The sequence below is a fragment of the Vibrio sp. Vb1554 genome, from assembly GCF_033344235.1.
Genome location: NZ_JAWPOJ010000002.1, coordinates 288209 through 345879, shown reverse-complemented (window position 1 = coordinate 345879; position 57671 = coordinate 288209). Strand labels below are relative to the sequence as shown.

The following is a 57671-nucleotide window of genomic DNA, read 5'->3' as shown; positions in this document are numbered from 1 at the left end:
TAGTTTGACTCTGTTGCAGATTGACCTGCGCCTGCTATGGTGCCGCCAGTGGCAAGAATTTTAATGTTCGGAAGATCGGATTGCGCAAAAGAGAACGAACTGATGCATAAACCGAGAGTTATCGTACTGAGGCGGAAAAGATTTTTCGTCATGGGAATCACCTGCTGTTAGGTTGGATGTTGGGGAACTCATCTATCCTAAAAACAGCGGGTTAGATTTTTTGAGTACTAGTTCAACAAATTGCAGATGAAGATCGTGATCAACTAATCACTTAAAGAATATCAAATCAACCAGTTAACCTAATTGACGTGCTTCTTTAACAAGTGAGATGTGCTAGTAACGTGCACAACGTGTTAAGCCCTATAATTTATTGATTTATAAATAAAGGCGGTAGGAGTCTCGTGATGAGGTTACTAAATATGAATTTAGCCGTGTAATTTTCCAAAGTTTACAGTGTAAAAAAAAGCGGCTTTACCCCGGAACAGATAAAAGCCGCTTGCCAATGATGTGTTAATTCACATCTTATCGCATAATCATTTGTTCACGACCAGGACCCACAGACACCATTTTTACTGGTACGCCCATGAGTTCCTCAATGCGTAGAACGTATTTCTGTGCTGCTACTGGAAGCTCTTCAAACTTACGACAACCTGTGATGTCCTCGCTCCAGCTTTCCATCTTCTCGTAGATTGGCGCAAGAGAGGCAGTTTGAGGCCAGATTGGGTTTTCGCTGTGGTCGCCTTCGTAGCCAACACAGATTTTCAGATCGTTAAGGCCAGTCAAACAGTCTACTTTCGTTAGTGCAATTTCAGTTGCGGCTTGCAGTTCAACGCCATTTTTCGTAGCGACTGCGTCGAAGTAGCCCATGTCGCGTGGACGACCCGTAGTTGCACCGAACTCGCCAGCAAGTTCGCGGAAAGCGTCTTGCTCTTCCATTGCAGTGATCAACGTACCAGTACCCACTGATGAGCTGAAGGCTTTTGCAACCGCAATAACGCGTTCAGGACGAAGTGCCGGAAGGCCACTACCGATACCCGCGTACATTGATACAACGTTAGAAGATGTTGTCCAAGGGTACTCACCGTAAACAAGGTCACGACCCGCGCCAAGCTGCGCTTCGAACAATAGAGTTTTGTCTTTCGCTTGTAGTTCTTTTAGAGGAAGCGTTACGTTGCAAATTGAATTGCGCCAAGGTGCAGAGACTTCTAGCAGCCAGTTCGCCAGTTCTTCAGCGGTTTGTTCAAACTCGAACGTCGGGTAAAGCGCACGCAGTTGCGGCAGTTTCCAATCCATCATGAATTGAAGGCGTTCAACCAATACTTCTGGTTGCTTCAACCAACCAACAAGGATGCCTTTCTTCATTACGCGGTCACCGTAAGCAGGTGCAATACCTTGACGAGTTGAACCGTATGCTTTGTCGCCTAAACGCTGTTCTTCTAGCGTATCTTCTAGTGCGTGTAGAGGTAGACACAGTGTTGCGCGATCAGAGATGCACATATTCACTTTTACGCCCGCTTCTTCAACTTCCGCAATCTCCTGAGACAGCAACGCAGGGCTGATAACCATACCCGGACCTAATACTGCCAAACAGTCTGGGTTGAAAACGCCACTTGGTAGCTGGTGCAGCTTGAACGTACCTAGGTCGTTAACCACGGTGTGACCCGCGTTGTTACCACCTTGGAAACGAATGCTCGCAGAAGCTTGCTCTGCCAAAAAGTCAACGATGCGGCCTTTGCCTTCATCACCCCAGTTTGCACCCACAACAACGATAGACGACATAATTTAATCTCCAAAAACAGATGCAAAAATCTTAAGGTGTTCGCCATAATAAGAGAAATTAATTATACTCATTAACTTGATAAGAATTTCATATCGGAATTGGCAATGTTAGATTTGAACTGGCTGCGAACCTTCGTAACTCTTGCAGAGGTAAAACACTTTGGTAAAACAGCGACGGAACTGCACATGACGCAGCCGAACGTAAGTTTGCATATCAAGCAGTTGGAGCAAGCCACGCGCACGAAATTGATTGAGCGAAATCCCGTGCAGTTGACGCAAGCGGGGAAGCGTTTGTTAGCTACGGCGCAGCGGATGCTTAATGAGCTGCAAATTTGTCAGTCGGATCTCAATGCCATCAACGATCTTACGCAGGGGACGCTTTCTATTGCGGCGAGCGATATTGTTTCACGTTTACTGCTTATCAAACCATTTCAGCAATTCAAAAGTGAATATCCGGGGATCGACTTGGCATTGTTCAATACCACATCTTCTCAAGCGGTGGATTTGGTGAAAAGTGCGCGTGCCGATATCGGCTTTGTTATCGCACAAAAAGAGAGTCAACCGCTGCATTTTACGCCTCTCACGCAAATTCACTGGTGTGCGTTTGGCGATAACATTTTTGAGTGGCAAGACAATCGAAAAGAGAGCCAGACGCTGATCCTGCTAGGGCACGATACTCGAACCCGAGAGCTGATTGATGCGTCTTTACCTGAACTAAATCTGCCTAAGCATCGCGTGATGGAAGTGGGCAGTGTGGAAGCACAAATCGACTGGGCGGAAGCGGGGTTTGGGACTGCTATTGTGCCGGATTTTTCGCTCGATCCGAGATTAAAGCTTTCTCGAGAAGTTACGCCTTTGCCAAGTTTTCCAAACACTGATTTCGGCTACATCGTGCGTCAAAATCAGGTGTTATCCAAAGCGGCAAAACAGTTGTTGGCTTGGGTTGGCGAGAATGTGTCGGTGGTTGAGGGCTAAGGCGATGAAAGAAAAGGCCATGAAAGAGACGAAGATTACGATTTCGCTCCCATCCTTGATTCACCGTATTGGGGGCGACCATGCCAAGCGAGCGAAAACACTCGCAGCAGAAAAACAGTGCGATCTTAAGCGAATTAGACGATCTCGTCATTGGCAAATCTCAGGCGAGGCTTTGGATGTAAAAGCGTTTTTAGAGTATCTCAAAAACGAAGAAGCAGAGACGATGCGATTTGCGATCAACAAGATCGAACAAGCTCTACTTGCTCACCAAGACAAATTGGAACCTTTGGACGTGAAGTTGATACGTTTGGTGAGACAAAACCCAAACATCACCCTAGCGGAGCTGATGGCTGAAACGAACTGCACGTTAGTTCAAGCTCGCACGGCACGATTTGATGCTGAGTTGCTTTAAGATCGGTTTGTGGTTTACTCACTTTATTAACAGATGTTAGGGTACCGATCAAAATCACTCACTAAGACCATTTTATTATGGATATTTGGCAGCTTCTCCTTTTTATTCCTGCTTGCTTCGCTCTAAATATGGCTCCAGGCCCAAACAATTTATTGGCAATGAATAATGCGCGTTGTTACGGCTTTAGGGCCGCGTTTACGGCCAGTTTAGGCAGAATTGCTGCTTTTTCAGCGATGATTGCGTTGTCTGCATCAGGTCTGGCTGTGATTTTGTATACGTCAGAAATGCTATTTTTGGCAATAAAGTTGGTAGGAGCGCTGTATCTACTGTGGATTGCTTTTAACCTTTGGCGTTCAGAGTCCAGCCCGATCTCTGACTTGGACAATTCGCGCAATTACGCAGGACTTGCGAAGCAAGAATTTACGCTTGCTGTTGGCAACCCGAAAGCGATACTTATTTTTACTGCATTCTTGCCGCAATTTGTTGATGCCAATGCCAACGTTCAAGAGCAGTTTTTTGCCCTTGGCTCCACGTTTTTGATATTAGAAATGGTCGCCATTTCAATCTATGCCATCTTTGGTTTGTACTTGAGGCACTGGTTTTCAAATCCAAAAATGGCGAAACGTTTCAATCGCGGATGTTCGTTGTTTTTAGCTGCATCAGGTGCGAATTTGCTTCTAAGTAAGCAATAACAAAACATCATCTCTGTAGATTATTTTTCTATAAAAAAAGCCGCTGATGTTACATTAGCGGCTCTTTTCGTTGATGTATCGATTAATTTATTGTTACCACATCAAATCGTCAGGCACGACGAAATCTGCGTATGGATCGTCTTCTGCTGGAATGTCCGATTCAGGTTCTTTTTGTTCGATGATTACGGACTCATCACGTTGAGTAATTTTATTCGCTACTCCACGTGGAATGACAACATAGCTTTCACCAACAATTGCGATTGCCAAAATACCTTTGATCAACTGCTCGCGGATAAGTGAATCTACATAAAGTGATTTCACTAGCGTACCGTGAGTGAAGTTGTATTTGATGTCGCCATCTTTTAAGTCGATCTTGTTCATCTCAATCAATTGATTGATCTGCGCTTTGATCTCTTTATTTAATCGCTCAGCATTTTGTTGCTCGCTCAATTGTTTATCACGCTCTAACTGTTGGCGTTTATTCTCTTCAACCGCCGCTTTTACTTCGCGTGCTTGAACGCGTGATTTTTTAGAGCCTTTCTTCGCTTTCTTTAGTTTCTTTTCATTAACTAAGCCAGCTTTCAGCATTTGTTCTTGAAGGGTAAGTTTTGCCATGTTTTATCCAGTTAGTGCGCAATTTTGGGCATTTTACCCACTATTGCCACTTGTAGTAAATAATAGTGCTTTCTATGGGTCTAAAATGTTTGGTTGGCTTGTTATCTCTTTAATGGAAAGTGCAAAGCGGGCCTTCTCCAAAGCCCGCGAGCATTACTGAAATCTAGGTGGGTTATGGTTGCCACTGTTTAGATGTGACGAGGTTATCCATCACTTTGTTTACCGCTTGATGCGCTTTGTCGACAATGGTGTCTATATCGTTACGATTCGCGATAAGCGGTGGAGCAAAACCAAGGATGTCACCATGTGGCATAGCGCGAGCGATTAAGCCTTGCTCTAAACAGGCCGCCGCGATTTGCGGGCCTACTTTCAAGTTTGGATCAAAGTGTGCACGGCGGAGCTTGTCTGAAGAAAACTCCAACGCATGCAACAAGCCAACGCCACGAGTATCACCGACCAATGGATGATCGCTAAACGTCTCCGCCATGCGTTGCTGCAAGTAAGCGCCGACTTCGGCCGCGTTTTTTACCAAGCCTTCACGTTCAATGATATCGAGGTTGCAGTTCGCGGCTGCCGCTCCCATTGGGTGACCAGAGTAGGTATAACCGTGTCCGATAGCGCCCCATTGGTCGGTGCCGTTTTCTAGCACACTCCAAACTCGTTCACCGACGATCACGCCAGACAGCGGTTGATACGCTGAGGTTAACCCTTTCGCTACCGTGATGAGATCTGGTTTCATGTCGTAGTGCAGTGAGCCAAAATCGGAGCCGAGGCGACCAAAGCCACACACCACTTCATCCGCAATCAAGAGTACATCGTATTTGTCGAGCACTTTGCGAATCGCCTGCCAGTACCCTGCTGGTGGTGGCACAATACCGCCAGTACCGAGCACTGGTTCTGCAATCATTGCTGCTACCGTTTCTGGGCCTTCTTCCAAGATCATCGCTTCGAGTTGATCTGCGCAATATTGAGAGAATTCGAGCTCAGACATACTCTCGTCTTCACGGCGATAATAATATGGCGCGATGGTGTGTTTGATACGCTCAAGTGGTAAATCAAAATGGGCGTGGAACAGCGGCAAACCTGTCATTGAACCGGACGCGATACTTGAACCATGGTAGCCGCGGTCACGCGAAATGATTTTTTTCTTCTCTGGTAGAGCACGAGCATTGTTGTAATACCATACCAACTTAAGTTGAGTTTCGTTCGCGTCGCTGCCTGACATGCCGTAGTAAACTTTGCTCATGCCTTCAGGCGCCATTTTGATGATGCGATCTGACAGTGTCACGAGCGCTTCGTTCGTATGACCGACGTACGTGTGGTAGTACGCCAGTTCTTTGGCTTGCTCATAAATCGCATCGGCCATTTCGGTCCTGCCATAGCCAATGTTTACACAATACAACCCGGCAAAGCCGTCTATCAGCTCGATGCCTTCTGAATCGGTGATGCGTATTCCGCTTCCGCTCGAGATAATTCTTCCCGGAAGCTCCCCGGCCGCATACTGCTTCAGGTGGGTTGAGGCATGAAATACTCTCTGACGATCGATCTCTAAAAGTTGTTGGGTTTTGTTACTCATGATCCTTCTCCTCGAATAATTGGATATCCATATTTCGTGTCTCAACTGCCACTGACGGTTGGTAAAGCGCCTAAGCAGCAGTATTTGATTTCGCTGTATTCTTCAAATCCGTGACGGCTTCCTTCTCGTCCAAGACCAGACTGTTTCACGCCGCCGAATGGGATAGGGTGCCCTGTCATTTTGACGGAGTTCACGCTCACCATGCCAAACTCCAAACCGCGCATGCAGTGCCAAATTTGGTGAATATCGTGACCATAAACATAGGCAGCTAAGCCGTACTCAGTGTCGTTGCTCATTTCAATCACGGTATCTAAGTCTTGGTAAGGCAATACGCCTGCCACAGGACAAAAATTCTCTTCGCGATACACCGCCATTTCAGGGGTTACATCGGCTAGCAATGTCGGCGCGAAGAAGTTTTCGCCTGGTACGGGCTGGTTGTATCCCGCTACCAATCGCGCGCCTTTGTCGAGCGCGTCACGCACCAAATCATGCGCTTTATCCACCGCAGTGCGATTAATAAGTGGTCCCATGGTGGTTTTTTCGTCTAAGCCATTGCCCAAAACGATGTGGCTCATTTCTTTGGCAAACGCTTCCAAAAACGCTTCGTACTTATCGTCAGGGACGAAAATACGGTTTGCGGCCAAGCAGTCTTGTCCTGCGGTTTGAAACTTCGCATCCACGGCGGCTTTGGCTGCTTGCTCGACATCCATATCTGGCAGCACGATGAAAGGGGCGTTACCACCGAGTTCCATACTGCACTTCTTCACGGTTTGTGCCGCGTCGCGTAGCAATAGTTTGCCTACTCGAGTTGAGCCTGTGAACGAGAGCGCTTTGACTTTATCGGAGTGACACAAGGTTTGTGACACCATCACCGCATCGCCAGTGATCACGTTAAACACACCAGGTGGAAAGCCAGCTCGATCTGCTAACTCTGCCAACGCTAACGCAGAAAAAGGCGTTTCACTGGCTGGCTTAATGAGCACCGGACAGCCTATTGCTAGTGCGGCTGCGGCTTTGCGTGTGATCATGGCATTAGGAAAGTTCCATGGCGTAATCAGTGCTGCGACACCAATTGGCTCGCGCACCGTTGATAGCTGCGCATTCGGAATATGACTTGGGATGGTTTCGCCATAACAGCGGCGTGCTTCTTCGGCAAACCAACGAACAAAGGATGCGCCGTAGTCAATCTCACCTACAGCATCACCTAGTGTTTTTCCTTGCTCCATCACCATCAAATGAGCAAGGTCTTGCTTTGATTCTAGAATCAGGTCGTGCCAACGCATGAGAATTTCAGCGCGCTCTTCTGCTTGCATTTTTCGCCATTGACGAAAGGCTTGGTCGGCTTCATCAATCGCTTGATAGAGTTGTTGCTGAGATAGCTTAGTGATGTAACCGATGACCGTGCCATCTGCTGGATTATCCACCGGATGAAATTGATCACCACTTACCCATTTGCCATTCACGTACGCTAAACCTCTCACCAAACGTACGTCTTTCATTATCGCCATCATGTCGTGCGAGGCTTTTAATTCTTCAGCGTGTAAGCTGTGCAGTGCTGCCATGAGTCCTTCTCCCAGCATCGTTGTCCATAATGAAACTGTAATGGAGAAGTGACCGAAATAATTTCTGATACCGAGGTTTAAAACGTCAGAACTTTCTTTTTAGTGCCGTTAAATATGGTGTTTTTTCTGTTCATGCCTGATACGCATTTTCCCTTTTATAACAAAGCGTTTTGGTTTACTTCGAATGTGCCCGCATCACGTTTGATTGTTTTTGTCACAATGTAAGTAAAGTAGCGCTCAATGCCCACATCTGAGTCTAACCAGTTGTCGATAAGCCGCTGATATTGGTCGATATCTTCTGACTGAATTTTAAGGATGTAATCGATACCACCGCCCGTGGCATAGCAATCAGTGACTTCTGGTGAATGTTGAACCAGTTGCTCGAAGCGTTTGAACGCTTGGGCGTTGTGTTCTTTGAGCGTAACTTCAACCATAACCGACGTTCGTTTGAACAAAATATCGGTATTTACTTTTGCTCCGTAACCTTCAATGATGCCTGCTTCTTCCAGTTTTTTGACGCGCTCCCAGCAAGGGCTCACGGATAGGTTGATGGCCTCGGCAAGGTGAGATTTGGTGATACGACCATTATCATGAAGTATTTGTAGAATTTTTACGTCGTAGCGATCGAGGCGCATTATGAGTCTCCCTGTTGAATACTAATCATTTCATAAAGGCTGATGACTGGTCGCTGTTATAAGGTGCTTTCCAGTTTGCTTCTGGTATGCCATTTGTTTTGATTTCTTTAGTTGGCTTTTCAATCAGCCTATCTCGCCGCAGTCTTCGGCTATAACTGCGATAGTGTCACCGATATTCACCATAGCAGGAAAACGACGTGCCGCGAAAATACCATTGCGCTGTGACTTGTACTCAACGGGGGCGGTACCTGTGCGCTCGGTCGAGAAGATTCTCACTAATACATCTCCCTTTTTGACGGTATCGCCAAGATCAAATAAGTATTCTGTGATGCCGTGGTGCTGGCTTTGCACATAACAACTTGCATCAGGCATATCTAATAACTTAGTTGGTTGGGTTGGTTGTTCGTAGTCACCGGGCAAGTTGCCTGAGAAGCGTAAGAAGTTGCGAATGCCACGGTCGGAATAAGCGATGGTTTCTGGAGTGCTGGTTCCGCCTCCTCTTAGTTCGGTGGTAACAAAGATTTTTCCCTGAGACTCCACGGCAGTGTCATACAGGCTGGTGGCGTCCATTTCGAGCAAGATCATGGTGTAAGGTGCGCCAAACAGTTTTGCACCTAATATGCAGGCTTCTTCTTGATCGAGATTGTCGAGACGATGGGCAGCGGCGAACGGCACGATATCTAACGTTTTACCACCTGAGTGAATGTCTAACGCAAAATCGCACTTAGGAACTAGGTAACGAGTAAAATAATCCGCAATTTTCTCGGTCACTGTGCCTATGGGGTTGCCGGGAAAGCTGCGATTTAAATTCCCTTTATCGATAAACGACGTACGTGAGGCATTTTGTACCGCAGGTAAGTTCATCATGGGTACAATAATGACACGACCTTGGATTTGATCTGCCTGAAGCGAGTTCGTCAATTTTAGCAGGCTGGTGATGCCTTCGTATTCGTCTCCGTGATTACCGCCAGTAAGCAGTGCGGTTGGTCCGTGACCATTTTTGATCACGGTGATAGGTATCATAATACTGCCCCAAGCGGAGTCGTCATGTGAATAGGGCAGCGTTAAAAAGCCGTGCTGTACACCTTCTCGGTCAAAGTCTATGGTGGCTGTGATCGAGCTTTTTTGCATATCAAGTCCTTTTAGTTCTCAGACCTGGCTCAACAGAGCTTAAGGTTTGAAAAATTAGTGTTTAACAAATAAGTGGCGTGGAAAATCACACAATGTTTTTGCTCCATCATGGGTAATGACGATACTTTCCGTTGTTTCTAACCCCCAATCTTTGAACCACAGCCCCGGCATTAAATGGAATGTCATACCTTCTCTCAAGATGGTTTTATCGGTGTCTCGCAAACTCATGGTTCGTTCCCCCCAATCTGGCGGGTAGCTCAAACCTATTGGATAGCCACAACGGGCGCCTTCGCGTGAGAATCCCGCTTTATCGAGAACCTGGTTTAGTGCATTGGCGATGTCGGCGCAGGTATTTCCGGGCTTTGCCACTTTCAAGCCCGCTTCAAGTCCTAGAGTTAGGGCTTCGTCGGCTCGTTTAAACTTGTCGTCAGGCTCGCCAAGAAAAATAGTGCGTGAGAGTGGGCAATGGTAACGGCGGTGCGCCCCTGCGATTTCAAAAAACGTCCCTTCGCCTTTCTTGAAGGGTCTGTCATCCCAAGTCAGGTGAGGTGCGGAAGCATCAGAACCTGATGGCAAAAGCGGCACAATCGCGGTGTAATCGCCAAAGTGGTCTTCATGCCCGAGCACGGCTTGGCGGTTAATCTCGGCAACAAGGTGGTGTTTCGGTAATCCTGGTTCAATCATGTCGAACGCGACGCGGTGCATATTTTCAACAATGCGAGCGGCACGGTACATGTACGCCAGTTCTTGATCGGATTTAACGGCGCGGCACCAGTTGACTAGTCCGGTTGCATCGAGAAGTTGAGCATTCGGTAGGTGCGTAGTGAGTGATTCGTAAGCGGTGGCGCTAAAGTAATAGTTATCTTTTTCTACGCCGATACGACCACGATCCCAAAGGCGCGGAGCCAGTACGGCTTCGACTAGGAAATCCATCGGGTGTAACGGCGGGTTCATTACATAATGGTCTGGATAGTAGGTAATGTTTTCTGCCGACATATACGCAGTCCTGTATGCTCCGTTGGCATCTTGGCAGCGTCCAAACCAAACTGGCTCATCAGATGGACCAACAACGACACATTGTGGCACGTAAAAAGACCACCCATCATAGCCTGTCAGCCACGCCATGTTAGAAGGGTCATGAATGATAAGGACATCCAATTCTCTTTCTTCCATCGATTGCCGAACTTTCGTTAACCGATCCTGGAACTCATCCAGTGTAAAATGCAAAGCAACGCCTCTCATATTTTCTCCTTGTTAGAAATCCGACGCCTTATGGGCCTTCGGAGACGCTGAGGTATTTCTACCTTCTACCAGCTAGCCAGATCTGCGTTAAAAATGATTGCAATTTACCTCTGGGGTTGTATTTGGATTGAACGATGCTGTTTAACATGTTTGTTTAACCCATACATTTCATGTCAATCATTACAATTGTGGTTTATTTTTGTGCATTTCACCTCGTTTTGTGAGTTAAAGTTCGCCATTTGTTAAATGGAAGTTACAATGAGCATTAAAAATGAATCAATTAAAATATTGTGTCATGACAATTTCTTTGAACCCGATCATTCGGCCAGGCACCGCTAAATACATCTCCATTGGTAACTATCTTGTCGAATGTGTCCGCAGTGGTTATCTAAAACCGGGAACTCGATTACCCACACATCGTGAGTTTGCAGAGCAAATTGGCGTCAGCGTACAAACGGTGAGCCATGCATATGGTTATGCAGAGAAAAAAGGGGCGATCGAGTCTTGGGTTGGGAATGGTACTTTTGTCAAATCAGGTTTTGTGGATGAAAGTACGGACACGGAGTTCATGCTGACACAAGAGATGAAAGAAACGCCGGATGAAATTGATATGTCGATTGCACATCCAGTGGTGACCGATCGCCACATTACGCTTTTTAATCAGGCGTTAATGGAGATTACTGGGCAAACAAACAATCGTGGTTTGATCAGTAAAGCAAAGCCGGTAACAGGTCAGCCTCATCATATTGAGTCAGGAGTACGATTTCTAAGTAGCCAAGGGCTGGATGTGGGTGCCGATCAAATATTACTCACAAATGGTGCATGCCATGGTTTAACGTTGGCTTTAAGCACAGTTGTTGAACACGGTGATTTAGTTGCTTGTGGTCACTTGGTTGATCATGGCTTGATCTCTCGCTCGAGAATGCTTGGATTTAAGTTGCAACCACTTGAAATGGATGAGTTTGGTATAACGCCGGATGCATTTGAATGGGCATGTAAACACAAACCAATCAAGGTATTGTGTTGCACACCGAGCATGGCTAACCCGACTAGTGCGCATATGGATGTTGCACGCCGAGAGGCGATAGCGAATATTGCGCAGCAATACGACATCTATGTCATTGAAGATGACGTGTATGGAGCACTAGAACCTAACCGTGTCCCACCCCTTGCCACATTGTTACCCGAACAAGCTTTCTATGTCACCAGTTTAACCAAAGTTGTAGCGCCAGGCATGCGCACTGGCTATCTGACGGTCCCACGTCATTTTCTGCAGCACGCGATTGGTCGTTTAGCGGCTACGAGTTGGTCTGCGACTCCATTACCATTTGAAGTCGCTCATTTGTGGATCGAAAACGGTACGTTAAATCGACTTATTCGCTTTCAAGTCAATGAGTTTGCTAAGCGACAGCGAATAGCAAAAGCCGCTTTAGAAGGGCATGTTTATAGCTCGCACCCGAATGGACAGCATATTTGGTTGAGACTACCCGAGCAGTGGAATAGCGATGACCTGGTTGCTTCGGCTAAGCGTTCAGGGGTGCAGATCACGGGATACAAACCGTTTGTTCTCGATACTAATCAGCCAATGCCTTACGTGCGAATCAGTTTGGGAGCAGAAACAAACCGAGGCTACATCAAACACGGGTTATCTGTGATTGCTGAAATTCTCGATACCAACCCTCCCACCTCACACTTTTTAGTTTGAGCGATAGGTTATTTATGCTTTTATCTGATGGGCTTAAACGTTTGTAACTGAGTTTTTTCTTGTCGCCATTGCCTTGGCGATTTTCCCGTCCAGCGACGAAAGTGGCGGCTGAAGACCGCAGTTTCTGCATAGCCCAGTTGCAACGCGATATCGGTAATACTCTGAATATTCTCATGCAATCGCTGTTCGGCGAAATCCTGACGCACTTGTTGTAAAAGCTGCCGATAATTTGTGCCCTGTTGTTTCAGCTTGTTTTGCAGCATTCTCGGATGCAGATCCAATGCTCTTGCAACGCGCTCAACGCTGCATTCTCCGGTTGAGAGCAGACGGCCAATCATGTTTGCTGCTTGGTCACTGAGATTGTTGGGGTAACGGGTTTGCAGCTCTTTGAGGTGCTGTTGAAAATGGCGCTCTAGTGCGTCTTCATCTTGGTGGTTCTTAGCGTTAAGCAGAGTCGCTTTAAGTAGGATACCGTCAAACTTATCACCGAAACGCAGTTTGTTCTGCTGGGCAAACTTGCTTTTTTCTACTTCCAATGTTGCGTGTTGAGTCAAATGTAGCGCGAAGTGACTTGCTTCAATATCAAGCAGACTGGCAATAAACATCGCCAGATGCGACACACTGAGCTGCATCAACTGCGCGATACCTCGTTCGCTGTGCACATCAATATTGAGCGACAACCGTACCCAATCATCTTGTGGCGTCATGTTGAGAGTGACCCCTGACGAATGCAGATAGAGAAAATCATTCACCCGCGCCAAGGCTTCACCGACCGTTTGCGCCCGGGAAACCAGCATTGGCAAGTCTCCCAAGCTCTGTAGGTTTTGACGCTCGGAGAGCAACACGCCAAACAGCGGTTGCTGACAACGAGCAGCCGCTTCCTCCAGCAATTCAGCCAGCCTAGGGTAGGCGAGATACGTATCGGGATTGCGAAACTGCGCCGCAGACAGGCCAACAGCGGCCATTATCTCTTGCGGATTCTGACCTAATTCTGAAACCAAGCTATCAAATTTATCAGCAGCGCCACTTCGTACGATATACATGTCTCGATTTTAAAATGTTAACAGGTTGTAAATCGCAATATATCAAATTTACTTCGTAAAAGGTCAAGTGAGTGCCAGTGAGTTGATCTAAGTTACATTTCGATAACAACAAAGCATGGATGAGAAGCTGTATGGAACTTATCAATAAAACGGCCATTGTGACTGGGGCAGCTGGTGGAATTGGCCAAGCCATCATTGCAAAGCTGAGAGAGCAAGGAGCCAAAGTGCTTGCTGTCGATATTTCAGAACAATCACTGCAAATGTACACAAGTTTTGACCCAAAGCAGTTGGGAACCTTTGTCGCGGACGTCACCGATTACCAACAAGTTGAAGCTATGGTGAAGTGCGCGGTCGAACAGTTTGGCTCGCTTGACATCATGGTCAACAACGCGGGCATCGGTGCACCGAAACCTCTGCTTGACCACGACCCAATTGCCGATTTTGAGCCGATCTCTAAGGTCAACCAAAATGGCGTTTACTACGGCATTCTTGCCTCTGGAAGACAATTCCAAGCGCAAGGCACGCCGGGCGTGATCCTCAATACTTCTTCTGTTTACGCACGAATGGCGTCTGAGATGACCTTTACCTACAACGTCAGTAAAGCCGCAGTCGATATGATGACCAAATGCGCCGCATTAGAACTCGCACCATTGGGTATTCGTGTTTGCGCTGTCGCTCCGGGACGCGTTGATACTCCGATGTTAAGGCAATACGAAGAGATTGGCCTGTGGGACCACATCCGCAAAGAACAGATGCGTCAAAACTTCACACAACCAGAAGAGATTGCTGATGTGGTGGCGTTTCTGGTCAGCGAGAAAGCCAACTGTATCAACGGTTGTACCATCAGCGCATCTGACGGTTTCGAGAATTTTAAGTACCCACTTATGGGATAGGCGAGTACGCCACATTACAGCAATAGCGAGGATGTAAGTTATGTCATTACCAGAAGTTATTCAGCACCAAGATTTCTTATTAACTCTTAATACTAATGAAGAGTCGATCATCGAAGACGCGTTACCGGGTGTGGATGTTTACCCGTTGTTTCTTGATCCAGAAAACGGGACTTGGGTGGTTCGCGCCAAATTCAAACCGGGTATCACTCTGCCTAAGCACTACCACACTGGTGTGGTGCATTTCTATACCCTGAGTGGCGCTTGGCACTACATCGAGTATCCGGACCAAGTCCAAACCGCTGGCAGCTACTTATATGAGCCGGGCGGTTCAATTCATACCTTCCACTGCCCTGAAAGCTCAGGCGGTGCCGACGGATTTATGGTGATCCAAGGTGCCAACATTAACTTTGACGAAGAAGGTAACTTCATCAACATCATGGATGCAGGTTGGATTGAGCAAGTTGTTATTGCAACAGCGAAAGCACAAGGCTTTACCGCGCGTTACATCAAACCGGGTGCGATTGCTGGCCTAAGCGATGAGCTAGCGGAGTAACCCCATGCAACAGATGAACAGTATCGTAATGCAAGATGGTAGTGTCCGCCTGAAGCAAGTCGAAATCCCTAAACCTGCAGCGGGACAAGTGTTGGTTCGCAGCCTTGCCTGTGGCATTTGTGGCTCCGACCTTCACATTACTCGACACGCGGATGAGGTATTTGATGTATTCCACCAGCTCGGGTTGATGCCTGATGAAGCCGGTGAGCACGCTCAAGTGATGTTGGGGCATGAGTTCTGTGCGGAAATTATCGAATACGGTGCCGATACGCAGCAAACGTTGTCCGTTGGTAGCCGAGTCACCTCAGTGCCGATGTTGCTCAGCCAAAATGGCGCGGGCGTTGGTGTTACTCCGGGTACTTATGGCGCTTACTCTGAGTACTTCCTGCTTGATGAAGCGTTATTGCTACCTGTGCCAGACGGAATGCCATCTGAGGCGGCGGCACTGACTGAACCACTGGCGGTCGGTTTGCACGCGGTCAATCGCAGTGAAATCGAGACGGAAGAAACAGCGCTGGTTGTCGGTTGCGGTCCTATAGGGCTGGCGGTGATTGCTGCACTGAAACAACGTGGCGTCAGCAATATTCTTGCGGTCGATCTTCAGGAAGAAAAGCTGCAACTTGCCAGCGAGTTTGGCGCAAATCGATTGATCAACCCGACCAAGGAAGACGAGATCGCCGTTGGTGAGCAGTACGCGATGAACTCACGTCTGGTCATTTATGAGTGTGTGGGCAAGCATACCTTGATTGACGATTTTATGCGCCGCGCCCCTGCCCGAGCGCGAATCGTCATCTCGGGTATCCATACGACACCCGCAATCATTAACTACGCGTACGCGACGGTAAAAGAGCTCGACTTGAGATTCTCTTACTACTACCAACCGCACGAGTTTGAGCAATGCCTACAAGCGATTGCCGAACACAAGTTGCCTTGGCAGAAAATGCTCACCGCCAAAGTGGGAATCGACGGTGTCGAAGACGCGTTTAGACAGTTAATGACGCCAAATGACCACATCAAAGTCGTTATCGAACCTTGGCGCTGCGGCGCATTAGAAGTGATTTAACTCTTAGCCAGATTAAGCTAGCTAAAACCAATTTTAGTTTGGTGACAGCCCCAACCGTAGCTGCTAGGTTGGGGCTTTTTTGTTAGGCCTGTTCTGCGCATTCCTGTTGCAGAGCAGGGTAATCGGTGTAGCCTCGTTCGTTTCCGCCAAACAACGTTGAGCCATCGAGTTCTGCCAACGGATGGTGATGTTGCAAGCGAGAGACTAAGTCTGGGTTTGCTACGAATGGCCGTCCGAATGCGACAAGATCCGCGTAGCCTTTCTCTAATACTTCGTTTGCTCGTTGAGGATCGTAGCGACCTGCGACAATGATAGCGTTGCGAAAGCGCTTTCTAAGTTCGATTCGGAACGTCTCTGGAATCGTTGGTGCATCGGCCCAATCAGCCTCGGACAAGTGCAAGTAGGCGATGTCACGATCCTGCAGTTGTTTTGATGCTTCCAAGATTGTTGGCACGATATCTGGGCAGTCCATATCTTTAAACGTAATAAATGGTGCCAATCTCACTCCAACTCGATGCGCACCAACAGCGGCGATAACTGCCTCCACTACTTCGATAAGAAAACGGATACGATTTTCTCGTGAACCGCCGTAGTTGTCTGTTCGATGGTTTGAGTTGGTTCTTAAGAACTGATCGATCAGATACCCATTCCCGCCGTGGATTTCTACACCATCAAAACCCGATTCAATGGCGCGTTTGGCTGCGTTCGCGAAATCACCGACAACTCGGTTGATATCTGCTTGTGTCATGGCGCGAGGCTCAACACAATCGACCATATTGCCGTTGCCTTGTTCATCTGCAATCCAAACTTGCGTCTCTACCGGAGCGAGCGCAGATGGCGCGATAGGCTGTTCACCATTTTGGAATGTTGGGTGAGACACTCTGCCCACATGCCATAGCTGACAAAACATCGCTGCGCCTTGTGATTTGACCGCTTGGGTCACACCTTGCCAGCCCGCCACTTGCGCATCGGTGTAAACGCCAGGGGTGAACGAATAGCCTTGAGAATCGTCCGAAATTTGCGTGGCTTCGGAAATGATCAGTCCGGCAGAAGCGCGCTGTTGATAATACGTTGCCATCATCTCATTCGGGATGTTGCCCGGCTGAGTGGTGCGTGCGCGAGTCATTGGTGCCATGACAATACGGTTTTGTAGTGACAACGCTTTCAGTTGAGCTGGTTCAAACAGCTTATTTGTTCTTTGTTTCATGATGCGCTCCTTAGATAAGTACTGGCACGTTGGTCGCTTTACGAGCGGTTGCCATCCAATGAAGTACGGCTGGATCCCATTGCACTTCGGGCGCACTGAAAAAGCCGCGTAGAATGGAGAACATAATGGCTTGATCAACCAGTGACGTTTGCTTTTCTGAACTTAGGTTGAGCAAGGGTTTAGTTTGTTCTATCAAAGCGGCGACTTCTTTCGCAATCGCAGGTGTATCGTTAATCAAGGCTTCAAAATTTAACGCTTCGGTTTCTTTTTTTGCACGCCATGCTTGTTTAGCGGTTTCTGTTGCAAATTCCGGTAACGTCATGTTTGACCAACGCGGATATCCGACTTTTTGTAGCGGTAAAAACGCTTGTTTTTGCCAGTCTAAAACCGGTGCTGAGGGTTGGCTGCTTTCATTTGAAGATGCCAATTCAAGGAAGTAGTTGATGATGTCTAAGCTTTCCGCCATCGCTTCACCATCGTCTTTGATCAAAAGAGGAACTTGTTTTGCGTCGATGATGTTTGTGGTGGTGCTCTCGTCGTCATAAGCAATGTTGATGACGTCGAGCTGAATATTCAGCATGCCTGCGACAAAACGGACGCGGGCGCTAAAGGGGCAATGTTCATAAATGTACAGTTTCATTTTTTGTTTCCTATCTCTTGGCTGGGTAGGGCGTGTTGTTGTGCGTTGAACAGCGTTACGGCGTTTAACTTTGCCCTGTCACATAACGTTCTGGGTCTAAACAATGTCGATAGGGTCAGTATATGGATTCGACTTAATTTGATAATTGGGTTATATCTGAATTGATTATTCAGTTTTTCCAAATAATAAGGGCGTGAAGGTGGATAAGTTTTCGGATATGACGTTGTTTGTCAGCATCGTTAAACATCAAGGTCTGGCAGCGGCGGGAAGGGAGTTAGGTTTGTCTCCGGCGACGGTAACGGCAAGGCTGCAAGCGATAGAAGAACGCTATGGCGTAAAGCTGCTCAACCGAAGCACACGCCACGTATCACTCACGGACGCAGGGGCAATGTACCATCAAGCTTGTCTGAACATCATTGATAGCGTGAAAGAGACGGAAAACTTGCTGCAAACGGGTATTTCGCAAGTGCGCGGAACGTTGAAAATTTCAGCTCCACGAGATATTGGCAAACAAATTATTTCGCCGATGGTGTCGGCTTTTTCTGAGCAATATCCGGATGTGACGCCTTATCTTTATCTTAATGACAATTTATCGAACTTGGCTGAATCGGGGCTCGATTTGGTGATTCGTTATGGCGAGTTAGCGGACAGCAATCTCATTTCGCGCAGGCTGGCGTCGAGTCAACGCGTGCTGTGCGCATCACCTGACTATTTGTCGAAGCAAGGTGTCCCAAACTGTCCACAAGATCTCGCGGATCATCGCTGCTTAGCCATGGTGCGCAGCAATGAAGAATTAAAAACGTGGCACTTTAAAGATGAAGAGTCTCACCAATCGATCACGGTCACGCCAAAGCGATTTTCTGATGATGGTGAAGTGATTCGACAATGGGCGTTGGACGGTGCGGGGATTGCATTGAAATCGATTTTAGATATTCAGCAAGACCTCAAAAAACAACGTTTAGTAACGGTTTTGGATGGGTATATGAAAAACTTCAGCGCCTTTTCGCAAGGCGCTGAAGCGGATCTACATGTCATTTATCAAAGCCGCCAATATCAACCGAAAAGAGTTCGCCTGTTTTTGGACTTTCTAGTTGAGCAATTTAGCGCGCTGAGTGATGCCAGCAATCAGATCTAGATGCGATTCAGAGGTTTCTCGGCGGTGGCGATAAATCCCGACGGTGCCAGGGTTTGGTTCGTTTTCCATGGTTAAGCATCGTAAGCCAAAGGATTCCAAATACGGTTTGAGGTGGCCGGTATAAGACATCACCGCGACGCTTTCTTTCAGTACATCAATACTGGCGAGCAGAGAATCCACTTCGTAAGTCGGTCTGTCATCCAGTTGCTGCCTTTCGCGTTCATTTTGCTTCGGGATTGGGTTATCGATGACGTGAGCGAATTTCTTAGCGTCATAAGTGACCGAAAGAGCGGGGTATTCGTGCAGCATATCTTCGGTGACGGTTTTCCCTAGAAGTGGGTGGTTTGGGGAAACAAAATAGGCATCAACCGTTTGAAATAGCGGAATAAACGTAACATCACATTTAGACGACAAGCCGACAATCTCGTGGCCGATGAAGAATTCAATCTGTTCGCTGATTAATGAATCCATCAAGCCTAAGTGGTTGCCAAATTCGACGTGCGTAGATGCCGATGGCTGCTTGCTCAGATGTTCATTGAGTGCTTTTTTGACGAACAGCGGCCACCACGCATCGCCAGTACCCATTTTAATTTTTCCGACTTGGTATTGTTTCCGTTCATCAATGCTTTGCATCATTTGGTTGTATTCATGCTGCATCGCGTTGCTATGGCGATAGAGGATGCGTCCGTATTCGGTCAATACCATGCCATTAGGGTGACGTTCAAACAGCGTCACGCCGAGATTCTCTTCCAGCTTCTTTAAATTGCTTGTTACCGTTGGCTGGCTTAACCCTGCCATTCTTGCCGCAGCGCTGATGCTTTGGCAGCGTGCAACCAGTAAAAATTGCTGCAGAGATTTGTCCATTTTCTTTCCCCTCTAAGAACGAGGGGTATTTTGCACAATTTCATTTATAAATCACAAATCTGTAATCTCATTTGATTGAAATTATGCGCATTTCATAGATCTACATCACTGTTGGCGTTTGACGTATAGATGTTATCTATAGCTCGCTCCTGACTTCCTATTTTCCCCTCAAAAAGGTGTTCTTTAGACTGTCGCCAAAACAACAATCTAAGGGATGAACATGAAACCGAGTTTTATTGCGCTTGCTGTCGCGTCTTGTATTGGTCTTGCTGGATGTGGGTCAGATTCTTCTGATGCGCCAGTGCCGGTCGACAAACCAATTATTTCAGCCGACTTATATTTACGTGGTTTAAATGGGGATTGGGGCACGGCAGAGCATGCCAAGCTAAACTATTTGGGTAATAACGAGTACGAAACCGTACTGCGCGTCGCTCGAGGTAGTAATCAGTTCAAGATTGCTGATCCGGGTTGGCAGATCCAATACACCTACTTTGAGGAGCCCGCGGCGTTCGATAAAGCTCAGGAGTACCTGCCAAAACCAGACACGAATGAAGCGTGTATGAACGATGATTGCAACTCTGAGATCACGTTTGAAGACAAAGGGTATTACAAGTTTTCTGTGAGCTTTGCCGATGAAAGTCGCGCGACAATGACTGTGACGAAAGCAACACAAGAAGAAGCGGAAAAATACTACTCTGATGCGATTCTCGACCCTGCAATGGTGCATGAAGGGCATCAGAGCAAAGAAGTGAAACTGTTCGCCAATTACGATGACTCGAGTGATACCGTGATTTTCTCGGTGAAAGATCCTAAAGCGGAGCTGCGTGAATTTGGTATTTCAACGACGACAGAATTGCGTGATGCGCTCGACCAAGGCTTAGTGATTAATGAGCAAACAGGGCCGCGAGTGGTGTCGGGTGATGTCGCGTTTGACGCGTTGTTTGCATTGACGATGAAAGAGCTAGACCAGCTTGCCGTTTCTGAAATCAAAGACGGCAATTACAACTACAACAACCCAATCAAAGCGGAAGTTTTTGAGACGGGCGCGAAGTGGCATTACGTATGGACGCGTGATTTGGCGTACGCAGCAGACCTTTCGCTTGCATTGATGAATCCAACTCGGGTGCAAAATGGTTTGAATTTCAAATTGTCTGCTTTCCGCGACACGACCGATCAGCAATACGATGGCGAGCAGATTGTGCAAGACACGGGCACTGGCGGCAGTTGGCCAATCAGTACCGATCGCACGACTTGGGCGCTTGGTGCTGAACGCTTACTTTCGGCATTAGATGGGGAAGAGTACAACCAATTTTCTGAGCGCGCTTACAAAGCGATCAGCAATACACTTGAAGCCGATCGCCTGGCGGCTTTTGATGCGAAATCCGGTTTATACACTGGTGAACAATCATTCCTCGATTGGCGTGAGCAAACGTATTCAACGTGGACGCCAAACGATGTCAATACAATTGGTAGCAGCAAAGCGTTATCGACAAACGTGGTTCACTACCGCGCGATTCAGCTCGCGGCTAAGTTGGCAGAGAAGTACGATTCAACCAACGCGGTCAAATACACCAATTGGGCTGAGCAGTTAAAAACCGCTATCAACGAGCAGTTTTGGAATGCCGAACGCGGTATGTACGTAAGCTATTTGTTTGACAATGGCAAAGACATCGCGGTCGACAAATATGACATGTTGGGCGAAGCGTTGGCGATCATCAGTGGTGTGGCAAGTGATGCGCAGGCGAAGCAAATCATGGCCAATTACCCCCACAGTGAGTTTGGCGTGCCGGTTTACTTCCCTCAACAACCGGATGTGCCTGTGTACCATAACCGCGCAATTTGGCCATTTGTTACCGCGTACAGCTTGCGCGCCGCGCATCAAACACAAAACGTGGCTGCGGCGAACAATGCCATTCAATCGTTGGTTCGTGGTACAGCGACCAATTTATCCAACATGGAAAACTTAGAGTGGCTTTCTGGTAAGTCATTCATCATCCATAGTGATCATGGTGAAGATCCAAGCATGGATGGCCCAGTTATTAACTCTCAGCGTCAGCTTTGGTCTGTGGGTGGCTACTTGAACATGGTGGTAGAGACCCTATTCGGCATCCATACCGAAACGGGCAAGTTGGAAGTGAAGCCGTTTATCACAAGTTGGGTGCGCAATAACTTGTTGGCTCAGTCTGAACAAATCACGTTGGAAAACTTTGCCTTCAAAGGAAAGAACTACTCGGTAACGATTGACTTGCCTGAAGTAAGCAAAGATGACACAGGTTACTACCCAGTTGAAAATGTCACGATGGACGATGAGGGGCATTTCCACGTGACATTGGGCGCGCTTGTGAATGTAGATAGCAGCATTACTTTAGTTTCTGGTGTGAAACCGTACGCAAGTGAAGATAGTCGCGTTTATTCTCCGCAAGAGCCAACATTGGTGGTAAAAAGCGTTGATAATTCGGTTTCGATTGACGTGACGAGTAAGTACAACGTGAACTTGTATCGCAATGGCGAGCTGATTCAAAAGAACGTGATTGCTCAATCTTATTCCGATACGCCAACAGGTTTTGCTTGTTATTTGGCTGAAAGCATTAACGATAAAGGCTTCCGTTCTAACCCAAGCCAACCTGTTTGTGTCGGTGAAGAGATCCGCATCAAACTTGATGGCGAATATCAGCCACTCAAAGACAATGTCTCAGTGGTTACGGTGAGTAAAGACAGTGGCATCGTAAAAGGTGCAGAGTCGTTTACAGCCCCTGTAACGGGCACTTACCAGTTCGATGCTTGGTACAACAATAACCTAGGGCAACTTAATACTGGCATCACGAACACCGTGAAATTGTTAGAGGTATTGGATGATGCAGGTAAAGTGGTTGGTCAAGGTTACTTGCAGATGGGCCATATTGGTGAAAACCAAGGTATGCGTTACTCAACGCCAATTGAGGTGACGTTGGAGCAGGGAAAAACCTATCAGGTCGCGCTGAAGGACCACTTCAATATGAGTTACCTCAAATCGAATGAAACCTACATCTACGCAGGTGGTATTGAGGGTGAAAAGAACGAAGCGCAAATCGCAGATATTCGAATCACACCTTTAATGTAGGCTGTTTTAACAAAGCAGTGTTCTAGAAAACTGTGTTCTAAGAAAGACAAAGCCGCTGAGATTATCAGCGGCTTTGTTGTATTTGCTATCGGGGGCCGTTTACAGGTTAGTTTGCAGCTTGCGGACGAGGCTTACGGCGCTGACCTGACGGTTTGTTTCCTGCAGGCTTAGCATTGTTTGGCTTGCGGTTACCAGACGGTTTACCAGCGTTGCCACTCTTATTACCGTTTGGTTTATTTCCATTCGGTTTATTACCATTTGGCTTGTTGCCGTTAGGTTTGCGGTCATCTGGTTTACTGTTTGCACGACTTTGGCCTTCACGGTTGCCTTTAGGCTTGCCTGCACCGCCTTGGTTGGTGCTGTTTTTGTTGCCGTTGCTACCACCGTTGAAGCGACGTTTAGGTTTGTTTGCACCATTGCCTGCTTTCTTTTCGGCTGCTGGGGCATTTTCACTTGCAGCATTTGGCGCTTTTGGTTTTTTCGGCTTCTTAGGTTTTTTCGGTTTGATTGGGCGCGTATCCAGTTTAGATTCTGGCACCACATTGGTTGGCGCAAAACCTTCCAACTCTTTACGTGGTAGTACTTCTTGAATCAAACGTTCAATCGCAAACAACTCAGATGCTTCTAGCGCACACACCAGTGAAATCGCTTTACCTACTTCGCCCGCGCGGCCAGTACGACCAATACGGTGAACGTAGTCTTCTGCCACTTTCGGTAGCTCAAAGTTCACCACTTGCGGTAATTGCGGAATATCGATACCGCGCGCAGCAATGTCCGTCGCGACCAACACACGAATTTCACCCGATTTAAAATCCGCCAGTGCTTTGGTACGCGCGCCTTGGCTCTTGTTGCCGTGGATGGCAGCAGCCGGTAGATTTTGTTCGATCAGGAACTTCGCCAGACGGTTTGCGCCGTGTTTCGTTTTCGTAAACACCAGCACTTGCTTCCAATCGCCGTCTTTGATCAATTTAACCAACATCGGTGCTTTCTTCTTCACGTCTGCTGGGTAGATGCTTTGCTCAACCGTTCTCGCCGTCGAGTTTGCCGGGTTAACGGAAATCTCAACCGGGTTGTTCACCAAGCCTTTCGCAAGGTCGCGGATTTCATCCGAGAAAGTTGCAGAGAAAAGTAGGTTCTGACGCTGTTTTGGTAGCAGAGCTAGGATCTTACGAATGTCACGGATAAAGCCCATATCTAGCATGCGGTCTGCTTCGTCCAGTACTAGTACTTCCAGTTGGTCGAACTTCACTGCATTTTGGTTGTACAAATCCATCAGGCGGCCTGGTGTCGCGACTAACACATCCGCACCTTTGCGAAGACGCTGCATTTGCGGGTTGATCTTCACACCACCAAAAACAACCGCACTGCTTAGTGGAAGATGACGGCCGTACATAAACACGTTTTCTTGCACCTGAGCTGCAAGCTCACGTGTTGGCGTTAGGATCAGTGCTCGAACTTGGTTAGCACGAACGCGAGGGCCGTTCGATAAACGCTCAAGAATCGGTAGCGTAAAGCCTGCAGTTTTACCTGTACCAGTCTGCGCTGCTGCCATTACGTCTTTCCCTTCCAAAATAGCAGGAATTGCTTTTGCCTGAATTGGCGAAGGGGTGTCGTAGCCTTTCTCTTGAATAGCTTTAAGGATTGGAGCAGATAGACCTAACGAGGTAAAACCCATATGTATGATTCTCAATTGTAGAGTTAGATAACAACGCGCCGAAAACAAATCGGTGCGAAAAGTGCGACATTCTGAGGCTTTTACGCGCAGGCTTCAACTAATTCCGTCATGGATAAATATTTGAACTGGATCTCATTTCTTTTTGGCAGGCAAAACTGATAACTGGTTTGGTCGATCGATTGAATGGTTTTACGTTGGCGATGCCCATTCTTACATCGCTATCACGGTATGCAGTTTTAGTTTATCAAATGCTGTTCGGAGTGTGGGGGAGGCTTGCTCCTTTCATTACTCCGCTTTTGCATGCGTTAAAAACGCACTCGTCAATTGCTGAAAGAGCGAATCTACCGATGGGCGGTCGGATACATGATGGAAGAGCGGTGTGTGGACATCACCACGAATATCATCGCTGTGACCGCAAAGCTGATTACACATTCGTACTGGTTCGACAATCTTCTCGACGTCGGCATCAATCAGAATGCATGCTTGTGACAATACCACTTGTCCGCCGCCTTTTTTAAGTAAAACACGCTGCGCGGTTCCCACGACTTTTTGCCCGCCAATGTTGAGGTTGTACTCGCCATCGCAGTAGGAATAAGGCGTAGCATGAACATCCACTTTCACGCCGAGCTGTTTAAAGAAAACCGTTAATATTGCACATAAATCGAGATACGCTTTTTTGATGTTGTAAGGCTCGCCTTCTGGCCAGTGGTAAATGTGGGATAGATTGATAATACCTGGCACCTGAGGGACTGGGGCACCACCGGTTTTACGAGAAAAGAGCTTCCAGCCAGACGTATTTAACGCATGTTCTAACTCATTAGACACTGGCCATTTCTTACCCGCGGGAAGCACGAGCGTTGGACTTTTTACTTGCCAAAGCAATAGCACTTGCGAGAGTTGGTTGGACTGAACTTGTTTAATGAGCTCATCTTCTTTGTCAAATGCATCAGCGACTTCCGTAGCTGTGTAGCGAATTAGCTTATTTTTAGCAACCAAACTCTATCCCTCGCGGCTATTTAATCGTTACTGTTGTATCTCAGATACAGCTTTATTGCTAGGTCTGAGTGATTAGGCTTTTGCTCGCTAGCTGCATGATCATCTTTTGGATCTTTTCCGTTGTCCATTAATTCTGCTTGAACACGCGATAAAAAGTTTTTGCTAGTCATCACATCAGCCATTCATAAAATCTGCCATCTATGAAAAATTTTGGCGATATAAGTATGAAAAAGCGAGTGATGACTCTCGCGTTAGCGGCATCATTAACGGGATGTGTGACGTTCCCAACTCAAGAATCTGAGCAAGTACAGGTGCTTTGGGACAATGTGAATGCGATTGAAAACTGTGAACTAATGGGTACCGTGATCGGTTCAGAAGGACACTTTTACGACTATTGGCTTCACGCAGATAAAGACATGGTTTGGGGTACGTTAAACCAAATGCGCATCAAGGCGGCAGATTTAGGCGCAGATACCTTGTACTTATATCAACCGTTGAGCTTTTCTACGTCAGTGACGATGTTTGCAAATGCTTACAAGTGCAAACAGTAGCTATTGGCTTGATCATAATTGAAAGACAGGCGCTGCTCGCCTGTCTTTGATGCGTTCTACAAATACTGGCTACTTCACGTTAATTAACGTTTGCTGTCGCCACCGCTGATGTATCAGAAAACGACAATGTAAAGTCTCGCTCGGTATTAAGCACTTTGGCTGGAAACTCTAAGCTCAACTGCGTATGTGGCGCGACTTCTGAAGCAATGCTAGTAACGAATTTTCGGGTTTCTCCAGGAGAGATCGATATGTCACTTCCACCTTGTGATGAGAGCTCAGCGATACCCATTGTTTCAAGTGTGTTACCGGCAGTATCCGCCAGGTGTAGTAAAGATTCTGACTTGTAGATTAATTCTCCACTTTCTGTGCGATATGCATTAAACGAGTTGAAATTTGGTTGCAATGATCCTTGTGAACCAATGTTAGTAACGGAAAATGTCACATTAGCGCCATCAAAGTTCTCGACTCTTACAAGTACGTTACTGTCTTGGTAACGAGCGGCTGCTGCCGCAGTTGCTTGCTGTTTCTGCCTCTGTTTCTCTTTTTCAATGTCGCTTAACTGTTTCTGCTCATTAGCGATTCGATTCTTTGCCATGTAGTACGACTGATCGACCATTGCTATTAAAGCGGGGATTGAATACAAAGTGAGGCCTTCCAAATGGTCAAAGTCGATTTTGGCATGTTGAGTACGTTTATGATTAGAAAATTGGCAGTAACCATCAATCAAACTGATGAAAGCCACTTCAAAAGTGCCCTGTAATCGGCTTACTTCCTGTGCTGCTTTCTCTAGATTTGAGCGGACTTTCCGAATCTCTTCCAAACTCTTTTGTGAAAGACGACCGTTTGGCGATACGTCGTTAGAAACCGAAACCAGTTCTTCGGTCACAAATGGATTGTTTTCGGCTGGAATCACCGTAGTTATACGGTTGGATTTGGTGATGTCTTCGCCCAATAAAACCATCATTTTTTGCGATGCGGCGGTTGTGTTGCCCGCTAATACGTCACTACAGTTTGGCGACGTATTGGCATACACGGCGAATGCGGTAAAAAGTGAAAGTGTAACGGACCAGCCGATGGTGACGAGTCCTGTCGTGGTTCGAGTATTCATCCTGATAACCCCTCTGTCATTTGGTGCGATTCACTGACGTAATTGCCAATCAAAAGATTGGCTCGCGACATTCAGAATGGTTCTGGTCAACCCTTCGTAGTGGGTCTGCCCACAGATGCTTTTTTAGTCGTTTATCAACCGCTAAGCCACGATTGATAAAGTGTCTGAAATTGAGAGCATTAACGCTGCGAAGTTGATGTCTTTGACTGAAAGATAGACGTAACTTTTCTAACCATCAAATACGTGATTGAGTTCTCATTTTTATATGAGTGAGAGGTTCAAGAGAAAACAGGCACTTACTGTAGAGAGTTGATTTGAAGGAAAAATATAAATTTTTTTGGGGAACTTTTTTGATGCTGCCTTTGAGACTTTTTTTGAATCTCAAAGGCAGGTTCTTACACTCGCGTTCAATTACAACGTGTTGAGGACATCCGCGAGTCGAGAGACAGCTGTCGTCAGTTCTTCTGGTGTAGCATTGGTAAAGTTAAGACGCAGAGCGGCTTTTACCTTTGAACCTTCTGGATAAAAGACCGGGCTCGGCACTACGGCAACCCAGTTTGCGAGAAGGTTTTTCGCCAGTTCGAAGGTGTCGCATTCTGGAATCTCGACCCAAACGAACATGCCACCATCGACGGGTTTGAGTACGCAACTTTCTGGCAGCTGTTTTTGCAGCTCAGCAAACATGACATCGTAACGTGATTTGTAAAGCGCACAGATGGTTGAAATGTGCGTTTCGAAGTTGTCATGTTGCAGCAGACCATGCAGCAAAGCTTGCATAGGAATACTAGAGTGCAGATCGGCACCTTGTTTAATTTTGATGAGTGGCTCAAGGTAGCTGCTTTTGCCCGTAACTACACCAATACGCAAGCCTGGTGAAGCTATTTTGGAGAAAGAGCGCAATACGATGGAGTGCTGTGGGCAGAAGTCCGAAACCAGTGGAAGCGCTTCACCAGAAAAACGTAGCTCGCGGTATGGTGCGTCTTCAATGAACGCCACGTCGTATTGTATACAAAGCTCGGCAACTTTTTGGCGAGTCTCTAGCGCCCAGCATACGCCCGTTGGGTTGTGAAAATCGGGTACGGCGTAGAACATTTTTGGTTGCTGCGTGGCAAAGCATTGTTCGAGTTCTTCAAGGTTTGGGCCACACTCGGTTTGTGAAACGGTCACGATGTTGGCTTGCACTAGACCGAATACTTGCATAGCACCAAGGTAGCTCGGTGCTTCCATCACCACTTTATCGCCCGGGTTCACGTACGCACGCGCAATCAAATCTAGCCCTTGCTGAGAGCCCGTTGTGATCATCGCCAAATGAGATTCTGGCAGCTGGTAATAATCGGTCAAAAAGTTAAGTAGCGGGGCGTAGCCTGCTGTTGCGCCATATTGAAACACCTCTGGCATATTAGCGAGGTTTTCGAGAGTCGGTTTCATTAAGTCGATCGGGAAGGTTTTTTCGTCCGGCAAGCCACCTGCAAGAGAAATAACGTTCTTATCGCTCGCTGCTGCGAGGATCTCTCGGATGTAGGATGACTTAGTTTGTTGTAATGACTGTGCGATTTCCATGTGCTGTGCTTCTCGTAATTGTCTTTTTTTATGTCAGAAATAGTATAGGTAAATTGCCAAGCTTGGTGTGTCCGTTTATGCTGTTAAACATGTCTGTTTATGCTATTTAAGCGAAAGTTTACTCCGTGAGCCATCAACAAGTTTCCAGAATCAATGACGTGCTGTTTTACATTCACCAGGACATTAGCAGAGATTTATCGGCTAAAGAGCTAGCAGATGTAGCAGCCTATTCTGAACAGCACTTCCATCGTATTTTTAAAGATGTGGTAGGGGAGTCTGTCCATCAATATATCCGTCGCACAAGAATGGAATACGCCGCCAATCAACTGATGTTTGATACCAGCTCGTCGGTGTTAGACATTGCTAACAAGTGCGGCTTTAGCTCGGTATCTTCTTTTAGCCGAGCATTTAAAGCAACGTTCGCTATGTCTCCTGGCGCGTGGCGAAAGCATGATTTACAAGTCGCAGAAAAGCCGTATCTAAAAGATCCGGAAGTGGCTGCGGGTTATCATCGGGTTGCTAAACGCGAGTTGCCAGAACCTAAAATTATGGAGGTCCCACAACGCTTTGCGGCTTATGTGCGGCATGAGGGTTATAGCCGTTCCATTCGCAATGCGTGGCTGATTTTGAAGGCGTGGGCAAGCTCTGAGAATCGGGACTTTTCGGTTCAATACGGTTTGCATCACTCCAACCCCGCTTGGGTCGAGCTAGATAAGTGTCGCTATGTGGCTTGTATGGCGATTGATAAGCCGCTTAAAGTACGTGGTGTCGTGAATCAAATGACGATTCCGGGTGGTTTGCATGCTGTTTTTCGCTTAACAGGGGTATATGGAGAGCTTCTTCCTCAATTGAGTATGGTGTTAGAGAAGTGGTTGCCGAATTCAGGCTTTAAGCAGCGTTCTACTCCCGCTTATGTTCACTATCATAAAAACCATTTCCTTAGCCATGATGAGGCGTTTGAGCTGGACTTCTATCTGCCCATCAGCTTTTTCTAACTGGAGTATTTATTTACTATCCGTAAGGAAGAAAATGCTAAGCTCTATATGGTGATTTTTTACAAATAATTGAAAATTAAATGAACATCGATCATGTAAAGCTATTTGTCCGTTTGGCTTCGACACACAACATCAGCATGGCTGGTCAGGAGCTTGGACTTTCTCCTGCTGTCGCTAGTGCGCACATCAACAAACTTGAGGACAGCTTAGGAGTTCGTTTAGTTCATCGCACCACACGCAAAGTTTCCTTAACTGAAGAAGGGCAGGCTTTTTTACCTCACGCGGAGGAGGTCCTTGCAACAGTGGAGGCAGCAAGGGGAGCTGTTGGCTCAGGGCAGAGTGCGCCAACGGGAGTATTACGTATAACCGCCTCTGCAACTTTTGGTCGCTTGCATATTGTGCCCGCATTAAAAGGTTTTATGGCGCGTTACCCAGGGTTAACCGTGGACTGCCGATTTTCTGATTCCATTATTGATCTGGTTGAGGGAGGTTTCGATGTCGCCATTCGTGTCGCTGAGTTGAAAGATTCTTCATTGGTCGCAAGAAAGCTTGCGCCAGATCGTCGTATTATCGTTGCATCACCAGATTATATTGAACAATTTGGGAGACCTAACAAGCCCCAAGACTTGACGAATCATCAATGTATTAACTTAGTTGGAATGAATAATTGGTCATTCAATACAAAAGATGGAATGGTCAATGTAAGAACTTCTGGTCGTTTTAAAACTGATAATGGTGATGCGATGAGAGACGCGACGGTAAACGGGTTAGGTATTTCTATCAACTCGGTTTGGAGTGTTTATCAAGAATTACAAAGTGGTCAGCTAGTGGAAGTACTCGAAGATCACCCTTTAGCGATGGATGCTGGGATTTGGGCTGTGTACCCAAGCTCTCGTTTAATTGCGCCTAAGGTGCGTGCCTTTATTGATTACTTTGCTGAATACTATGGCACGCCACCTTATTGGGAGTTTGCGGAAAAGTGATAACAAGTTTCACTTATCGAATACATTGTTTTTAAGGTCCGAATAAAAACGAACCTCAAGATAATTCTTAATTGTTATTAATAGAGTTTGCTTAAGATTAATTCAATAGTATCAATTATCTGCTGTGTTTTGCTTTGATCTAATGCATCAGGGTGTGGGGGCGCGAATGCTTTAATGTCATTATCGAAGTACATACCATGCGCTTGAGCAAACTCTTCTGATAGCGCAGCGCGAGTTAGAATATCTGCTCCTAAGCGGATATCACCACCAGCAACCCCATAAGCATCTTTAACCATCTTACTACCTAGGAATGATTTTGGGTTTACTGATACCAACATAGGGCCAGTGTTCTTAAGCTTTAGTCCGATTGCTCGTGACCACATCGTTAATGCCAATTTGCTTTGGGCATATGCTTCGCCATCTGACAATGGTTTGTTACCGAGTAAAGCGCTAGTGTTTACTGTTGTTTGTGCAGCTGAAGACAAATTAACCACACGACCCGTATCTCCGAGCAACGGCAATAGCTCTCTAGTGAGTAAGTAGGGAGCAATGGTGTTGACTGCGAAGCGTACATCAAGACCCTCTTTAGTTCTTGGATTTGGTGTTGCGTACACACCAGCATTGTTAATGATGACGTCTAAATGATTGAACCGTTCTGTTATCTCCATCACTATCTGTTTTACCGCATTGGGAGAGGATAAATCAGCAACAAGGCTTTCAACTTTACCACTTTTCATCTCCCTCAAACTTTGCTCAACTTGTTGAACTTTCTCTATATTCCGGCCATGGATTATTACGTGTTGTTCACGGTTAATTAACATTTTCGCGGTTTCTAAACCAATACCGTCAGTAGATCCAGTAACTAGAATTGTCTTTCGCATGATCGCTCTCATTGTTGAAGGTTAATATAGAACGATCATAGTGGCATCTTTTGCATTCGACTATTGAGACTAAAAAGAAAACACTTTCTAGGAAAAATTGAAAATAACTTTGTTGTTCTTTTTGTGGACGGTGCGACGAATTAACGTCTCATTAGATGCTACGGTTATACATGTGGTGCTCAAAAATTAGGCACTATTTTGTACTCAAATAATAGCCAAGAGGTCTCTATGTTAGGTGAAAATCACTCATTAACTCATGAATTCCCAGAACATTTGGATACCATTACTCAGCTTACCGAAAACGATGCATCATTTGCTGAAACCGTTAAAAACTACAATGCTTTAGATAAGGAAATCCGCGTACTAGAACTTCAAGGAAGCCCGATTGATGATCACGAAATGAACGTGTTAAAACATAACCGGGCTGAGCTCAAAGACTGGCTCCACTCGCGAATAATGGGTTCTTAGTGACGAAATGATCATCGGCTCGTAAATTGCGGGCCGATTTTAGTTCCAATGGACGATGCCAAGTGTGCAAACACTAGGAGTGCTGAGCAGGAGCTTGGAGCGGCAGGTGACCAGTTTTTACCCAAATGATCGTTTCTTGCTCTACAAAAGGAAAATGCTCACTCATATGTGGGCTTCGAATCCAAGAGAGAGCGGGATAGGTACCTAGCTCGTCTCTAAACTCTCCTGACAATACGAAAATTTCTTCACCACCAAAGTGACGGTGTGGTTGAAACTTCTTACCTTTTGGCCATTTAACCAATGCGACATGTTCGTGCTCAAAATTATGCAGCGGCATGACTTGCAACCCACCGACACCACTCTGCCAGCTCGCTTGGTTTGTATTAATGCGAACTGTTTCAAGATCCTCAGATTCGAACTGATTTAGTTTAACTAAAATCACACAGCCTTCTTTGCTAAATGGTGCGTGTTGACTTCCTGGAGGGTTACGAAGGTAAGTGCCGGCAGGATAGTCACCGTATTCGTCAGAGAATACCCCCTCGAGCACCAATATTTCTTCTCCTTGAGGGTGAGGATGAGTCGAAAACTGCGAATTTGGCTCGTACTTAACGACGCTGGTGGTATGCCCTGATTCTTTGGCTTCTCGTTCCAAAGGTTTGCGCCACACACCTTTGGAAGGGCTGGCGATCCACTCCTGTTGAGCAGTATCTATCACGATTCTTTTTGAAAAATCCATATTCAACATATTGAAATTCCGTTACTTATTTAATTACTAATTCTCATTAGTATACGTATAAAAAACATCAATTGATTCATTTGTTGATAGCCCAATTCATGGATTGAGTACGAACATGAAATCGGAGCCTAATTTAAATTTCTGCTTGTGTAATGAGAATTGTTATATTATAACATCGCAAAATTAAATGTTATAACATAACAAAAAGGAAATAGTAGTGAATAAGAAATTGGTGTCTCTCGTGATCGGTAGCATTTTTGCATCCCCTGTTTTTGCCGACACACTATCGAACCCACAGATTGGTGTTGTTGTTGATGGCTACTACCAAGATGGCCAACGTCATAATTCTGAGCGCGAAGAAGGCTTTGGTCTAGGCCATACGGAATTAAACTTCTCATCAAATATCGACGACAAGTTTTACGGCGCATTGACCGCGGTTCTTGAAAGTCATGGTGATGAGACAGAATTAGAGCTTGAAGAGGCATTCATCGAAACTTTGGCATTGCCATATGGTGTAAACGTGCGCGCTGGCCGATTCCTATCTGACTTTGGTTACCTGAACAACCAACACATGCACACCGATAGCTTTGTTGAGCGTCCAATTGCTTATCGTACTTTCCTTGGCTCGCACTACTACGATGATGGTGTACGTGCAAACATCGTGTTGCCAACCGACCTTTATGTAAAACTTGGTGTAGAAGCGCTCAGTGGTAGCAAAATGTCTTCTGTCGAAGATGGTTCTGAAGTTGGCGTGTACACCACGACGCTGAAGCTTGGTAGTGACTTCTCCGAATCTTCAAGTTGGCAGTTTGGTTTAAGTTACCTGCGTAACGAAAACGGCAAGGTTAAAGAATTCGAAGATCACGACCACGGTCATGAAGAAGAGCATGAGCACGATCACCATCATGGCGCAGCAGTGACAGGTGCGAACCTTTACGGTGCTGATTTTGTTTGGAAATGGGCACCAGACGGTAATTACAAATACAGCAACTTCACGCTATCGGCTGAATACATGCTGTTAGACGGTGTGGTAGATAGCAAATATAAAAACGATGCAGAGTCACCAGACAACTTAAGCGCTTACTATGTTTCGGGTGTTTATCGCTTCAACCCAAGCTGGTCAGCAGGTCTACGTTACGGCGAAGCAGAAAGCTACGATGGTCATGCACATGGCGACCACATGCATTTTACTGAGCTGAATGATAAAGAAATGGATGCGATGATCGCATGGGATTCTTCTCACTTCGGTACTATCCGTGCGCAATACACTCGCATTGATAACCAAGACAGTGAGACAGACAACGTGTTCACTCTGCAATACGTGATGACATTTGGAGCGCACGGTGCTCATGCGTTCTAAGCTGACATTAAATAAATGCAGTTTGGTGATGATGGCGGCAGGAGCTGCCATCATTGCTTCGCCTGCTTCGCCTGCTTCGCCTGCTTCGGCTCTAAACATTTTCGTTTGTGAGCCAGAATGGAAAGCCTTTCTTGAAAGCCACGCGCCAGATGCCAGTATTTATTCAGCGACAACGGCTAAGCAAGACCCACATTACGTACAAGCTCGTCCTTCTTTGATTGCGAAGATGCGCCAAGCGGACATGGCAATGTGTTCGGGCGCAGAGCTAGAGGTGGGGTGGTTACCTATGCTGCAAGTTCGTAGCAGCAATGCGGCGGTGCAAAATGGTGCGCCGAGCATGATCTACGCGACGGACTTCGTGCGCATGTTAGATACTCATGCTCACGTTGACCGTAGCATGGGAGATATACACGCTCACGGTAACCCACATGTTCAATTTGCGGCAAATGACATGATTCCATTATCTCGTAAAGTCACGGAGCGCCTAAAAGCGATTGATCCCGACAACGCACAAAGTTACCAAGTGAATGGTATGAAGTTTCGTGCTCATTGGCGTAAAAAGCTTAAAGAATGGAATGAGAAAGGGGCTGCTTTAAAGGGTAAGCAAGTTGTCGGTTATCACGCGACGTATCGTTATTTGTACGATTGGCTCGGAATGAAGCAGATTGCCGATCTCGAACCTAAACCGGGCATTTCACCGACCACATCTCACCTGCAATCACTCACCAAGTTAAATGCCGACAGTTTTGATGCGATTGTTTACTCCTCTCATCAGGATCAGCGTCCAGCGAACTGGTTGCAAGATCATACTGACAAACCTGTGATTCAACTGCCATTGACCGTTTCTGAGGGTGAAAGCTTGGATGAGATGTACGATCAGGTCATTGATGATTTACTGGATGTGTTAGTGCCGCCCGTTACTGTGAGGATCTAAGTATGGCGGATTATGCATGGCTTTTACCTGCGGTTTTGTGTGGTTTAATTGCGTTGGTTGGCAACATCGTTCTGGGGCAACAAGTTCTTAATCGTCAGATCATCTTTATAGATTTGGCGGTGGCGCAAGTTGCGGCATTGGGGGCAGCACTAAGCCACTACTGGTTGAGCCAATACGCGCTGTTCTCAGGCTCATTCTTTGGCGAAATGATTGGCCCTTGGGTGATGTCTTTGATGCTTTGCGGTTTGATTGCCTTAATGGAGAAACGATACCAGCAACATTTAGAGCCCATGATTGGCAGCTTGTTTGTCGTGTCTGCATCGCTGGCGATCCTGCTGGTGAGCAAAGACCCACATGGCGGAGACTTTATTCAGGGCATTCTTAATGGGCAACTGTTATGGGCGACTTGGGCAGACGTTTGGCCTTTGGCACTTATTACCGCTGCGATGTTGCTATTAGTTTGGTTAAAACCTGCGTTTATGCGCGGTAGTGGTTTTTATCTGATCTTTGCTATTCTGATGCCCATTACGGTCAAGTTAACCGGCATTTATTTAGAATTTGCTTTGTTGGTGATTCCAGCTTTATGTGCGGCAGCATTGAAGGGAACTCGATTCTTTGTCGCCAGTATCAGCATTGGTATTGTTGGGATCTTATCGGGTATTGCCGCATCGGCTCGCTATGACTTACCGAGTGGTGCGAGTATTGTGATCACCCTGTTTATTGCTGGCATGTTGTTTAATCTCTTGCTTCAGCCTTTTCTGGTGAAAATAACAAAACCAGCTTTTGTAAGAGATTAAGAGACAAGTAATATTGGTCTGATGAAGTAGTATTTGAGTAATCAGACCAATACTTTTCTATCCAAGCCCTCCAATCGTGTAACTTTGCGCCTTCCAACACACTTTCTTACGTTGATCTTGCCATAGTCATCAAGTTGCCTTGATTAGTTCACATCCGACTCCCAGACTGTTTCTATAGTTTTTATAAGATATAAAAGACCCTGCGTATGAGAAGCGCAGCTGTAACGCGACTAGGCATAAAAACAAAAACGCTAGGGATACAAGCTAATTTGTAATCTCAACATTTAAGGAAGACCAAGATGAAACCGGAAAAAGTAGCAGTAGTCACTGGTGCGGCTCGTGGTATTGGCCAAGCGATTTGTGAGCAATTACTGGAGGATGGATTCCACGTAATCGGGCTAGACATATCGCCCGTGGAATGGAGTCAGTCGGCGCAGCTAAGCAGTTATCAAGTCAACTTGTGTGATGCCGAAGCCGTCAGTGAAGTAGTAGAAAGTGTTGTAGAGCAGCACGGAAGAATCGATGCTCTGGTTAACAACGCGGGCATCACTCGAGATGCATTGTTGCCAGATATGTTAGAGCAAGACTGGGACAGCGTGATCGACGTGAACCTAAAAGCGGTGTTCTTACTCACCCAACGTGTTGCTCCTGTCATGCTAGAGCAGGGTGCAGGTAGTATTGTCAGTATTTCTTCTATAGTGGGAACGGATGGTAACATCGGCCAGAGCAACTATGGCGCAAGTAAAGGCGGCGTCATCTCAATGAGCAAAGGCTGGGCGAAAGAGCTGTCAAGAAAGGGTGCACAGATACGCGTCAACTGTGTCGCGCCAGGCTTTATCGCCACCGATATGACCAAGAACCTGCCAGAGAAAGTCATTCAAATGATGGAAGGCAAAACCCCATTAGGGCGCATGGGCTCAGTTCAAGATATTGCCAATGGCGTCTCTTTCCTAACCTCAGACAAGAGCGCCTACATCACAGGCCAAGTGCTCAAGATTGACGGTGGGTTGGTATTATAGCTCGCTAATCAAAACGTCAAATAACAAACGCCCTTTACTTATATGAAGGGCGTTTTTGTTTGAGGAACCCGACTTATGTGAGTACTACTAACTACTAATAGAAAGCTTCGATGCCGCTTCGAGTTGAGTTTTTGAAGCAAAAGGCCAATACGTTTGAATAGCGTCTCCTCTTAAACACTGCATTCCCTAAAGCACAGTATTCCCAAAAGAAAAGCCCACCGAAAAGCGGGCTTTGTTCTCTTCTAATAACGAGAAAAATAACTAGTAGCTCGCTTGAATGCTGACACCGCTATAGTTTGAGTAACCTTGAATCATGACGTGATAACGTCCACTTTGCGTCGCACTGACCGTACATGTTTCATTGTTACCGTATTTGAAAGGTCGGCAGTCCCATGCATTCAGTGCTGGTTTTGCTCCAAAACGGAGATACAAATCCGCATCGCCACTGCCACCATACATTTGTACGGTTAAGCGCTGCCCAGCTTCTACATCAACATAGTAATACGCTACTTGACCAGTTGAACCACTTAAACCACTTACTGGCACGCCCGAGGTTAATTTGCCTTCTGGGTCCGGTGTTGGATCTGGGCCACCGCAGTCTTGGCCACAATCTGTATCCGTTAAGCTATAAAGTAGCTTGTTCACGCTGCCTCTTGTGTCCGTCACTTTTCCGCTAGTTGCGCGGCTAACGATCAAGGCCTCTACTTGGCTTGGAGACAGTGAACGGTTTTCTTGAAGATACAATGCTGCTACACCCGCCACATGTGGCGTCGCCATCGAAGTGCCACTAATGGTTTTGTAGCCACCGTCATACCATGCGGATTTGATTTGTGAACCTGGCGCAAACACGTCCACACAACTGCCCCAGTTTGAAAAACTCGAACGTACGTCCGTGCTGGTGGTCGAGCCGACAGTTACTCCGGAAGCAACGCGTGCTGGAGAATAGTTACATGCATCGGCGTTGGAGTTACCTGCTGCAAGCATAAAGCTGACACCTGACTGAACCGCACTTTGCACCGCACTATCCAGAGCGACGGATTGACCGCCGCCTAAACTCATGTTGGCGACTGAAGGTCCGGAAGCGTTCGCAGCCACCCAGTCCACACCGGCAATAACACCAGAAGTAGAACCCGATCCGGTACAGCTCAATACTCTCACGCCGACAAGGTTGACGTTTTTTGCAACACCATACAAGCTGCCGCCAATGGTGCCAGCTACGTGTGTGCCGTGTCCATTACAGTCACTTGCATCTGCATCGTTATCGACAAAGTCATACCCTGAAACTGAGCGACCACCGAACTCAACATGCGCGTTATTCACACCCGTATCGATAACATAAGCCGTTACCCCAGTCCCATCAAAGTTGGCACTGTAGTTGTTATCGAGTGGCAAGTTTCGTTGGTCGATTCGGTCTAGTCCCCAAATGGCATTGGTTTGATTTGCGTCTGCCGAGACTATTGGGTCAAGCGATAGGATTCTGTCTTGCTCAATGTAGTCCACACGAGGATCAGAACGCAGATCTTTTAGTTGCTCAGGACTCAAGTTAGCGACAAATCCACTTATCGAGTGGTCAAAAACCGACTCCACTTGTATCGAATACAAACCAGACATGCGGTCTACGGATTGTTGCGTGAATTGCTCGAATTCCGTTGAATTGCTCACCATCATTTGCGGCTGTTGAAATACCACAATATAGCGATCTGCAATGGCGATGTCGTCCGGTGCAAGCATCAAAGTGGCAGGCAATGTGTCGGGAGCTTGTTGTAACTCTGCACTGTCCGCAATCTCATTGGGTTGCGAAAAAGCGAGAGAAGAATGAAAACAGAGCGCGGAGGTGATACAACAACTTAGTAGTTTCTTTAACATAAAATGTTCCTTGAAATCATAGTCTTGTTGATTTTTACCTAGTACCAAACTGTCAACACGAAAACACAGACAATCAGCGTAGTGCGTGCTGAAGTGACGTTACACAAGTCAAACTAGACAATGAGCAATCATATGCATAACTGATAATAATTCGCATACTCAGAAACATGATCAATAACCAAGCTTTATTGAAATTGAAATGCAAAGATTCATTTAGACTTAGAGCAAAATCCCTAAAATAGAATAATTCTACACACCTGACATATTGCCTGTTATATGACTTCATCTTACCGATAATTTACGCAATAAAAACCTAACTATCCTTTTATTGGTCATAACTCAAATCGGTTGATAGATGTTAATATAGCCACCTGATTTCTGATGTTTTTAACTCATGGTTACTATCCAAGTTCAATATCGTTTCTGTAATAAAACAGAGCCCGTTCGTGAACATGGAAAAGGGCATTCTGGCTCTCCTCGCTCCAGATGTATCGAGTGTCGAAAGAGCTTTAACTCGATTACGTTTACGAAGCCCGCAAGCCAGATGTAAAAGAAAAAACTGTTGATATGTCAATGAATAGCTCTGGCGTTAGGGAAACAGTACAAGTGTTGAATGTCGCATACAACACAGTATTGAGTACTTTAAAAAATCTCGCCAAGGTAAGTAACCTCAATGCCTTTCGATAAAGCAAATATAAGACTAATTTGTAAACTTGAAAGGCTAGCTGTATTGGTTGAGGAATATGAGGAAAACACTTCCCCATTTAAGAACTGAAACACACTTTTGCCCCTTTTCGTGTTAGCACGGAAACTGTCCTGCTACCAGACTTGTGTTTCAATAGTGCCTTGTAGTATCGAAAACACTTACCACAAACTCTAGAGATTTATGTACTATACCACCTACTGGAAGCTTGATGGGTGGTATTGACGTGAACTTATCTCAAATTGATCTGAATTTGCTCTTTGTTTTAAAGCACTTGCTCGAAGAAAAGCATGTATCTAACACCGCTATGGCTTTAAATATGAGCCAGTCTGCGGTAAGTCGAGCACTGCAAAAAATGAGAGTTTTCTTTAATGACGAATTACTGGTGCGCAAGAAATACGGCTATGAACTGACTCCAAAAGCAGAGTCAGTAAGGCAAGACATCAATAATGTGATTACCAGTTTAGAAAAACTTGCCCATAGAGACTCGTTTGATCCGAGCACTGTATCAAGCACCGTTAAGGTTTACGGCCTTCTTCCTCAGATTAATACCTTAATGCCTAAGGTTATCGCTAAGATTCGGCAAGAGGCTCCAAACCTTAAGGTCAGTTTGGACTCAGCACCAAAACGTCATTTTGATGCGTTGGTGGCTGGAGATGTTCATTTCGCACTTTCCTCTCATCAACCGCCAAGCTCTGAGCAAAATATCTATCGAATGGTTGTTGCTAAGCGCACTTTCCGTTTGCTTATGAACCGCTATCATCCACTGGCCGATTTAGAGCTAACTCCAGAGCGTTTGGCCGAATTTGACTTTGGACAAGTCTCTTTGCAGGGTGAGAAGCGATTGTCGTTTGAGCATAAATACCAAGAGCTAGGGCTAGCGAACAAAAAAAAGCGTTTATCAGCACCAGTTCAACTGAATAACTTTAGTTCTGCTCCAAGTATCGCTGCGGAGACTGAGATTATATTTCATCTACCAACACCTTTTGCAGAAGCAGCTTGTCAAGACCCTCGTTTGATCGTTCGAGAAGTACCTGCCGAGTTACAGTTGGACTTTCAAGAAGTCTTCCTATATTGGCACAAACGCTTTAACGATGATCCTATGTGTGAATGGGTACGAGAGATCTTTAAACAGCTCTATGTTGGAACCGATACTTTAGCTTAAATGCTTATATCGGGTAATTCGTGTTTAACTATTCGTATATTGGATAGTGATATTCTCTTTTCTCGATAGTGATTAACTTGTCAGTGATTATGATAATCAGGTTTAATTGATAATAATTATTAAATGCAATTACATTTTAAGCCTATTCAATATGAAGCCTCTTTTCACATACTCTCTATTTTCTACATCAGTTGTTTCTGCTTGTATTACTGTACCTATGGTCGTTGTTGCAAATGACCAGTTACCTGAGACTGGTATCAATACAACAGCAATGGAAACCGTAGTGGTTACAGCCTCTGGTTACGAACAGAATGTCACAGAAGCGCCAGCAACAATAAGTGTTCTCACCCGAGAGCAACTTGAAAATCGCTCATATAAAGATTTGACTGATGCTTTAAGTGATATACCTGGGGTAACCGTTACAGGAGGTGGTGATGGCCAAGATATCTCAATTCGAGGTATGCCTGCTCAATATACGGCCATTCTTGTTGATGGCAGGAAGCAGTCTGGTCGAGAAACTCAAACTAATGGTAGTACGTTTACTGAACAAGACTGGCTTCCCCCGTTGAGTGCAATTGAACGTATTGAAGTTGTACGTGGCCCTATGTCAACCCTCTATGGGTCTGATGCTTTGGGGGGTGTGATTAATATTATTACGCGTAAAAATTATCAAGAGTGGCACGGAAGCTTGCGTGCAGAAACGACGCTTCAAGAAAATTCAAAATCTGGAAATAGCTATCAAGGGCAGCTGTACCTTGCTGGCCCTGTCATAGATGGTCTGTTGAGTACTTCTTTGACTGGACTGTATCAGGAAAGAAAAGAAGATGAAATTGAAGGTGGTTATGCAGGTAAGACACTCGACAACTATCGAGCTTCTTTGTACCTCACACCTACCTCGGATGACACTTTTACTCTGGAGTTCACCAATCATAACCAAGAGCGAGAGACCACTCTAGGTAAATCAGTGGAGCGAGAGTCTCAAGTTGCAGTACGAGAATATGAACGCCAATCTATTGGTTTTAGCCACGACGGAAACTACTCTTGGGGTACAAGTTCTTCATTTATCAGTAATGAAACAGTAAAAAATATCGGTGCAGATAAAGAAGTAGAGAATAGTCAAATTAATACGCAATGGGGTCTGCCTCTTAATGCTCACTATTTAACGCTGGGCGCATCTTTCGAGCAAAAGGATCTGACTGATAATAAACTATCATTGACCTCTAAAAACAAGCAATGGGCAGTATTTGCTGAGGACGAGTGGTATCTCACGGATACATTCGCTCTCACTCTTGGTTTACGTTACGACGACAATGAGATCTTTGACGGGCAATTTAGCCCAAGAGCTTACGGGGTCTGGTCTATTGACCCTAGTTGGACGCTAAAAGGTGGTGTGTCTACGGGTTATCGAGCACCTAGTTTGACACAAATGGACGAAGAGTGGGTTCAAGAGAGCTGTAGAGGACGTTGTTCTATTTACGGTAATCCAGACTTAACAGCAGAAACCTCCATCAATACAGAGATGGGACTGTATTACGTTAATGAGCGAGACCTTTCTGCAAACATTACTTTGTTTTACAGCAACTTCAAAGACAAGATCGAAAGTGAGTTTGTCGATCCGACTTGTACTGATAGCAGAAGTTGCGACCGCACTTACGTCAACATTGATGATGCGATCAGCTATGGTGCAGAAAGTTCCGTATCTAAGGGTATTACAGAGTCAATTACACTAAGTGCGACCTACTCGTATACTCGTAGTGAAAAGAACACTAATGACGATGATGATGGCTTACCTCTCGTACAAGCACCTGAACATATCTTCTCACTTAATGGTGATTGGGCAGTGCGTGATGATGTTGCTTCATGGGCCCGAATAAACTATCAAGGCAAAGACAAAAACAACATCACTAGTGATAGCACAAGAACGTTGGCACCTTCTATTACTTACGTGGATCTCGGTGTGAACTGGCGTGTAACTAAGAGTGTGAAGTTAATGGCAGCGGTTTATAACTTGTTCGATGCTCAAACCACAGAGGAAGAGTTTGGCTACATTGAAGATGGCCGACGCTACTGGTTAGCTGCTGAAGCGACTTTCTAATCTACTCACTTTTTAAGCGAATAACAAAACAATGAATACCAAAATTAAGTCTGCGATGACCTCTCTGCTACTTATGCCCTTTGTCTGTTTGGCTGGGGAGTTCAATGTAGAGAAGGATATCTTGTTCAAAACTGTAGGTGAGAGAGAGATTAAACTTGATCTTTATACTCCATCGGTTGAATCAAATACTCAGTACCCGTTATTAGTTTGGGTACATGGTGGTGCATGGAAACGTGGAAGCAAAGACGCCATCCCAGAAAAGAACCCATTATTACTTCAGTCTGTGTTGAATGAAGGTTATGCGCTAGCTTCAGTTGATTATCGCTTAAGTGGAGAAGCGATCTTTCCTCAGCCAGTACAAGACATTAATGATGCACTGAACTATTTGTACGGCAATGCTGAAAAGCTCGGTATTAAAGCGGACAATGTTGTGATAATGGGACGCTCTGCTGGTGGGCACCTCGCTGGCTTTATTGGTGCGACTAACTCGGCATACAACCAAGTAGATTTCTATGAGCCACCAAAGTACAAGGTCTCAGCCGTAGTGAGCTTTTTTGGCCCTACCGATTTACTTGAGTTAAGTAATAAAGGTGGCAAGAAAACCAGCAAAAAATCGTCTGTATCTCGTTTCTTAGGAGATATTCCAAACAATATTCCAAAGCTTGCCAAGAAAGCATCAACGACGAGTTATGTGAATGAAAATACTCCACCATATATACAGTTACACGGCACCTTGGATAAGCGAGTGCCTCTATCTCAAAGTGAGATACTTAAGGCTAAGCTTGATGAGCATGGAGTTACCAACCAACTTTTCATTGAAGAAGGTGTAGGACACAGTGCACCTGTCTTTGATACCGAGAAGTACGTTACTCATGTTTTGGACTTCTTAAATAAACACTTTCCGAACTAACGCTCTAGTCAATATAAGGCTTAAAAGTTCAAGGGGAAATACTGAGCCAACTGTGATTACAGTTGGCTTTTTCATGTATCTCTATTGGGCATTTTATCATTCTGATTAATGGGAGCGGCTGGCTCATTTTCAGGCAGTGGTTGAATAAATCTATGACTACTTTAGGGTATGTATTCTAACGTACTTCTGTCCAAAAAAGTGTTTCGTTAGCTTGAATTAGAACAACAAAGCGCTCTTCACAGAAAATGAAGGTCGTTTATCTCGTCTTAACAGCCTTTCAAGTTGTTTGAAATGAGGTATCGAGATCCGCTTCGCTCTTAGTTACGTTCAACCTTAGCTGCTACTTTTCATCAATAAATAGAGATGAGTTACCATCAAGTAGCATAGGGAAGCGAGGGAGTATTCTCTCAAATGAACATTAAACTCCTTCTTTGTAGCCTGTCACCTTCAAACTACTTCCTCTAGCGCTAACAATTAATTCAAATGTGCGCTGGTTAATGATTTTTCTGTAAGTAACACAATTGAACGTGATAGAAGTAACAAAATTACCTCTTTGCGGTAACGTTCCCGAAAAGTTTATATATTATCGCCCTCATTGATATAAGTAGTAGAGACGCTCTGAGTACGAGCGCTCTGAAATTCAGGCTTTAGATGGACATTTAAAGTCACCATAAGTTTGCGATTTTTCTTGGGAACGTTTGCAATATGCCTAAGTATAAATTTACGTGAGACTATGGAAATGAAACTACACACTTTGACGATGGCAGTAGCGCTTGGACTGGTTACTGCACCTGTATTCGCAGCAACAGATGTTGACGCTCTTGAAAAGCGAATTAATGAATTAGAACAGAGACTTGAACAGACAGAAAAAGCATCCACAGAAGCAAATGAGAAAGCCTCAAGCTTTGAGTTTCACGGCTACGCTCGTTCCGGGCTACTGATTAATGACGATCTGAATGGTGCAGTGGGTACTGGTCCTTACATGACGGCAGCTGGTGCTATTGGCGCTCCAGTTGGGCGATTAGGGGTAGAGGATGATCATTATGTGGAAGCAAACCTTATTCACAAACGTTTTGCAGATGATGGTTCCAGCGCATTGTTCCGAATCATGTTGGCAGATAGTACGGAAACCAATAACGAATGGACGGCGAGCGAGAGTCAATTAAACGTTCGTCAGGTATATGCTGAGCTAAACAAGTTGAGCATGTTCTCTGAATCAAGTGCGTTTGCTGACGCGACGTTTTGGGCTGGTAAACGATTTGACCGTGATAACTTTGACATTCACTTCTTTGACTCGGATATTGTTTTCTTATCTGGCACTGGTGCTGGTGTGTATGACGTCCAAATGAGCGAATCATGGAAAGCAAACTTCTCGATCTATGGTCGTGATTTTGGTGAGATTGATAGCTCGTCAACGGATGTTGAAAACTATATCGCGACAATGAACAACCGCTTCGGTAATTGGCAATTGATGCTGAGCGGCATGACGTCAGCTGATAACAATGATCGCGTAGAAGGAGCAGCGGACAAAGGTTTACATGCGATGTTTGCTTACCATGGCGATAACTTCTTTGGCATGAGTGAAGGCTTCTCTAAAACCGGTATTTTGATGGGTGATGGATTGGGTGCGGAACTTAAAGGCATCGGTTCAAACGGAGATTTGTTAGAAGACGCAAAAGCCGTACGCTTGTTCAGCTATGGTGTAACACGCATCGGCGACAACTGGCGTGTAGCACCTGCGTTGCTAGCAGAACACAGCCAAGATCGCTTTGCTAAAAATGATGAATTTACGTGGGCATCGTTCAACATCCGCTTAGCGCAAGAGTTTACGCAGAACTTTGAGATGGTTTATGAAGGCTCATACCAATACATGGACCTAGACAATGCGATTGATAAAGCAAGTGGCAGTTTTTACAAAGCGACAATTGCACCAACGCTTAAGATGTCTACCGCTGCAGGTTTCTTTGACCGTCCGGAGCTACGTTTTGCAGTTAGCTACGTTGATTGGAGCGAAGACTTGAATGGCTACTCGATTAGCCAGGATGCGGGTGCTGCAACGATGGGTGATGGTGGTGAAGTTCTGTTTGCACTGCAAATGGAAACTTGGTTCTAAAGGGACCTAACCTACAAAGAGTAATAAGAAAAGCGCCAACTGATTTCAGTTGGCGCTTTTTCATTAACAGGACTGACGCTCAATAGTTTTGAAGGTTAGTACCATCTTACTCATTTCAAAACTTCTGTTGGCAATTCTATCTAGTAACAGTTTCGCACCATTTCCCCCTGCTTTATCAAATGCATAGTTAAATGTTGATAAGGTTGGGGTGCACACTGATGCGAGCTCATCATCACCAACGCCTAGCACTAAAACGTCTTTACCCGGTGTTAACCCGAGCTCTTGAATCGCTCTCATCGCACCGATAGCAATACGGTCTGTCGCACAGAACAAGCCATCTAGCTTAGGGTTCTTTGTTAAGTGTTGTTTTGCCAATGAATAGCCAGAATCGATGGTAAAGTCACCACGAGCATGGAAGGCGAGCTCAAAACCATGATGCTGTAGCGCTTGAACAAATCCTTCAGAGCGTTGCTTATCTACCGCGATATCGTCACCTTGCACACCAATAAAACCCATAGTTTGGCAACCTTTTGCAACCAGTCTATTTCCCGCTTCAAACCCTACTCGTGCGTCATCATGAATGATGCTTGGAATGTTAAACATGGAACCATCTTGACCGACGAGCACAACTGGAACGGCTGAGTTTTGAATTGCTTTTACCAGCTTGGAATCGAGGTGGGTGGCGTAAAGAATGATCCCTTCAACCCGTTTTTGGTTAAAGATCTGAATGTATTCCAGTTCTTTTTCGTGGGCTTGGTGAGTGCTAGCAAGTAAGACATGTTTCCCGGCTTTTTCAAGGACATCGGTTAATCCATCGACACCTTGGGATGTGGCATGAGAGGAAACCCGAGGAACAATGACACCAACCAGATTGGTCTTTTGAGATTTTAGATCTTTAGCGACTTGGTTCGGCACATAGCCACACTCCGCTACTGCTTGGCGGACCTTCAGTTTTGTCGCTTCTTTTACGCCATATTCATCGTTTATAACCCGTGAGACTGTTGATTTTGATACGCCAGCCAGACGGGCGACATCATGCAGACTCGCCATTGTTCCTATCCATTCTGTTTTTCGTTTTTGGGATTGTTTGCAAAGAGAAGATGAAAAGCTCTTTGATAAGTAGCGATTCTAACCTCCTATACTGCTCTTAGGGAGAGAATTTGACGATCATTCTCACATTCTCTCTGCTTTATCTTTGATCATTTGGTTTTATTGAGCAAAAATCTGTTTTGCAAACGTTCCCGAAAATTTCGCAAGCTCAGATAATAATCCAATGGGGTATGAAATGAATTATCCGGCAGTAGCAAAAGAGTTGTTGACTCTATTAGGTGGTAAAAGCAACATCACCGCACTTGCGCATTGTGCGACACGCTTACGCCTTGCCGTTGCAGATGAGCAAAAAATAGATGAACAAGCGATTGATAGCCTTGAAGGAGTAAAAGGGCAGTTCAAAGTTGCGGGTCAGTACCAAATCATTTTTGGATCTGGCATCGTAAACCAAGTTTATGCAGAAATGGCGAAGTTGACGGGGATGAGTGAAATGTCCACCAACGACGTTGCGTCTGCTGGCGCAGAGAAACAAAACATTGTTCAGCGCGCGGTGAAAGGGCTGTCTGATATTTTCGTTCCAATCATTCCAGCTATCGTCGCTGGTGGTTTGTTGATGGGTATCTATAACCTATTGACTGCTCAAGGCTTGTTCATTGATGGCAAATCTTTGATTGATGCCAACCCAGGACTGACAGACTTGGCGAACATGATCAACACGTTTGCGAACGCGCCGTTTGTTTACCTGCCTATTCTGCTGGCATTTTCAGCCAGTAAGAAGTTTGGCGGTAACCCATATTTAGGGGCGGCGCTAGGTATGTTGATGGTTCACCCTGACTTGCTGAATGGTTGGGGATTCGGCGGCGCATCTGTGTCTGGCAACATTCCGGTTTGGAATATTCTTGGCTTTGAAATCCAAAAAGTGGGCTACCAAGGTTCGGTGTTACCGGTTTTGGTATCGGCATTCATTCTTGCGAAGGTTGAGCTAGGCTTACGTAAAGTCATACCTTCTGTTTTAGACAACCTTTTAACGCCATTACTGGCGATTTTCATAGCGGGTTTGCTGACGTTTACTGTCGTCGGTCCGTTCACGCGTGATATTGGTTTCCTATTGGGTGATGGTCTGAACTGGCTATACAACACTGCTGGCTTTGTTGGTGGTGCGGTATTTGGTCTTATTTATGCTCCGTTTGTTATTACTGGTATGCATCACAGCTTCATTGCGATTGAAACTCAACTTCTTGCGGATATTGCGACGACGGGCGGCACCTTTATCTTTCCTATTGCGGCGATGTCTAACGTTTCTCAAGGAGCGGCAGCGTTGGCGGTGGGCGTGATGAGCAAAGATAAGAAGATGAAAGGTATTGCGATTCCATCTGGTGTTACGGGTTTGCTAGGTATTACAGAACCGGCTATGTTTGGTGTTAACTTAAAACTACGTTACCCATTTATTGCGGCAGTTTGCGCTGCGGCGTTATCAAGTGCGTTCATCACAATGTTTAATGTGAAAGCTCAGGCATTGGGCGCAGCTGGTCTTCCAGGCATCATTTCCATTACGCCAGAGAAGATTGGGTACTACATCGCGGGTATGGTGATCGCGTTCTTGACCGCATTTGTTCTCACCATTGTTCTTGGTATGCGTGACCGCGCTAAAGTCGGTAGAAAAGCAGCGGCTTAATCTGAACTCCTTAGGGGTGGAGTCCCCCAAAATCCACTTCTTTTCCTAAATGTTTGGGGTGCTAGCCAAGCACTAATGGCTTGGCTAGCCTTTTTCAATTTTTACTTGGTAGTGAAGGTGTTCAACACGTTGGACTATCAGGGCTTTAATTTCAAGGTAAGCAAGATGAATCAAGTGTGGGTAACTGGTGATGCTGTTGTCGATCTAATACCGGAATCTGAGACTTCTTTACTCAAATGTCCCGGTGGTGCACCAGCGAATGTCGCCGTAGCTATTGCTCGTCTATCTGGTAAGAGTGCGTTTTTTGGACGTGTGGGTGATGACCCATTTGGTCGCTTCATGCAATCAACGCTCGATCAAGAGGGCGTGAGCACGGAGTTTCTCGTTAAAGACCCAGAGCAAAGAACATCAACAGTGGTGGTGGATTTAGATGATCAAGGTGAACGCAGCTTTACGTTTATGGTAAAACCGAGCGCTGATCAGTTTATGTCTGTTGAAGACATCCCTAACTTTAAGCAAGGTGATTGGCTGCATGTCTGCTCGATTTCACTGGCAAATGAGCCAAGTCGAAGCAGCACATTTGAGGCGATCAAAAGAGCAAAAGCCGCTGGTGGTTTCATTAGCTTTGACCCTAACTTGCGTGATGAAGTGTGGCAAGACCAGTCAGAAATCCAAGCTGTCGTGATGAAGGCTGTAGCGATGGCCGATGTGGTTAAGTTCTCTGAAGAAGAGCTTTTGTTCTTAACTGACTCAACATCGATGGCGCAAGGTTTAAAACAAATAGCCTCTTTGAATATTGCTTTGGTCTTGGTGACACAAGGTGCGAAAGGTGTTTGGCGCGTCTTTGAAAGTCAGAGTGAACTGATCACAGGTCAAGTCGTTAGTCCGATTGATACCACAGGTGCGGGTGATGCTTTTGTCGGAGGGCTACTGGCATGCCTGTCTCGGTATGACGATTGGAAAAATCATCCTGTTGTTAGCTCTGCGATTCAATGGGCAAATGGCTGTGGTGCATTAGCGACGACGCAAAAAGGCGCAATGACCGCACTTCCGACCCAGACAGAATTGCTGCAATTTATTGGGCAATGATCTCCAGATCCAATTTCAGTTGAGAAAAATTATGAGCTTAAACAACCGTTGGACTGTAGAGCAAAGATATCGCCGACTTGAGCAAATCCCTCAGTGTGATATCGAAGAAATGACACTTTCACGTCAGCAAGATAAAGGCTTTCCTAGTTTTCATATCGCCCCTAGATTTGGGCTGTTAAATGACCCAAATGGGTTGTGCTATTTCAATGGTGAGCACCACATCTTTTACCAGTGGACTCCTGTGGGGCCAGTCCATGGAATGAAGTATTGGTACCACCTTTCTACTAAAGACTTCATCCATTTTACTGATCATGGCGTGGGTCTTCATCCCGACCAAGACTACGATTCACATGGTGTTTATTCTGGTGGTGCTTTGGTGGAAAACAACAAGGCTTTGCTGTTTTTTACTGGCAACAAGCGTGACCAAAACTGGAATCGAATCCCAACACAGTGTTTTGCCACCATGGATTCAAACGGCAACATTGAAAAGCATGGTGTGGTCATTGAGAACGAACATTACACGGAGCACTTTCGTGATCCAAAAGTTTGGAAGAAAGGCGACGACTATTTGATGGTGGTGGGTGCTCAAACCAAAACCGAGCATGGTTCTATGGCGCTCTATCAAAGCAAAGATTTGAAAACGTGGCAGCATAAAGGTCCTATCAAGACCAAGTTCTCTGACCTTGGGTACATGTGGGAGTGTCCTGATTTATTTGAGATTAATGGTCAATCGGTGATGCTGTTTTCTCCACAGGGCGTGAGCAGTAGTAATCCTTATGATTTCAAAAACATCTATTCTGTCGCGTATATCGTGGGTGATCAGTTGAACCTAGAGTCGATGACTTTAGAAAACCACCAAGATATTTTACAGCCAGATTATGGGTTTGATTTCTACGCCCCACAAACCTATTTAGATGAGAACGGGCGTCGCATTCTTATTGCATGGATAGGGTTGCCAGAAATCGACACGCCATCGGTCACACACCAGTGGGCAGGAATGTTGTCTCTTCCTAGAGAACTAACGTTGAAAGATGGTTTTCTTGTTCAAACTCCACTCCCTGAATTGGAGAGTTTAAGAAAAGAAGAGGTAGTCTTTGCACAGTCCCATACACTGGAAAGCACAAGTTGTTTGATCCAATTAGACCTTGAGGGCGATGGCTTTGAACTTGAGCTGAGTAACCTCAAAGGTGACAACATCGTCTTTAGTGCGACAAAGCACGAGTTTATGCTGGACCGTCGTCACATGTCTCATTTGTACGCAGAAGAATTTGGTAGCATTCGAAAAGCACCAAGATTGGACGCTAAGCAGACGATTGATATATATATCGACAATTCTGTCATCGAGATTTTCATTAATGGTGGCAAACACACGATGACCAGTCGTTTCTTTATTGATGACCTGAATACGGTAACGTTGAGAGGGTTGGAGCAAGCAAGGCTTTTCCCTTTGAAAGGTATTTCTGGTTTGTTTGAATCAGCTAAGTAACGGTTTCGAATACATTAAAACGCCCTTCATTGATTTAGTGAAGGGCGTTTTTCTTTCTAACTATCTAACTTAACTGCCTATCACGCACGTAGGTCGTTTGAACTAAAGTATCCAAAACAACTTCACTCTTGGTGACTTTGAAGTTTAGCGGTTGTTCTAAATCCCCAAATAGAGGTGCGCCGCCGAGTGTAGCTTACTCATCGTTGGCATCTCGAACCTAGTTCACATTATCGCGACGTTTTTACTTATAGCGTGAAAGAAAATCCCATAACCAAAGGTTCTAACTAAAAGAGATTGCAGGACTTTTATTTAGCGAATTCGACCTAATATCTTGAGTATGCCTAATCGCAGTTGGCGAAGAGGTGATGTTAATAATGCTTGCTGGCGCGTAAGACCCGTCAGTTTGAAGATGCATTCAAACACAATAAGGGAAAACAATGGCTAACGAATACATTCCACCAAAAGTTTGGACAAACGATAATGAAAACGGCGGTCAGTGGGCGAGCATCAACCGTCCGGATTCTGGCGCACGTCATGAGCAAGAGCTTCCAGTTGGTGAGCACCCATTCCAACTTTACTCAATGGGTACCCCAAATGGTCAGAAAGTGACGATCATGTTTGAAGAGCTTTTGGCGGCTGGCGTAACGGCAGCAGAATACGATGCATACCTGATTAAGATTGGCGATGGCGACCAGTTTGGCTCTGGCTTTGTGGCTGTTAACCCAAACTCAAAAATTCCGGCATTGGTTGACCGTTCGGGTTCTGAGCCAGTGAACGTGTTTGAATCTGGCAACATCTTGTTTTATCTAGCAGAGAAGTTTGATCATTTCTTACCAAAAGAAGGCGCTAAGCGTGCTGAGGTAATGAACTGGTTATTCTGGCTGCAAGGTTCTGCGCCATATCTAGGCGGTGGTTTTGGTCACTTCTATGCGTACGCACCAGAGAAGTTCGAGTACCCAATCAACCGCTTTACAATGGAAGCAAAACGTCAGTTAGATGTATTAGACAAGCGTCTTGCGAACAATGAATTCCTAGGTGGCGATGAGTACAGCATCGCTGATATCGCAACATGGCCATGGTACGGCAACCTTGTGTTGGGTCGTGCTTACGATGCGGCTGAATTCTTAGACGTAGAAAGCTACAAAAACGTTGTGCGTTGGGCAAAAGTAATTGATGAGCGTGAAGCGGTAAAACGTGGTCGAATTGTGAACCGTTCATGGGGTGAAGAATGGGAGCAGTTACCTGAGCGCCACAGCGCAGAAGATATTGATAAAGTATTGAAACTTAAACCATAAGCAATCTTGGCCTAGCTACGTCAAATGAGTTTAGTTTTATCTATGCTTATACAGTGACCTTAATCAAATCTATAGCGCACCATATACGGTGCGCTATTTTTATTCTCATTTAGTCTCGAAATTCTAATTTATATCACCTATTGAAGAGCATTTAGTTTGTAGATGAATCTTTAATATATTTATATATTATGATGCGAAACAAGACTCACACCTTCATATTAAATATGGGCTGGTTATTTTGATTTCTAATAATTAAATTATTAGAAATTTATAAACTGATTTTATATTCATTATAAATAAAATTAATGATAACTAATATTTGACATAACCACTAAATTTGTGTGGAATATGCGGGTTGATTTGTTTTGATGAAATAAAATTAATTTCTAATACTTTTATTTATGACAAGCTTAGCTTTTAGCGATGCTTAATTATTAATACTTATATCATGAAAGAGGATATGTATGATGTCGTCGTTTGAGTCGTACTGGGTTGGGATACGTCAAAGAATAGCCACACAAACCGAAGGTAGCCGCAGTTTAAAGTCTCTAGTCATTAAAAAGCAGCGTGTGAACTTAAATAACAGTGGGTTATCCTTTCGCGCTAAGTCCGGATGCCTTATCCCTCACTGTTATACCAAGTTCTCTGATGAGATAAACCTAAAAACATCGAGAAAATCGTCTCTTAGTTTTAAGAAAGGAAAGCTGTACTTTTCTCCGATTTAATAATAAATGAAATTTACATAAATTATAATCTGAGGTTTTTAAATTTATCGATAATTAATTGCGATTTTATGATGCGTTTTTAATATGTTTTCTTGGTAAGTAATTAGCTGGGCTTATTGTTGATTGTTTTTGTTGTTTCCTATTTAGATATGGATAAAAGCTCAACTACTTTTCCTATACCAACTTACTCCCTGAATTGACTTGCGCGCTTTTTCTCTCCTCTCAAAAAACATAGCGTTACGGAATTATTTTCGCTCCTGTTTCATTCTTCAAGACGAAAGCTCTACCTACCTCTCATTATTTTCGACAAACATTGAGTAAAAGTAACCAATCGTAACAAGGTGGCTGTAACTGAGCGCCGTTTCAATATACTCGTTTTTTAACTAGGTAATCCCGCGCTTTGAATTCATTCGGGTACCGTTTGTAAGCCTTAAATGCGACTAAGATAAGATGTCATGATGAGAAAAAGTACTATATTACACACAGTGTTAATTACAGGGTTCGCTGCTGTATCCTCGTTGGCTTATGCTGCGCCTTCAGTTGTGCCAAATGCGCCGGAACTCAGTTCTCGTGGTTATGTTTTGATGGACTTCCATACGGGGAAAGTACTGGTTGAACGTGATGCCCACAAACGTTTAAACCCCGCGAGTTTAACGAAGTTGATGACTGCTTATGTAGCTGGTCAAGAAATTAATACAGGCAATATTACGTTGAATGATGAGGTTGTCATCAGCCGAAATGCTTGGGCAAAAAACTTCCCAGATTCTTCAAAAATGTTTATTGAAGTCAATACTTCCGTTTCTTTGTCTGACTTATACCGTGGTCTGATTGTTCAATCTGGTAACGATGCCAGTGTTGCTATTGCTGAGCATGTTGCGGGAAGTGAATCAGGGTTTGTGAGTTTGATGAATAGTTGGGCCGCCAAGCTTGAATTGTCTAACACGGCATTCACCAACCCTCACGGCCTAGACAGTGACGGTTTATATTCGACACCTTATGATATTGCCAAGTTGGGCCAAGCGATTATTCGTGACTTACCTGATATCTATCCGCTGTATAGCGAAACCTCGTTTACTTACAATGGCATCACTCAATACAACCGTAATGGCTTGCTTCGTGATCGTAGTATGAATGTCGATGGCATGAAAACTGGTTATACAAGCGGTGCGGGTTATAGTCTAGCGACTTCTGCAACACAAGGTGATATGCGTTTGATTGCCGTAGTGATGGGAGCGAAGAGCGAGAATGTTCGTGAATCAGAAAGCAAGCAGCTGTTGAGTTATGGCTTCCGCTTTTACGATACGGTAATGCCGACTGAGGCGGGTGCGGAACTTGCGAAAGCTCGAGTTTGGATGGGCGAAAAAGACGAGCTTACTGTCGGCGTAGCTAACGATGTTTATCTCACTTTGCCAAAAGGAGATGTAAAAAATCTGCAAGCGGAAGTTGAATACAACGGCGATTTAGTTGCGCCAATTTCTGAGCAACAAGTGGTTGGTAAAGTGCTTTACAAAGTCGAAGGTAAGGTCGTAAATGAAGCCGAGCTAGTTGCATTGGAGTCAGTGGAGGAAGGCAGTTTATTCAAGCGAATTTTAGACTGGTTTAAGCAATTGGTCGCTAGCTGGTTCTAAACAGTAGCGAACTTCTGTCTATATCACTCTATCTTGTTAATGTTCTATTAAATCAATTTACTAAGGCGGCCAACGTGGTCGCCTTACGTTTTTGGAATACTCGTTGCGTTAAAACGCAGGCCTTCTTGTAAGGGTGTGTTTTACCTGACCAAGAGCGTTTTGTGTTTTTGGGTGCGAGAGAAAAGAAACTAGAACAAGAATGGAGTGACACGTGCACAAGATTTTATCTTTGACATTGATTTTATCGCTCATGGGCTGCGCTATGCCTTACCAGCAGGAGGTCGATAGCGGCCAATGTGTTGGAGTCATGACCTCTCAGGATGCATATGGTTATTTAAACCCAAACCATTACACGATGCAGGTACTCGCGCTAAAGCAAGAAAAAGATGTGAAAGATTATATTCGCTATATCGATCCTAAGCATCCGGTTTGGGTTAACTGGAAAAACAGCCGAGGCACGCGTTGGTATACGGTAACTGTTGGTGATTTTAAAACGAAACAGGATGCCTACAATGCGCTTTCTTCATTACCAAGCCGTGTAAAGCAGTCATCCCCGTTTGTGCTGACTTTTGCGGAAATGCAGCGTAAGCAACAAACGAGTGTTGTGAGAATGCGTTAGCCAAAAAAAACGGAAGCGATGGCTTCCGTTTTTGTATTTAGGAGTAAGCTTAAAGCGCCGCTAAAATCGTTTCTGCTTTGCTTGCTTCAAACTCTTTTGGCTCTTCAACGTTAAGCTTAGTCACTGTGCCGTTTTCAATGATCATCGCGTAACGTTGTGAGCGAATACCACCAAAGCCGCCTGTATCCATTTCAAGACCCAATGCTTTAGTAAAGCTAGCGTCGCCATCACCCAACATCAGAATCTCAGAAGCGTTTTGAGCTTCGCCCCACGCTTGCATCACAAATGCATCGTTTACAGAAACGCACGCAATTAAATCAACACCTTTTGCCTTTAGCTCATCAGCTAATACTACATAGCCTGGTAGATGAGCTTCTGAACAGGTAGGGGTGAATGCGCCAGGTACAGCAAAGAGTACGACTTTCTTGTTCGCAAACAGTTCTGTAACGTCGTGGTTAACCATACCATCGGCCGTCAACTCACTTAGAGTTGCAACTGGTAGAGCTTGGCCTTGTTGAATCATGATTCTATTCCTTTTTGTGTGCTAGTTTAGTTTTCTCAGTCTAGCGTTTATAAATGCGGTTAACCACAGAGTCTTTGTAGGGTTTTAATACCTACGCGTTTGACCTAAGGCGTGGTACTGATGCCTTTATTGCAACGCTTCGTGCTGGTTTACGTATTGGCTAACAAGGTGACGATATTTCGCCTTTAACTCGTTATCGATAAAGCTGGCATCAATCGCGTTCATTGTAAATTGGGCAAGTTCACTCTTACTCATTGGATGTGCGTTGTTGACGGCCAGAAAGTTATCCGTCATGTAGCCACCAAAGTACACAGGATCGTCTGAGTTAATCGTTACGGCGACACCTTTTCGTAGCAAATCCACAATATTGTGATCTTTCATATCGTCGAATACACATAGCTTAAGATTCGATAACGGACACACTGTCAGTGGCATTTGGCTTTCGATTAAGGATTCAACTAATGCTTCATCATCAACACAGCGAACACCGTGATCCACGCGGCTCACGTAAAGCATTTCAATTGCATCGCTAATATTTTGTGCGGGGCCTTCTTCACCTGCGTGAGCAACGGTAAGTAAGCCTTCTTCTACTGCTTGTTTAAATACGCGCTTGAATTTAGCTGGCGGATGACCTTGTTCTGAAGAATCTAGCCCAACACCAATGATCTTATCACGGTGTTTCAGAATAGCCTGCAGGGTCTCTATGGCGCTCTCTTCTGAAAGGTGACGGAGAAAACACGCAATAATTTGCGAAGTAATGCCAAGTTTTTCGTGACCATCTTTTAGCGCACGAGCGATTCCATTGATAACAGTGTCAAAGTCTATGCCGCGTTCTGTGTGTGTTTGAGGGTCAAAAAAGATTTCGGTATGAATAACGTTGTCTTCTTTACAGTGCAGTAAGTATTCCCAAGTGAGATCGTAAAAATCTTGCTCCGTACGCAGAACTCCCGCTCCCTGGTAATAGAGGTCGAGAAATGATTGTAAGTCTGTGAACTGATATGCGCTGCGTAGTTCACTCGGAGAAGAGTAAGGGATCTCGATGCCGTTTCGTTTTGCTAATTTGAATAAGAGTTCCGGCTCAAGTGAACCTTCGATATGTAAGTGCAGCTCTACTTTTGGAAGACCTTGAATAAATGCGTTCATATTCCACCTTATGTGTATTGTGGATGCAGTTACTCTAAGAATAGGTATAGATAGAAATAAATCGAACGCTATCACAAAGAGTAAGACCCACGATGATCTCAACTCTTCGTAATCAGCACTTTGCGGGAACTGGTAGAGACCCCCAAACCATATCATTGGGGTTATACGAAGCAAACGAGAGGGATTATACGCAAAAATATCGCTTTGGCTATACGCAAATAACCTAACTGTCATTAGTCACGGGTTTTCCTGTGAGCGAAACGACTATTTGCAAGTCCACTTGAGTATAGAGGAGCCAGTTGTTTTTGCGTGTGTGAGAGGCACGTGTAATTAGAAGAGTCGTCTAAAAGAGTGGAGATTCGTTTGAGCAAAGGTAGGTGGCGGTACCTTGCACAACGATAAAGGCAGAGAAAGCACTAGAGAGCATTTATAGATCGAATAACTTATCAAATTCTCTTTGTTCCATGATGTCTTCTATGCGGCGTCGAGTTTTCTGCTTTACCGCCGCCGCGTTTTGTTCAGACTCTTTTTTGTCTTTTTCTGACTGCTTCTTACTTTTTCTAGCCATTGGATACCTTCCAAATTAGTTGCATTATCCATTAATGCATGAAAACTGAATCAGTTAACAGTAAAACTTCCTAACTTTGAACCTGAATCACAGAGAATAGTTCCAGATTGCGTTTTCTCACAATATTCAAAAT

General features: G+C 45.3%; 51 protein-coding genes, 3 pseudogenes and 1 riboswitch (2 of these 55 running past the window's edge). Of the genes and pseudogenes, 29 read left to right on the top strand and 25 right to left on the bottom strand.

Annotation, left to right across the window (positions count from 1 at the left end; genetic code table 11):
• Positions 1–152 carry the start of an L-asparaginase 2 gene (ansB, locus tag R8N28_RS03460; protein WP_065275153.1) on the bottom strand. 913 nt of this gene lie to the left of the window's left edge, so only the first 152 of its 1065 coding nucleotides appear in the window; its start codon is at positions 150–152; its stop codon lies beyond the left edge, outside the window.
• 370 nt (positions 153–522) lie between these two features.
• The gene (locus R8N28_RS03455) at positions 523–1779 is read right to left on the bottom strand and encodes an adenylosuccinate synthase (RefSeq protein WP_054574549.1); all 1257 of its coding nucleotides are present in this window, start codon (positions 1777–1779) and stop codon (positions 523–525) included.
• A 105-nt stretch (positions 1780–1884) separates the two neighbouring features.
• Here R8N28_RS03455 and R8N28_RS03450 point away from each other — a divergent pair, with 105 nt between their 5' ends.
• From R8N28_RS03450 to R8N28_RS03440, 3 genes are all read left to right on the top strand, one after another.
• Entirely contained in the window at positions 1885–2754 is an 870-nt protein-coding gene (locus R8N28_RS03450) for a LysR family transcriptional regulator (RefSeq protein WP_005373812.1), read from the top strand.
• A gap of 19 nt (positions 2755–2773) precedes the next feature.
• Positions 2774–3166: a ribosome recycling factor family protein gene (locus R8N28_RS03445; protein WP_318183319.1), complete on the top strand. Its 393-nt coding sequence runs from the start codon at positions 2774–2776 to the stop codon at positions 3164–3166.
• Positions 3167–3243: 77 nt separating this feature from the next.
• Complete coding sequence (locus R8N28_RS03440) at positions 3244–3858, top strand: LysE family translocator (protein WP_065275154.1); 615 nt, start codon at positions 3244–3246, stop codon at positions 3856–3858.
• 93 nt (positions 3859–3951) lie between these two features.
• Here the strand turns inward: R8N28_RS03440 and R8N28_RS03435 are convergent, their stop codons facing one another.
• The 6 genes from R8N28_RS03435 to doeA form a co-directional block, all read right to left on the bottom strand.
• Positions 3952–4473, bottom strand: coding sequence for a DUF2058 domain-containing protein (locus R8N28_RS03435; protein ID WP_054574550.1), 522 nt, complete (start codon positions 4471–4473; stop codon positions 3952–3954).
• A 172-nt stretch (positions 4474–4645) separates the two neighbouring features.
• Positions 4646–6049: an aspartate aminotransferase family protein gene (locus R8N28_RS03430; RefSeq protein ID WP_065275155.1), complete on the bottom strand. Its 1404-nt coding sequence runs from the start codon at positions 6047–6049 to the stop codon at positions 4646–4648.
• 41 nt (positions 6050–6090) lie between these two features.
• Complete coding sequence (locus tag R8N28_RS03425; protein ID WP_065275156.1) at positions 6091–7611, bottom strand: NAD-dependent succinate-semialdehyde dehydrogenase; 1521 nt, start codon at positions 7609–7611, stop codon at positions 6091–6093.
• Between the two features lie 155 nt (positions 7612–7766).
• Positions 7767–8246, bottom strand: a complete 480-nt coding sequence (locus tag R8N28_RS03420) for an Lrp/AsnC family transcriptional regulator (RefSeq protein WP_005387046.1) — start codon at positions 8244–8246, stop codon at positions 7767–7769.
• A 123-nt stretch (positions 8247–8369) separates the two neighbouring features.
• The gene (doeB, locus tag R8N28_RS03415) at positions 8370–9377 is read right to left on the bottom strand and encodes a N(2)-acetyl-L-2,4-diaminobutanoate deacetylase DoeB (protein ID WP_005373782.1); all 1008 of its coding nucleotides are present in this window, start codon (positions 9375–9377) and stop codon (positions 8370–8372) included.
• 54 nt (positions 9378–9431) lie between these two features.
• Entirely contained in the window at positions 9432–10619 is a 1188-nt protein-coding gene (gene doeA, locus R8N28_RS03410; protein ID WP_065275157.1) for an ectoine hydrolase DoeA, read from the bottom strand.
• Positions 10620–10890: 271 nt separating this feature from the next.
• Between doeA and R8N28_RS03405 the strand changes: the two genes are divergently transcribed.
• On the top strand, positions 10891–12324 hold the full coding sequence (locus R8N28_RS03405) for a PLP-dependent aminotransferase family protein (protein ID WP_082240180.1): 1434 nt from the start codon (positions 10891–10893) through the stop codon (positions 12322–12324).
• A 20-nt stretch (positions 12325–12344) separates the two neighbouring features.
• Here the strand turns inward: R8N28_RS03405 and R8N28_RS03400 are convergent, their stop codons facing one another.
• Positions 12345–13367 (bottom strand): helix-turn-helix domain-containing protein, encoded by a 1023-nt coding sequence (locus tag R8N28_RS03400; RefSeq protein ID WP_065275158.1) that lies wholly within the window; start codon positions 13365–13367, stop codon positions 12345–12347.
• A 131-nt stretch (positions 13368–13498) separates the two neighbouring features.
• Between R8N28_RS03400 and R8N28_RS03395 the strand changes: the two genes are divergently transcribed.
• The 3 genes from R8N28_RS03395 to R8N28_RS03385 are packed head-to-tail and all read left to right on the top strand — an operon-like array spanning position 13499 to position 15876.
• Positions 13499–14260 carry an SDR family NAD(P)-dependent oxidoreductase gene (locus R8N28_RS03395; protein ID WP_064354539.1) on the top strand — a complete coding sequence of 254 codons (762 nt, stop codon included), beginning with the start codon at positions 13499–13501 and terminating at the stop codon, positions 14258–14260.
• A 40-nt stretch (positions 14261–14300) separates the two neighbouring features.
• A complete protein-coding gene (locus R8N28_RS03390) occupies positions 14301–14813 on the top strand; it encodes a 2,4'-dihydroxyacetophenone dioxygenase family protein (protein WP_023585584.1) in 513 nt (170 codons plus the stop codon).
• 4 nt (positions 14814–14817) lie between these two features.
• The gene (locus R8N28_RS03385; protein ID WP_065275159.1) at positions 14818–15876 is read left to right on the top strand and encodes a zinc-binding dehydrogenase; all 1059 of its coding nucleotides are present in this window, start codon (positions 14818–14820) and stop codon (positions 15874–15876) included.
• Between the two features lie 82 nt (positions 15877–15958).
• Here the strand turns inward: R8N28_RS03385 and R8N28_RS03380 are convergent, their stop codons facing one another.
• Positions 15959–17083, bottom strand: coding sequence for an alkene reductase (locus tag R8N28_RS03380; protein WP_065275160.1), 1125 nt, complete (start codon positions 17081–17083; stop codon positions 15959–15961).
• Between the two features lie 10 nt (positions 17084–17093).
• Complete coding sequence (gene grxB / locus R8N28_RS03375) at positions 17094–17723, bottom strand: glutaredoxin 2 (protein WP_065275161.1); 630 nt, start codon at positions 17721–17723, stop codon at positions 17094–17096.
• Positions 17724–17922: 199 nt separating this feature from the next.
• Here grxB and R8N28_RS03370 point away from each other — a divergent pair, with 199 nt between their 5' ends.
• On the top strand, positions 17923–18858 hold the full coding sequence (locus R8N28_RS03370) for a LysR family transcriptional regulator (protein ID WP_053304585.1): 936 nt from the start codon (positions 17923–17925) through the stop codon (positions 18856–18858).
• Here the strand turns inward: R8N28_RS03370 and R8N28_RS03365 are convergent.
• Entirely contained in the window at positions 18811–19722 is a 912-nt protein-coding gene (locus R8N28_RS03365) for a LysR family transcriptional regulator (RefSeq protein ID WP_053307204.1), read from the bottom strand. The two genes, R8N28_RS03370 and R8N28_RS03365, sit on opposite strands and share 48 nt — an antisense overlap.
• Positions 19723–19942: 220 nt before the next feature.
• Here R8N28_RS03365 and R8N28_RS03360 point away from each other — a divergent pair, with 220 nt between their 5' ends.
• On the top strand, positions 19943–22822 hold the full coding sequence (locus R8N28_RS03360) for an MGH1-like glycoside hydrolase domain-containing protein (protein ID WP_065275162.1): 2880 nt from the start codon (positions 19943–19945) through the stop codon (positions 22820–22822).
• 106 nt (positions 22823–22928) lie between these two features.
• On the opposite strand, the gene R8N28_RS03355 is transcribed toward R8N28_RS03360, so the two are convergent.
• Positions 22929–24497, bottom strand: coding sequence for a DEAD/DEAH box helicase (locus R8N28_RS03355; protein WP_065275163.1), 1569 nt, complete (start codon positions 24495–24497; stop codon positions 22929–22931).
• A gap of 148 nt (positions 24498–24645) precedes the next feature.
• Here R8N28_RS03355 and R8N28_RS27445 point away from each other — a divergent pair.
• Positions 24646–24723, top strand: a pseudogene (locus tag R8N28_RS27445) (VOC family protein); the annotation flags it as partial.
• A gap of 59 nt (positions 24724–24782) precedes the next feature.
• On the opposite strand, the gene R8N28_RS03350 reads toward R8N28_RS27445, so the two are convergent.
• Positions 24783–25493, bottom strand: coding sequence for a biotin/lipoate A/B protein ligase family protein (locus R8N28_RS03350; protein ID WP_005373753.1), 711 nt, complete (start codon positions 25491–25493; stop codon positions 24783–24785).
• Between the two features lie 224 nt (positions 25494–25717).
• Between R8N28_RS03350 and R8N28_RS03345 the strand changes: the two genes are divergently transcribed.
• On the top strand, positions 25718–26044 hold the full coding sequence (locus R8N28_RS03345) for a DUF4156 domain-containing protein (RefSeq protein ID WP_025767966.1): 327 nt from the start codon (positions 25718–25720) through the stop codon (positions 26042–26044).
• Positions 26045–26123: 79 nt separating this feature from the next.
• On the opposite strand, the gene R8N28_RS03340 is transcribed toward R8N28_RS03345, so the two are convergent.
• Both R8N28_RS03340 and R8N28_RS03335 read right to left on the bottom strand, forming a co-directional pair.
• Positions 26124–27152 (bottom strand): hypothetical protein, encoded by a 1029-nt coding sequence (locus R8N28_RS03340; protein WP_054574562.1) that lies wholly within the window; start codon positions 27150–27152, stop codon positions 26124–26126.
• A gap of 411 nt (positions 27153–27563) precedes the next feature.
• The gene (locus R8N28_RS03335) at positions 27564–28712 is read right to left on the bottom strand and encodes a PLP-dependent aminotransferase family protein (RefSeq protein WP_017819834.1); all 1149 of its coding nucleotides are present in this window, start codon (positions 28710–28712) and stop codon (positions 27564–27566) included.
• A 125-nt stretch (positions 28713–28837) separates the two neighbouring features.
• Between R8N28_RS03335 and R8N28_RS03330 the strand changes: the two genes are divergently transcribed.
• Positions 28838–29707, top strand: a complete 870-nt coding sequence (locus R8N28_RS03330) for an AraC family transcriptional regulator (RefSeq protein WP_005387011.1) — start codon at positions 28838–28840, stop codon at positions 29705–29707.
• Between the two features lie 80 nt (positions 29708–29787).
• Positions 29788–30690, top strand: a complete 903-nt coding sequence (locus R8N28_RS03325) for a LysR family transcriptional regulator (RefSeq protein ID WP_017633593.1) — start codon at positions 29788–29790, stop codon at positions 30688–30690.
• Positions 30691–30767: 77 nt separating this feature from the next.
• Here the strand turns inward: R8N28_RS03325 and R8N28_RS03320 are convergent, their stop codons facing one another.
• A complete protein-coding gene (locus tag R8N28_RS03320; protein WP_065275164.1) occupies positions 30768–31571 on the bottom strand; it encodes an SDR family NAD(P)-dependent oxidoreductase in 804 nt (267 codons plus the stop codon).
• Positions 31572–31799: 228 nt separating this feature from the next.
• Between R8N28_RS03320 and R8N28_RS03315 the strand changes: the two genes are divergently transcribed.
• On the top strand, positions 31800–32039 hold the full coding sequence (locus R8N28_RS03315) for a YdcH family protein (RefSeq protein WP_005373737.1): 240 nt from the start codon (positions 31800–31802) through the stop codon (positions 32037–32039).
• A 73-nt stretch (positions 32040–32112) separates the two neighbouring features.
• On the opposite strand, the gene R8N28_RS03310 is transcribed toward R8N28_RS03315, so the two are convergent.
• Positions 32113–32784: a cupin domain-containing protein gene (locus R8N28_RS03310; RefSeq protein ID WP_025767962.1), complete on the bottom strand. Its 672-nt coding sequence runs from the start codon at positions 32782–32784 to the stop codon at positions 32113–32115.
• Positions 32785–32992: 208 nt separating this feature from the next.
• On the opposite strand from R8N28_RS03310, the gene R8N28_RS03305 reads away from it, so the two are divergent.
• The 4 genes from R8N28_RS03305 (at position 32993) to fabG (ending at position 36885) form a co-directional block, all read left to right on the top strand.
• Positions 32993–34135, top strand: a complete 1143-nt coding sequence (locus R8N28_RS03305) for a hypothetical protein (protein WP_017633595.1) — start codon at positions 32993–32995, stop codon at positions 34133–34135.
• Positions 34125–35069 (top strand): metal ABC transporter solute-binding protein, Zn/Mn family, encoded by a 945-nt coding sequence (locus R8N28_RS03300; RefSeq protein WP_065275165.1) that lies wholly within the window; start codon positions 34125–34127, stop codon positions 35067–35069. The genes R8N28_RS03305 and R8N28_RS03300 overlap by 11 nt, the downstream gene beginning before the upstream one ends.
• 2 nt (positions 35070–35071) lie before the next feature.
• Positions 35072–35866, top strand: a complete 795-nt coding sequence (locus R8N28_RS03295) for a metal ABC transporter permease (RefSeq protein WP_005373725.1) — start codon at positions 35072–35074, stop codon at positions 35864–35866.
• A gap of 299 nt (positions 35867–36165) precedes the next feature.
• Entirely contained in the window at positions 36166–36885 is a 720-nt protein-coding gene (gene fabG, locus R8N28_RS03290) for a 3-oxoacyl-ACP reductase FabG (protein ID WP_033906346.1), read from the top strand.
• A gap of 261 nt (positions 36886–37146) precedes the next feature.
• On the opposite strand, the gene R8N28_RS03285 is transcribed toward fabG, so the two are convergent.
• On the bottom strand, positions 37147–38751 hold the full coding sequence (locus tag R8N28_RS03285) for a S8 family peptidase (protein ID WP_065275166.1): 1605 nt from the start codon (positions 38749–38751) through the stop codon (positions 37147–37149).
• A gap of 394 nt (positions 38752–39145) precedes the next feature.
• Here R8N28_RS03285 and R8N28_RS03280 point away from each other — a divergent pair.
• The 5 genes and pseudogenes from R8N28_RS03280 to R8N28_RS03260 form a co-directional block, all read left to right on the top strand.
• A pseudogene (locus tag R8N28_RS03280) lies at positions 39146–39469 on the top strand (IS1-like element transposase); the annotation flags it as partial.
• Positions 39470–39665: 196 nt separating this feature from the next.
• Complete coding sequence (locus tag R8N28_RS03275; RefSeq protein ID WP_218955748.1) at positions 39666–40619, top strand: LysR family transcriptional regulator; 954 nt, start codon at positions 39666–39668, stop codon at positions 40617–40619.
• A gap of 151 nt (positions 40620–40770) precedes the next feature.
• Positions 40771–42714: a TonB-dependent receptor domain-containing protein gene (locus R8N28_RS03270; protein WP_054576367.1), complete on the top strand. Its 1944-nt coding sequence runs from the start codon at positions 40771–40773 to the stop codon at positions 42712–42714.
• Between the two features lie 31 nt (positions 42715–42745).
• Complete coding sequence (locus tag R8N28_RS03265) at positions 42746–43624, top strand: alpha/beta hydrolase (RefSeq protein WP_005378556.1); 879 nt, start codon at positions 42746–42748, stop codon at positions 43622–43624.
• Between the two features lie 739 nt (positions 43625–44363).
• On the top strand, positions 44364–45737 hold the full coding sequence (locus R8N28_RS03260; protein WP_065275617.1) for a carbohydrate porin: 1374 nt from the start codon (positions 44364–44366) through the stop codon (positions 45735–45737).
• Between the two features lie 63 nt (positions 45738–45800).
• On the opposite strand, the gene R8N28_RS03255 is transcribed toward R8N28_RS03260, so the two are convergent.
• Complete coding sequence (locus R8N28_RS03255) at positions 45801–46787, bottom strand: LacI family DNA-binding transcriptional regulator (protein ID WP_065275167.1); 987 nt, start codon at positions 46785–46787, stop codon at positions 45801–45803.
• Positions 46788–47022: 235 nt separating this feature from the next.
• Between R8N28_RS03255 and R8N28_RS03250 the strand changes: the two genes are divergently transcribed.
• The 3 genes from R8N28_RS03250 (at position 47023) to R8N28_RS03240 (ending at position 51037) form a co-directional block, all read left to right on the top strand.
• Entirely contained in the window at positions 47023–48462 is a 1440-nt protein-coding gene (locus tag R8N28_RS03250; protein WP_025767958.1) for a sucrose-specific PTS transporter subunit IIBC, read from the top strand.
• A gap of 165 nt (positions 48463–48627) precedes the next feature.
• Positions 48628–49551 (top strand): aminoimidazole riboside kinase, encoded by a 924-nt coding sequence (locus tag R8N28_RS03245; RefSeq protein ID WP_065275168.1) that lies wholly within the window; start codon positions 48628–48630, stop codon positions 49549–49551.
• Positions 49552–49582: 31 nt separating this feature from the next.
• Positions 49583–51037: a sucrose-6-phosphate hydrolase gene (locus tag R8N28_RS03240; RefSeq protein ID WP_065275169.1), complete on the top strand. Its 1455-nt coding sequence runs from the start codon at positions 49583–49585 to the stop codon at positions 51035–51037.
• A gap of 64 nt (positions 51038–51101) precedes the next feature.
• On the opposite strand, the pseudogene R8N28_RS03235 reads toward R8N28_RS03240, so the two are convergent.
• Positions 51102–51221 (bottom strand): annotated as a pseudogene (locus R8N28_RS03235) (dihydrofolate reductase); the annotation flags it as partial.
• A gap of 253 nt (positions 51222–51474) precedes the next feature.
• On the opposite strand from R8N28_RS03235, the gene yghU reads away from it, so the two are divergent.
• From yghU to R8N28_RS03220, 3 genes are all read left to right on the top strand, one after another.
• Positions 51475–52332 carry a glutathione-dependent disulfide-bond oxidoreductase gene (gene yghU / locus R8N28_RS03230; protein WP_005373705.1) on the top strand — a complete coding sequence of 286 codons (858 nt, stop codon included), beginning with the start codon at positions 51475–51477 and terminating at the stop codon, positions 52330–52332.
• A 1183-nt stretch (positions 52333–53515) separates the two neighbouring features.
• On the top strand, positions 53516–54685 hold the full coding sequence (locus R8N28_RS03225) for a D-alanyl-D-alanine carboxypeptidase family protein (protein WP_053304564.1): 1170 nt from the start codon (positions 53516–53518) through the stop codon (positions 54683–54685).
• Positions 54686–54896: 211 nt separating this feature from the next.
• Positions 54897–55304, top strand: coding sequence for an SPOR domain-containing protein (locus R8N28_RS03220; protein ID WP_005373701.1), 408 nt, complete (start codon positions 54897–54899; stop codon positions 55302–55304).
• A gap of 49 nt (positions 55305–55353) precedes the next feature.
• Here the strand turns inward: R8N28_RS03220 and R8N28_RS03215 are convergent, their stop codons facing one another.
• The 4 genes from R8N28_RS03215 to R8N28_RS03200 all read right to left on the bottom strand — a co-directional run.
• Complete coding sequence (locus R8N28_RS03215) at positions 55354–55827, bottom strand: peroxiredoxin (RefSeq protein ID WP_005373699.1); 474 nt, start codon at positions 55825–55827, stop codon at positions 55354–55356.
• Positions 55828–55953: 126 nt separating this feature from the next.
• Positions 55954–56970: an adenosine deaminase gene (locus R8N28_RS03210; protein ID WP_017819853.1), complete on the bottom strand. Its 1017-nt coding sequence runs from the start codon at positions 56968–56970 to the stop codon at positions 55954–55956.
• 89 nt (positions 56971–57059) lie between these two features.
• A riboswitch (purine riboswitch) is annotated at positions 57060–57159 on the bottom strand.
• Positions 57160–57397: 238 nt separating this feature from the next.
• Positions 57398–57538, bottom strand: a complete 141-nt coding sequence (locus tag R8N28_RS03205) for a PA3496 family putative envelope integrity protein (protein ID WP_017633782.1) — start codon at positions 57536–57538, stop codon at positions 57398–57400.
• 50 nt (positions 57539–57588) lie between these two features.
• Positions 57589–57671, bottom strand: partial view of a hypothetical protein gene (locus tag R8N28_RS03200; protein WP_005373692.1) — the end only. Its footprint extends 127 nt past the window's final position; the window shows 83 of its 210 coding nt (coding positions 128–210); the start codon falls outside the window, past its right edge; it ends in the stop codon at positions 57589–57591.

Excerpts from the sequence above, each read along its gene's own strand:
- R8N28_RS03240 (WP_065275169.1), top strand. The coding sequence starts at position 49,583 with ATGAGCTTAAACAACCGTTGGACTGTAGAGCAAAGATATCGCCGACTT.
- R8N28_RS03340 (WP_054574562.1), bottom strand. The coding sequence starts at position 27,152 with ATGAATACTCGAACCACGACAGGACTCGTCACCATCGGCTGGTCCGTT.
- R8N28_RS03440 (WP_065275154.1), top strand. The coding sequence starts at position 3,244 with ATGGATATTTGGCAGCTTCTCCTTTTTATTCCTGCTTGCTTCGCTCTA.
- R8N28_RS03425 (WP_065275156.1), bottom strand. The coding sequence starts at position 7,611 with ATGGCAGCACTGCACAGCTTACACGCTGAAGAATTAAAAGCCTCGCAC.
- R8N28_RS03335 (WP_017819834.1), bottom strand. The coding sequence starts at position 28,712 with ATGGAAATCGCACAGTCATTACAACAAACTAAGTCATCCTACATCCGA.
- R8N28_RS03380 (WP_065275160.1), bottom strand. The coding sequence starts at position 17,083 with ATGAAACAAAGAACAAATAAGCTGTTTGAACCAGCTCAACTGAAAGCG.
- R8N28_RS03400 (WP_065275158.1), bottom strand. The coding sequence starts at position 13,367 with ATGTATATCGTACGAAGTGGCGCTGCTGATAAATTTGATAGCTTGGTT.
- doeA (WP_065275157.1), bottom strand. The coding sequence starts at position 10,619 with ATGAGAGGCGTTGCTTTGCATTTTACACTGGATGAGTTCCAGGATCGG.
- R8N28_RS03420 (WP_005387046.1), bottom strand. The coding sequence starts at position 8,246 with ATGCGCCTCGATCGCTACGACGTAAAAATTCTACAAATACTTCATGAT.
- R8N28_RS03270 (WP_054576367.1), top strand. The coding sequence starts at position 40,771 with ATGAAGCCTCTTTTCACATACTCTCTATTTTCTACATCAGTTGTTTCT.
- R8N28_RS03300 (WP_065275165.1), top strand. The coding sequence starts at position 34,125 with ATGCGTTCTAAGCTGACATTAAATAAATGCAGTTTGGTGATGATGGCG.
- R8N28_RS03355 (WP_065275163.1), bottom strand. The coding sequence starts at position 24,497 with ATGGGTTTTACCTCGTTAGGTCTATCTGCTCCAATCCTTAAAGCTATT.
- R8N28_RS03325 (WP_017633593.1), top strand. The coding sequence starts at position 29,788 with ATGAACATCGATCATGTAAAGCTATTTGTCCGTTTGGCTTCGACACAC.
- R8N28_RS03250 (WP_025767958.1), top strand. The coding sequence starts at position 47,023 with ATGAATTATCCGGCAGTAGCAAAAGAGTTGTTGACTCTATTAGGTGGT.
- R8N28_RS03345 (WP_025767966.1), top strand. The coding sequence starts at position 25,718 with ATGAAAAAGCGAGTGATGACTCTCGCGTTAGCGGCATCATTAACGGGA.
- R8N28_RS03275 (WP_218955748.1), top strand. The coding sequence starts at position 39,666 with ATGGGTGGTATTGACGTGAACTTATCTCAAATTGATCTGAATTTGCTC.
- R8N28_RS03295 (WP_005373725.1), top strand. The coding sequence starts at position 35,072 with ATGGCGGATTATGCATGGCTTTTACCTGCGGTTTTGTGTGGTTTAATT.
- R8N28_RS03390 (WP_023585584.1), top strand. The coding sequence starts at position 14,301 with ATGTCATTACCAGAAGTTATTCAGCACCAAGATTTCTTATTAACTCTT.
- R8N28_RS03360 (WP_065275162.1), top strand. The coding sequence starts at position 19,943 with ATGAAACCGAGTTTTATTGCGCTTGCTGTCGCGTCTTGTATTGGTCTT.
- R8N28_RS03205 (WP_017633782.1), bottom strand. The coding sequence starts at position 57,538 with ATGGCTAGAAAAAGTAAGAAGCAGTCAGAAAAAGACAAAAAAGAGTCT.
- R8N28_RS03315 (WP_005373737.1), top strand. The coding sequence starts at position 31,800 with ATGTTAGGTGAAAATCACTCATTAACTCATGAATTCCCAGAACATTTG.
- fabG (WP_033906346.1), top strand. The coding sequence starts at position 36,166 with ATGAAACCGGAAAAAGTAGCAGTAGTCACTGGTGCGGCTCGTGGTATT.
- R8N28_RS03210 (WP_017819853.1), bottom strand. The coding sequence starts at position 56,970 with ATGAACGCATTTATTCAAGGTCTTCCAAAAGTAGAGCTGCACTTACAT.
- R8N28_RS03430 (WP_065275155.1), bottom strand. The coding sequence starts at position 6,049 with ATGAGTAACAAAACCCAACAACTTTTAGAGATCGATCGTCAGAGAGTA.
- R8N28_RS03450 (WP_005373812.1), top strand. The coding sequence starts at position 1,885 with ATGTTAGATTTGAACTGGCTGCGAACCTTCGTAACTCTTGCAGAGGTA.
- R8N28_RS03265 (WP_005378556.1), top strand. The coding sequence starts at position 42,746 with ATGAATACCAAAATTAAGTCTGCGATGACCTCTCTGCTACTTATGCCC.
- doeB (WP_005373782.1), bottom strand. The coding sequence starts at position 9,377 with ATGCAAAAAAGCTCGATCACAGCCACCATAGACTTTGACCGAGAAGGT.
- R8N28_RS03215 (WP_005373699.1), bottom strand. The coding sequence starts at position 55,827 with ATGATTCAACAAGGCCAAGCTCTACCAGTTGCAACTCTAAGTGAGTTG.
- R8N28_RS03445 (WP_318183319.1), top strand. The coding sequence starts at position 2,774 with ATGAAAGAGACGAAGATTACGATTTCGCTCCCATCCTTGATTCACCGT.
- R8N28_RS03320 (WP_065275164.1), bottom strand. The coding sequence starts at position 31,571 with ATGCGAAAGACAATTCTAGTTACTGGATCTACTGACGGTATTGGTTTA.
- R8N28_RS03285 (WP_065275166.1), bottom strand. The coding sequence starts at position 38,751 with ATGTTAAAGAAACTACTAAGTTGTTGTATCACCTCCGCGCTCTGTTTT.
- R8N28_RS03405 (WP_082240180.1), top strand. The coding sequence starts at position 10,891 with ATGAATCAATTAAAATATTGTGTCATGACAATTTCTTTGAACCCGATC.
- yghU (WP_005373705.1), top strand. The coding sequence starts at position 51,475 with ATGGCTAACGAATACATTCCACCAAAAGTTTGGACAAACGATAATGAA.
- R8N28_RS03260 (WP_065275617.1), top strand. The coding sequence starts at position 44,364 with ATGAAACTACACACTTTGACGATGGCAGTAGCGCTTGGACTGGTTACT.
- R8N28_RS03395 (WP_064354539.1), top strand. The coding sequence starts at position 13,499 with ATGGAACTTATCAATAAAACGGCCATTGTGACTGGGGCAGCTGGTGGA.
- R8N28_RS03225 (WP_053304564.1), top strand. The coding sequence starts at position 53,516 with ATGAGAAAAAGTACTATATTACACACAGTGTTAATTACAGGGTTCGCT.
- grxB (WP_065275161.1), bottom strand. The coding sequence starts at position 17,723 with ATGAAACTGTACATTTATGAACATTGCCCCTTTAGCGCCCGCGTCCGT.
- R8N28_RS03310 (WP_025767962.1), bottom strand. The coding sequence starts at position 32,784 with ATGTTGAATATGGATTTTTCAAAAAGAATCGTGATAGATACTGCTCAA.
- R8N28_RS03255 (WP_065275167.1), bottom strand. The coding sequence starts at position 46,787 with ATGGCGAGTCTGCATGATGTCGCCCGTCTGGCTGGCGTATCAAAATCA.
- R8N28_RS03365 (WP_053307204.1), bottom strand. The coding sequence starts at position 19,722 with ATGGACAAATCTCTGCAGCAATTTTTACTGGTTGCACGCTGCCAAAGC.
- R8N28_RS03245 (WP_065275168.1), top strand. The coding sequence starts at position 48,628 with ATGAATCAAGTGTGGGTAACTGGTGATGCTGTTGTCGATCTAATACCG.
- R8N28_RS03435 (WP_054574550.1), bottom strand. The coding sequence starts at position 4,473 with ATGGCAAAACTTACCCTTCAAGAACAAATGCTGAAAGCTGGCTTAGTT.
- R8N28_RS03455 (WP_054574549.1), bottom strand. The coding sequence starts at position 1,779 with ATGTCGTCTATCGTTGTTGTGGGTGCAAACTGGGGTGATGAAGGCAAA.
- R8N28_RS03385 (WP_065275159.1), top strand. The coding sequence starts at position 14,818 with ATGCAACAGATGAACAGTATCGTAATGCAAGATGGTAGTGTCCGCCTG.